Genomic DNA, 57,671 nt, shown 5'->3' on the forward strand with positions numbered 1-57,671 from the left:
TGGTTGGTAATTCCGATTCCTTCAATTTGCTCAGGCTTTATACTTGTCTCAGATAAAGCGCTTGCAATGACGGCAAGAATCGATCCCCAAATCTCATTTGCATTGTGCTCTACCCAACCTGGCTTAGGAAAATGTTGCGTGAATTCTTTTTGTGCAGAGTGGACACTTTCCCCCTGTTTATTAAAGAGTATGGCTCTTGAACTTGTTGTCCCTTGATCTAAAGATAAAATGAACTTTTCCATAGATAAACCCTCCAAGAATTAATTTTCAGTAGATAGTTGATGAACTTTTTGAGCTAAACTGTTTTTTCTGTCACTTGCATAGGCAAGACCAAGTACAGCAAGGGTAATGGCAAGAACTACCCAGAAGCTGGTCGTGACTTGTCCAATAAAAATGGCTTTATAAAATACGCCTCCAAACGATCCTCCTAATACAGGGCCAACCACTGGAATCCAAGAATAACCCCAATTGGAAGGGCCTTTACCTGGTATTGGAAGAAGGAAATGAGCAATACGAGGACCCAAATCCCGGGCTGGATTAATAGCATATCCAGTCGTTCCCCCTAAAGAAATTCCGATCGCGATAATCAAGAATCCAACAATGAATGGATTAAGCCCATCAGTAAAGGTATTCGCTCCAATGGATAATAATCCTACTACCAAAACAAAAGTTCCAATGATTTCACTTAATAAATTCGAAAAATAATGTGGAATTGCTGGTCCTGTTGCAAAAACCCCTAATTTCACACCGGGATCTTTCGTTGCATGCCAGTGGGGTAAAAAGTGAAGATAGGTGATGGTTGCACCAATTATTGCGCCTATCATTTGTGCCAAGATGTACTCTGGAACATCTTGCCAAGGGAAATCCCCATTGAAGGCAAGACCTAAAGTGACAGCGGGATTCAAATGGGCTCCGCTAAACTGTCCAACAGCATATACACTCATGGCGACACCCAATCCCCAACCAAATGTGATGACAATCCATCCTGCGTTATAGGCAAATGACTTTTTCAAATTGACATTTGCACATACACCAGCTCCGAAAATAATGAGCAACGCTGTACCTACCACTTCTCCTAAAAATGCATTCATCTTTCATCCCTCATTTCAATAAAATAGTGCCCTGTCTTCTTATCCTGTGGAAAATGAATGACTTATTAAGTGGGGATACTCTTTTTGGAGTTCTTCACTGCTGCATAGCTTACAGTCCTCCTGATGCTCGTATACCCGATTACTATTATTCATAACCATGTAATCTAATCTTCAAAACCACAAACAGGGAAATTTGAATAAATAAAAAGACTCACGGAACACGCCCACCAATTTTGGGGGCCATTCGCGTGAGTCTCTTCATCTCTTTCACAACGTATTAACTTGGACATAATATTACCCTAGCATGAAAGCGTTGTCAATGCATTTCCCGATATTATTATCTATCAAAATGTTTCCATAATACCCGGTCTGAGGTCGTAATCGCTGTAGCACCAGCTTCTAGCGCTGCTTCTACTTCCTCGACAGTATCTATAAGCCCACCTGCAAAAATAGGTTTTCCCGTCTTTTCACGGATTTCGTTAATGATTTTAGGCACAACACCAGGGAGTACCTCTATGAAGTCTGGATCAGTCTTATGAATAAGTTCGATACTGCGATTCATCGCACTGGAATCAATCACAAACATCCTTTGTGTAGCAAAAATTCCTTTTTGTCTTGCTTTTTTAATCACATTTCCTTTGGTGGAAATAATCCCAAAGGGTTTGATTTCCTGACAAATGTATTCAGCCGCATACTCATCACTGGATAATCCATTAATGAGATCAAGGTGTATAAACATCTTTCGATTCTCATTACGAGCATATTCAAAAACACTTTTAAGCATCCCGACATGAAGATCGAGAAACACTCCGTATTGGAAAGAGGTTTCGAGCATCTTATCAAAGTCCTTCATGGATCGTATAGCAGGTAAAATTTTTTGACCTTCAAAGCTCACTTTTTTTCCCCTCCTCTATTGGTATTCGTATGTATGTTTTCACAAGGAGAAATTATACCATAGTTGATTCTGCAAAATTTCGAAAGCACCTAACTATATTTTACCACAATTTGGAATCTGGTGGATCCTAATTAATGGCCGGAGCATACGATCCCTATCTAATCCTGTGTATTCACACCACCATCCGATTGTTAATTCAAGGGTATTTCTAATATAAAAAACCTGTAAAAATGACAGGGGTTCTCTCTTATTCAAGCTTAGCGATAACTGTTCTGACTCCTTGAGAATGGATCATTTCGATAATATCGATTGACGCTTCCTCATCGGTAATGAGAAGGTCGAGTTTCGAAAGTGGATTCATTTCTGTAAACAGTTCTACTCCTAATTTAGTATGTTCCATAAGGGCAATGACTTTTCTGGAATGGCCGAAAACAGTCCTGTGGAAAATGGCTACTTCCGGTGTGGCTGTACTTAATCCACGTGCTGATAAGCCCCCTGCTATCGCAAAGCTAAGATCTATAGTAAATTGTTCCGCGAATTTGTTTGCTAATCCGTCTGTAATATTACCAGAGGCCTTCACTTTTCCACCCATAAGATACGTTTGTATATTGGAATAACCCCTTAATTGATAGGCAACCTCAACTGAATTAGTTACCACGGTAAAGGCAATCTTCCTTGTTAGATATTTAAGCATAACGTAATGAATAGCTGCTCCTCCAATAAAAACCGTTTCATCTTCTTTGATATGTAACACAGCTTCTTTCGCAATCGCATTTTGATAATCCGTTCCTTCACCATATCGTTCAGATCGGGCTTGAGGTTTAGTGCGTACTTTTGGATTGGGAATGGCCCCTCCATGTGTTCGTTTTAGTAACCCCTCTTCTTCCATCATCGTTAAATCACGGCGAATGGAATCAATTGATACATCGAATTCATCGGCCATGTCTTTTGCTAACACTCTGCCAAGTTTCTCAACCCTTTCAAATATCTTTTCACGTCTTTCTTCTGAAAACATCCGATTTCCTCCTAAAAAGTTTGCTTCGTGCATGTTTTATCATGTTCATTATTATAAGTTTGATGGCTTTATTTATATATATGCCTATTATCGAGTGATAAGGAATTTTTTGTCAACTGTTTCATTCTTTTATTTTCATGAAATACATAGTTAAACTCTGGTTTATTCATGAAAAAAAAGAACATGCTGATATTCAGCTTGTTCCTTTAGATAAACATTTAATTAATTTCTCATCAATGGGATCGATCTCTCCAATAGAATCCTTTACGTTCCATAACATGATCTTATTCGTTTCCGGGTTTTCAATGAATGGCTGTAATTCTTTGATGCTAGCAGAATAAACAGGATTATACTGAATGCTTCCTGAAGCTCTTTTAATTTTCATTAATCCTTGAAAGTGTAATTTATCCAGCATCTGGCCGGTCTCTTCGTATAGTTCCCGAATCGCACATTCATGAGGGGTTTCTTGATTCTCCCTTTTACCTGCTGGAAGCTCCCATTGTTCACGAAATACGTTATAGCATAATAGAACCTCATCATTCCTTGAAATGACAGAAAAGGATCCTGCAATAGGCTGATAACGATTCATTTCCAATTCTTCTATGGACATGAAATCAAGAAATTGCCGACCGCAGTTATTCACGATAACAGCCTCCCCTTTTGTCTTCACCCAATAGCGTAGGATAACATTCCCATCTTCTTCTACGAAATCTTCATCCTTCAAGCCATTAGCTCTCAATATAGTACGTTTGGATGCCTCATTCCATGCATCACAAACGATCAATGCATGATCGATACCAATGGATTGGGCTATTCTAAGACTGAGACTTAGCAATTTCCCTGCATAGCCCTTTCTTCTTTCAGATGGTCTGATGCCATATCCGATATGGCCACCATTTTGCGAGAGCTGAGCGGTTAAGGAATGACGAATATTCACTACTCCAAGAATACGATCAGATTCAGAAACAAGCCAATAGGTGGAATCTGGCACCTACCCTTCAGGTAATTTCTCTCCCATTTCTGCATCTAGTAAGGACTGAACCATTTCAGGGAAATGAGTCGGATCTTTTTTGATCACCCATGGAATCATATCTTCCCCGCTCAGCTTCCATTCATCGTAGAAGTCAAGATATTCCTTTTCCAGGATAGGGGTTGGCTGTATAAGCCTCACATTCTCTTCCATATGCATTCTCCTTTCAAATAAGATAGATGAATATGGGGCGTTATTTTTCTCTTCTTAGTAACGCCTGTATTCGTTCTTGTATTTCGGATTTACTATGATATTCAACATACCTATACCATTGCCCCAAGGATCTTGAAAGGAAGCCCATTTCACTGGGACCTCTTCCTTTTCATAAATGTCAAAGTGTTCGTCCCACTAAGTCTAATTACCAAATCAGATGGCCCAATTCCCATTTCTAAAAATAGGGATTCTGCTTCCATCAGCATTAACACCGTCGATATTCATATGTTCTGAACCAATCATAAAGTCTTCATGGACAACGCTATCATTTAGTCCCTTCTCTTCTCGTTCTTCATCGGTCAAGATATCTCCGTCCTTCATACAAGTTGGATACGAGGAACCGATCGCTAGATGATTCGACGCATTTTCATCAAATAACGTATTAAAAAATAGGATCCCCGAATCTGAAATCGGTGAGTGATGGGGAACAAGGGCAACCTCGCCTAGATAGGATGCTCCTTCATCTGTGTCAATTAATTTCTTTAAGATTTCTTCCCCTTCCTTCGCTGAAACCTCTGTAATTTTTCCATTAACAAATGTAAGAGTGAAGTCTTCAATTACATTTCCATTGTAAGCAAGAGGTTTTGTGCTAGTAACTGTACCATTGACACCTGTCTTAACCGGGACAGTATAAACCTCTTCTGTGGGCATATTGGCAATAAAGTTCGAACCTTGAGGTGTTTGACTTGCACCTGTGAGCCAAATATGATCCTCATGCAGATCAATTTTCAGATCAGTCCCTTTCGATTGGTAGTGCATTTCCTTTAGCTTGAGGGAATTTAATTGTGATGCCTTTTCGTTTAGTGTTTGGATGTGGGTTTTCCACGCGGAGACAGGGTCCGGTTGGTCGATGCGGACCGAAGTGAAAATTTGGTTCCATAGACTTGGGATCCTATCCGTTTCAGGAAGTTCAGGAAACACTTTGTCGGCCCATTTCTTTGAAGGAATAGCGACGATTGACCAGCTGATTTCATCATTTTCAATGGCTTCATAGAACCGATCCAACGCATCTCCACTTGCTTTCTCGAAGTTAAGGATCCGGTCTGGGTGGATACCCTTTAACAAATCCGGGTCATTTGCTTCTATCTGCAGGAACGCTCCTTTAAGGTCCACCACCCATTCATGGGCTGCAGCAAGCCAAGTCGGGTATTCATAGAAGACATCATAAGGCGCAAGTTCGTAATGTGTTCTCATTATTTCCTCATCGTACCATTGAACATGTACATTTCTTGCACCCGCAAGATACGCTTCTTTAACAACAATTCGCACAAAATCTTCGGATCCTAACGGGGCTGATATCCAAAGAGGTTGATCTTCTTGCACATTTACACCTACCTTAATGGCGAGCTCAGCGTATTTTTTTACTTGTTCATGAATTTCTTTATGTATAGTCAAATTCATCTCTCCTATTCTAGTAATCTATTAATGAAAGCACTCATTTTATTCTGGGTTTCTTCCAGCGACTCGATCGGTTTCATCACATCCCCATTACCATAAAATAATTCACCAAATTGCTCTGCTTCTTCATTACGGGGAATGACATGCATATGATAATGATTTAGCTCATTGTAGACCCCGCCATTTTGGCAAATAGTAATTCCATTGGGTTCATAAAGTGCTTGGATGGCTCGTGCAACAAGTTGCGCAGCCTTCATGACCGAGAGACTTTCCTCTTCATTGAATTCTATCAATTCCGCTCTATGTAGCTTTGGGAGAATTAACGTATGCCCTGTTTGATGAGGAACATGGTCCAATAAACAGGTTACATGGTTATTTTCGTATATAATGAATACTTTCTCTCGATTATTTGCAAGTTGACAGCCCAGACAAAATTCCATTACTATGCCTCCAATTATTAAGTCAATTTAAAGGATTTTATTAGTATGTGTCGAATCTTGGTGGATAGGTGAAAATATGTTTCTACTATCATATCATGGAAACGAAAGAAGGTCAGAAAATTATGGAAATCAGGTTATTAGATGAAAGACATGCTGAAGATTATTGGCATCTTCGTTTAGAAATGCTGCAACAAAGTCCATCAAGTTTTGGAAGTAGCTATGAAGAAGCCATCGCCCGTCCAGACCCAATCCAAACCATTGCCGGAAGAATAATAAGCGAGGGAAGCTTTACATTTGGTTGTTTTGAAGACAATCAATTAGTAGGGGCGGTCACCTTGGTGCGTGAAGCATCCTTAAAGATGCGCCATAAAGCTTCTATTTATGCTGTGTACGTTCAGCCGTCATATCGTGGAAAAGGTTTTGCAAGAGAGCTAATAGAAGCTGCCATCACTCTTTCGAAGGAAACAGAAGGCATAGAGCAGCTGATGATCACAGTCGTAACAAGCAACGAAACAGCAAGAGGCCTTTATCATTCATGTGGATTCATACCATTTGGCACTGAAAAGAGAGCTTTAAAATATAATCATGAATATTTTGACGAAGAGTTGATGGTTCTGTTTTTGTGAGCAGAATCAATAAATAGCTTGAACAAATGGATTCTTAACAAAACGGTGACCATCCAGGAACGGATTCACCGTTTTGTTATAGTATTTGATAATCAAACCTAAACATTAAGAAGGCAACGACAAAGACAGATATCACCAACGCCCTGACAGGATTTACAAAATGAAGGCGGATTAAGGGGAACATGATGCAATAAAACAATATTGTCCACCATATATTCCATCCTTCGAAATATTGGATAGAATCAAGCATTCCAGCGGCCCATTCTGTTACGATGGCAACACTTATATACTTCACATAATAAATTACCTTCATTCTGATCTCTTCTGGATAGTGGCTTAAAAAAAGCACAACCAGACAAGGGTAGGCTATCGTAGTGTATAAAGTATCAGTCACAAACACATTAACAATAAAACCATCCAATTCCCATACAGCCTTCATCGTATAGCTTATATACTGATAAAACATATTAAAAAAACTAAAATAGTAAATCGTCGGAAGGAACTCTCTCCATCTATTCCAAGAACCCCATTTCAACGAACTAAGAACAACCGAAAAAATAACGACAATATGAAACATGGGATCCCCCCATCATTCGATGCATGTTGTAACCCTATTCTTGCCTTGCATCTGGAAATTTATTCCCAACAGGATGGTGAGGTAGTACCATTCCGGTCTTCTTACAAATCACATTGGGTGGAAAATAGATCAGAGACTTTGTTGCTAAATTCACGCAAGTAATGTAGGTATTGGTCTCCACCATAGTTATAACGCTTATTATACATTTTTGCCACTACTACGTTTAAGGACGGAATCACAAGAATGGTTGGACCGGTCACACCTAATATTTGATATGAATCCTTTGGTACCCGTACCCCTATCTCACTTTTGTCTCTTGGTATATTTTGTACATACCAAAAAAGTCCATTGTCAGGAATCGTTGGATCAGAGTAGCTATCATTTTGAATGGATGTTGAGACTTCGATCACTTTAGAAGGGACAATCTCTTTTTGATTCATTATCCCTTTATTCAAATGCAGTTGTCCCCACAAAGCTAACTCCCTTGGGGATACGAAAAGATTTTTCTCCGTTCCATTAGCCGTGGTACCTAGTCCTGAAAGTGCTGGTTTTTCCATATCCCCGATAATTCTTACAAATTGGTCGTCTGGTTCTGTTCGCCATCCAGTTTCTTTCAGGCCCATTGGTTTAAACACTCTTTCTTCCAGGAGCTTCGGAAAGCTTTTTCCGTATAGGCGATGAATGAGGTTGGTTATGATGTCAACCCCTACATTACGATAAGCCCAGGAATGACCCGCCATGAATTGTCGATAAATGGTTCCGTTTTCATTATAATCAAGGCCATGGGAGTGGGTCACAAGGTGTCGGATTGTGGTATCTTTCATCACCTGATGATTCAACTCAGGAATATACCGGGAAATCGGATCATCGAGACTGCTTATGTACTGATCATATAGCGCATAAGAAACAGCAAGGCCTAAATAACTTTTACGGGCGGAGGCTATATTGAATTGAGACTGCGATGTTACAGGGAAAGCATTTTCTTCATGGGAGTGTTTACCGCTATAATGCTCCAGCACGACTTTGTCGTCTTTAATAATGTATAGAGAAGCGGCAGAGCTTCCATTATTAGCTTTAATGTCTTCAACCCAGGTAATCAGTTCAGACAAAGGAGACGTTATGGTATTCTTCAAATCCCCTTCCACTCTTCAGCCAGCAAACCGTACACAATATGATCTACATAGTGATCGTAGATCCATTCTTTTTGCCGAAGCTTGCCTTCCTCCACAAAACCAAGACGCTCAGGGATTGCCCGACTGCGGTGGTTGAATTCAGCAGCGGTTATTTCAACTTTATTCATTTTCAAATATTCGAATGCATAGTGTGTCAATCCCTTTGCAACGGATGTCATAATCCCTTTACCTTGATAGCCTTCACCTAACCAATAGCCTATGTAAGCCACTTTATTAGACCAATCAAGTTGATTGAACCCTGCTACGCCCACTATTTCATTTTGATAGATAATTCCCGCCGTCAAACTTTTATTGTTTGCAAAGCCTAGCCGGGTACCCTGAATGAATTCTTTGGAATCATCAACTGTTTTGGAATAATCCACCCAAGGGAGCCACTCACGTAAATAAGAGCGGGATTCATCTGTCAGTTCGAAAATGCGTTCAGCATCTTGTGTATCTAGTAATCTTAATTCCAATTTATCGTTTAATTTATACGTGAACATGTGCACCTCTCCTTATCCTTTTTGAATTAAGTATTTATTAGAACCATTTGTTTGTTTGAGGTATTGAGTTACCACACCTGAAACGATTTGTTAATTCATAGTATTTCTATGAATTGGAAGCAATCCCCTTTATATTGTTGGAATTTGTTCATCTTGATTCCTCCAAACGGTTTAGATGATTTTACCAAATTAATAGAGAAGGAACAAGAATTTTTTTCCATTTTAGTGATAGAATCACAACTTTCTAATTTGGTTATAAATAATTGTATTAAACTAATAACGAGCGTCAATTTACATTCGATAAACTTAGCTTATATAGGGACGGAACTGCATTAATATGCGCAACATATTTTTACAATAATATGAACGATTTGAAAAGGTTGCGGAGGATTAGGGATGTTTGAAGTGTTTGTATGGTAAAATAATTTGGTTGCGTAAAATTGGCTCTATGGAGGTACTGAATTGAAAAAAAATATGTTGAAACGAATCCTGCCGGTTATGATGATATCGTTAATAGCTATGACGTCATTTCAACAATCGGCTCATGGTAAAACGAAACTAGATATAAATGCAGATGCTGCTATTTTAGTTGAAGCAGATACAGGGAAGATCGTGTATAGCGAACATGAAGATGAGCTTCTAGGAATTGCCAGCATGACGAAAATGATGACGGAATACCTTGTATTAGAAGCAATTGAAAAAGGGAAAATCAAATGGGATCAAACGTATAAGGTAAGCGATAAGGTCTATCAATTAGCAAATGCTCCCGGTTTAAGCAATGTTCCGTTGCGGGCCGATGAAGAGTACACGGTGAGGGAACTGTATGATGCCATGGTCATCAAGTCCGGTAATGGTGCTGCAATCGCTCTTTCTGAAGTAGTCGCGGGCTCTGAGGGTAAATTTGTGAAAATGATGAATGCAAAAGCAAAGGAGCTTGGCTTTGAGCATTATCAATATGTGAACTCTTCCGGGCTCAGTAATTACGATATGCTTGGAATGTACCCGGAAGGAACGGATGTAAATGCTGAAAACATGGTTTCTGCAGAGGATATGGCGACCTTGGCCTATTGCCTCATTCATGACTTTCCTGAAGTCCTGAAGACTTCAAGTCTCACTTCCAAAGTATTCAGACCAGGGACGAGTGAAGAACTGGTGATGAAAAATACGAATGGTCTCTTAAAAGGGAAATCCTATTATTTTAAAGGCGCCGATGGGCTGAAAACGGGTACGACACCTTTTGCAGGCTCAACATTCACTGGAACTGCAATACGGGATGGTGTACGTTATATCTCCGTTATATTGGATGCCAAGGATGAATACGGGCAACCGAGCAGTCGAGAGCGGTTTATCCAATCTAAAGAACTTCTGGATTATGGCTTCAGTGAATTTGAAACAGTAGAATACAATCTGGATTCAGTAGAAAAGAAAAAGGAGCATACATTACCTGTTCCGAATGGTAAAGAGAAAAAGATTGCCATCAAGGTAGACAAACCTCTCGCGATTCGTGTAACGAAGCAGGATAAAGACAATGTAAAAACTATACTGAACGTTGCCGATAACAAAGTGAGCGAAGATGGTTCCCTAAAGGCTCCAATCGAAAAAGGTGAGAAAATTGGGGAATTAGTCATCGATACTCCTAAAAATGAAGAATATATCTTTGATAAAAAAGACTCTCCTTTAAAGATAGATGTCTATGCTGCTGAATCGGTGGAAAAAGCAAATTGGTTAGTTCGTAGTGCCCGGAGTATACAGGCATTTTTCCAAAATATTTTTTAAACAATCTCTTGACTATTCAACCTGGATAGTCAACTTTTGGTGGATTTAGTGTTGCTTTTCTACCCAGTTCGTGTCAAGCTTACTAAGTTAAAGGATTTAGAAAGAAGGTGGCATTATGATCGAAGTGAAAATATCATCACTTAGCGATGGTGATCTGAATCGTGGCGTTTTTGCTAAAAGAGATATAGTAAAAGGTGAACTGGTTCATGAAGCACCCGTTATACCTTATCCTAATGAGGAACATGAACATATTGAGAAAACGTTCCTGGCGGATTATGTATTTGAATACGGAATCAATCACACAGCACTTCTATTAGGTTATGGAATGTTGTTTAATCATTCATATACACCAAATACAGTTTATGAAATTAATTTCGACAATCATACCTTCGACTTTTATGCCTACAAGGACATTCAAGCGGGCGAAGAGTTACTCATTAATTATAATGGCGAAGTGGACAATGATGAGCCACTTTGGTTCAATAAAGATAAGAGTGACGAAGAATAGCGCGAGTAGGGACTTCCATAACGGAGGTCCCTTTTTATAATTTGCTTGAACTGCCGTGGATATATGGAGTAGTAAACAACATCTACCTTAGAAATAAAACCACTCAACCTCAGGGACGGACCTCGAAATAATATGCTTTTCAAAGGAAGAACCCACTATCCATAGGATTTCCTCTTGGCATTTGGATATATTTCGAGGTCCGTCCCTCCTACCTGCTATTAGTAAAAAAATAACAGGCATTTAAGCCTGTTATTTCATTCTTAATGAACCATATCTGCTTTTTTTCCTTCGATTATTTCCACTTTAATTGTACGAACCCGGCGATTATCCACTTCTTCCACGCTCACTTTTAAGTTTTCATAGTCGAAGCTGTCACCCTCTGATGGAAGATCTTCAAAGCTCTCAACAACCCATCCTCCTATAGTATGATAAGAACTTTCAGGTTCAGGTACATCAAGTAACTCCGTAAATTCGTCCAATTGATATTGGGAATCGAATGTATATTCGTTATCACTTATTTTTCTCATAGAATGTGTTTTCTCATCTTGCTCATCCCATATTTCCCCAACAATTTCTTCCAGGATATCTTCAAGAGTGATGATCCCTGTCGTTCCACCAAATTCATCGACGACAATGGCCATATGGACATTGTTTTTTTGAAGTTTGGTAAGGAGAGAAGAGATTTTGGCAGATTCAAAGATGAACATCGGTTCACGTATTAATTCACGAACGTTTACTTCCCCAAATTTGATCAGATGGGTAAAGAACTCTTTCTCTGAAAGAATTCCGATCACATTGTCGATATGATCTTCATAAACGGGAATTCGTGAGAACCGTTCTTCGAAGAACATTTCCTTGATCTCTTCAATTGATTGATTCACCTCTACGGCTTGAACATCGATACGTGGAGTCAATACCTCAGTAGCAAGGATATCGTCAAAGTCCATGGAACGGTGAATCAATTCTCTTTCCTCTTTATCGATGACTCCTTCTTCTTCACTAATATCAAGCATCACTTTTAACTCTTCCTCTGTAACAGACGGCATTTCGTAATCTTTTGAGAAGAACTTCGATACCAACTCTTTTAATTTGATGAAAAAGAAATTGATCGGTGTAAGGACCTTGATTAAGAAAAACAGAACGCCAGATATCGTCAGGGAATAGGTTTCTGCATTTTCTTTTGCCAATGACTTAGGTAGAATCTCCCCAAAAATCAGAATTAACAACGTCATGACAAACGTACTGATTACAAGACCTGTATTCCCTCCGAATATATCTGTCGCAAGCTTTGCTGAAATACTGGCTGCGGCAATGTTCACGATGTTGTTACCAACCAATATCGTGGACAGGGCTTTATCAAAGTTCTCAGCAATATAATGTGCTTTAACGCTTCCTCTTCTTCCTTCACTTAAAAAGTTCTTCAGCCTGATTTTATTTACGCTCGAATAAGCCGTTTCCGCCGATGAGAAAAAGGCAGATAAAAGAATCAATGCTCCTAATAATACTAATGAATTCAGTGGTATATCGTCCAAAAAAAAGTCACTCTCCTGTAGTTGTTTATCTATTATGCTGGTTTAACCAGAAAAAACTATTAACGTTTGAAATAAGGCCAGAGCCTGGGGTGAAACTTGTTTGATCATGCGCTTACGATCGTCATCTCCAAGAGTATCCATCGCCTGCATAACCTCATGTAATTCTTTGTGTAAATGATTCATTTCATTTCGAATATGATTCACTTGCTTTTCTAGAACAGATTGGTCCACCTGCTCCGATTTCATTAGAATCAATCGATCTTTGATTTCATTTAAAGACATGTTCATCTGCTGACACTGTTCAATGAGTTTCAAGTCAGCGAATGCCTCTTCGTGGTAATACCGGTAATTATTCCGGGACCGATCGCAATTTAATAAACCTATTTTCGTATAATAGTCAATCGTCCGCTTCGACACTTGACTGCGCTTCGATAGTTCTCCTATTCGATACATCTTCCCAAGGATATCACCTCTTGAGTAGTATACTGTATTTTATTAAAACCGTACAGTTAAACGTTATGGTTTTGATTAATTAATCAATGAAATTTCAACCATCGGGAGGGACGGACCTCCAAAAAGTTCTACAATTCGAATAAAAAGCTTGATCCTAAAGGATTCCTTTCGAATATATCATTCAAAATGGAGGTCCGTCCCTCTCACCTGCTTAGAATTATAATCGTACTAATAAGGAGGAAGAATAATTCGAATTTGATAGCCTTATCCATTACTTCCCTTTTTTTCTTCCATAAGCTCTCCTTTAATAGTATAAACAGTCACTTTTGGCCATTTCTTATTCCACTCCTTTTCATACACCCTTTTTTCATAAATGGCGGCCAATGTTTCTTTTTCTTTAAATGGAGGGGTAGGCTTTATTTGAAGGGAGAGTAAGTCCTGAATTCCCCATGGCGCTGCTAAAGTAAGCTCTTTTTTTTCGTTCAGCGTTAACGCTATAGAGGTTGCTGTTTCAGGAAATCGGGAAACAGCGTCTATCGTTGAGATATAAGGTAGTTCTCCATTTTTTATATGCATCCTGGCTTGGTTTTTTACAGACCATGGTTCGTTCATTAACCTCTTACGCAATTGAAATTCAAGGTGATTTTCGAAATTCTCGTCTGTATTCGCACGGTCAAAGTACACCACATCAATATCGGTCAATTCCGATTTCTTCGTATACCCATGGATAGTATCCCATACCTTTGTTCTAACAAATCCGGCACAGATCCACCAGTCAGGAAGCTGTAAGGTATGGGCAGCATTAAGGATGCTCATCATCCATGAATCTTTTTTCACTAATGCCAAAATATCCTGTTCTGATTTGATCATTGTGATCCCCTTTAGTTGATTTTTGAGTGACTACTCCCTATACTCTTTCATATTTTTTATTATGAATTTCCTAAACCTATTATGAACCAAAAGCGCCTCCCTTTTAGATTAATAGGAAGGCGCATTCTTTTATTCCTCTAATGTTCCTTGATCATCTGTATTTTCCAGTTGGTCGGCATTTCGCACTTCTTCTTCTGTTGAAGAGTTAAAATATCCTTCTTTGTCGTATTGCTTTTTTAGTTCGAAATATTTGTCCATGACGCGTTTGGCGATGGTTTTATTTACGTATGGATCTTTATTTTGATGTGAATAAGGAAGCACGACCGAGAACGCGATTTCCGGGTTATCATAGGGCGCGTAGCCAATTAGAGTTGTATTATATGTCTGGTATTGTCTCTTTTCTTCTGGACTATAGTAGAATGCTTCTGCAGTTCCTGATTTTGCTGCTGCATCATATGGAGCATTTTTAAAGATTGTTGCCGTGCCATGACTACCATGAGCAACACGATAAAATCCTCTTTGAACCTGTTGAATTTCCCTTTCAGTCGCATCAATTCGGTTTAAAACCTGTGACTCGTTTTCAAGAAGAAGCGGTCCTACCTTTTCTCTTTCCTGGCTAGGTTCCCGAATCTCTTTCATGATATGTGGTTCCATTCGATATCCACCATTCGCGATGGTAGATGCATATTGTACAAGTTGCATAGGTGTGTACAGGTCATATTGACCAATGGCAAAGTCCAATAGTTTACCAGGTATTCTTTCGGTTCCTTTTAATCCCACCACTTCCCCAGGTAGGTCAACACCTGTTTTCACTCCTAAACCAAACTGACTATAGTAATTTCTCATAGTATCAAATGCTTTAACATCAATATCCATTGGTTGGTTAGGTCGATAAGTTGCATTTGCAATTTTAATAGCCGTCTTAAACATGAAACCATTCGATGAAATCTCTAAAGCTTCAACATCTGTGAAATATTTCGAATAATTAAACCACGATCTTTTTTCTGGAGTGTCTTTTATATTGATTGGTTCATCGTATAAGGCGTCTCCAACATTCAAAGCACCAGTCATATACCCTGTCAACACAGTAGCACCCTTAACAGCAGAGCCCACCCCATATTCAGAAGTATAAGTACCTAATGCATAATCCTGTAACTCAGTCTGTCCGTCAGTATTTTTCCCGTATTTCTTCCCGACCATTGATAGGATTTCCCCTGTATGGGGATCCATCATCACCACAAAAGCTCGATCTAAGAAGGGAGACTCCCAATATTTAGAAGCTTGCTTACTCAGTTCTTCTTCTACGATTTTCTCAATTTCTTTCTGCAGCTGCAGATCGATGGTTAATACTACATCCTTCCCGCTATGACCTTCACTGACAAGCTGGGTATCAAGGACACTTCCATTTTTAGTGATGAATTCGATTTCTTCTTTTTGACCTTTAAGTACATTCTCATACTCCGATTCGAAGTAGCTTGTTCCTACCCGATCATTTAAGGCATAGCCCTGAGCTTTGTATTCCTTCACCAATTCGCTGGGCAATCCTTGTTGTGAAGTTGATACCCTCCCCAGAATGGTCCTCAGTGTACTATCATTCACATATTTCCTTTCCCAATCCGTGGTAACGTTCACACCTGGCATTTCTGATAATCGTTCACTGACCCTTGCCATTTCTTCCATGGAAACATCTTTGTTCTTGATGATTTGAGGGCTCAGGGCATATCCCGTGTTAAATTCACGGAAGATAGCCAGTACTTCCTCTTCCTTTTCAGAAAATGAGTTGATATCTTGATCAGTGATTCGCTCTAACTGCATTTCATATATCTTTTTATTCCTTTTATCCTCTGAGAGATCTTCATCATCTTCCAATCTCTTTATTTCTTCCTTAGAAACTAGCTTTTCTGCTTTATCTGGGTAACTGAGAAGCCAGAAATCCTTTCGATCCCGATCGGTAATCTTACCTGTATCCATATCAATTAACTCCGCCAAACTCTTTGCTACCTTCAGCATATTTTTTGGTTTCGTCGTTTGTGTTCTCGTATACGTAATCGCATTTAATGGAACATTGTCAACGATAACATTTCGATAACGGTCATAGATTTTCCCTCTTGGGGGCGTTCCATTATGTGACTTTACGTTTTCTGTCCTAGACACTTCTGCCTCATAATGGTTCCCCTGCACAATTTGCACTATCCCCAGACGAAGAATCAAAATGGAAAATAGAAAAAAGACAGAAATAAATAGTAAGTTCATTCTCAATGGCACATGGGTTTTTTTCTTTTTTTTCTTTTCCTTCAATTGAATAGCCCCTTTTAAGCTCGTATTTTACCAAAATATGATAAGATTCTATTCTATTTTAAAGAAATACAACCTATATTTCTACCTCTTTATGGAACAAATTCCAATTAATTTACTTAATTAGATGATCATTTCTAATTCATGGTAAGTTTTCATGCTCCCTAACCATGTTTGCAAAAAATGTCGAAGAAGGAATATAGACAAAAGGGTTTCTTTTCTTTTAGAATAAAGTCGTGGAAAAAGATGAAAAATTGAAACCAAAGCTCTCCCTATTGCGTAGAATTGGTAACTAGATGATTGAGAGGTTGAATGGCTGTTATGTTTAGTAAACTGATGTGCAGGTTTGGTATTGGAGCAACAAAGATTGATTTGGTATTAAATAAGAGCGAATTTCGTCCGGGAGATGTCATTAAAGGGGAATATGAACTTACCGGCGGAAGGGTTGAACAGAAATTAAAGAGAATTGAAACAGACCTATTGCAATACGATGAAAATGTTAATCGCTCTTCTATTCTTCATCAAAATACCATATTGAGCTCATCCACGATGAGAGTAAACGAACAACGGACCATTCACTTCTCGTGCAGACTATCAGATGCATTTCCTCCAAGCAGTGAGTCAGTCTCATATAAGTTTGTAACTCGACTTGTTTTTGATGATGGTGTTAACAGTGTCGATCATGATGAGTTTCAGATTTTAGTATAATTATTATAGAGGATAAAGCCCTTCTTCTGAGAAGGGCTTTATCCTCTACTTAAGATTGTGTTCGATTCTTCCCTAAGGAAAACCCATCGAACAATCTGCCCCCATATCCATCTAATACAGAGTCTACCAACTGCACAATGCTCTCTTTTTCATTGTTCAAATAGAATTCATCGAATGCATTAATATACTCCACAGCAAAATGGTGATTATATTCTTTAAGTGCACGGACAATCCATTTAGAATGGCCCGTCCATCGACCATTTGTACGCAGGACAAATTCATGCAAAGATTCTCCTATAGAGTTAGCGATAAATATACTTTCACCTCTATTTGTCGAACCGATTAAATCATCAAGAGCATCTGTAAGAAAGTATCTTTTCATATCAATGGTCTGTTGTGACCAACTTGGAGGTCCGTCCCTCAACAGCTTCGTGGCTTCTTCTTTGAGGATGGGGATGATAGGGTGATCGAGGATTGGGATTCCTTCAGAGACCATTCTTGGTAAGGAAGGTCTTGCCCGCTTACAGTCTGTTTGAAAATAGTGTCGTATGGTTTCTTTAGTATGAACGAAGACTTCGATTGGCCAACCATAAGCATAAAGAGATTCTCGGTATTCGGTAGATACGCTTTCATCAATGACGACAATATCCAGGTCTGATGTTTTTGTGTCCACTCCTCTTACCACACTTCCTCCAAGGAGTGCTCCTTCACATGTAGAGAAGTTTTCCTCAATGAATAATCTAGCTGCTTCCAAAGCTGATGGTCTACTCATGCAAATTACCCACTTTCATTAATCACTTTCTATATTGACTTGTCCCCTTGTAAATAACCCTTTCATCTCTAATACATGCTTCAGCGTGTAATCTGGATGTTCATCCTTAGGAGTCTGGTAGTTATAGCGATTAATCCATAATGTATCCATTCCTGTGGATTTCGCCACTAATATATCTGTGTAATAGTTATCGCCTATAAAGAGTGTTCTGCTGGAATTTCCTTCAAAAAGCTTTAAAGCATGCTGGAAAATTTCTGGATTGGGTTTAGAAGAACCAACGGCCTCTGAAACAATGACAGATGTTTCAGGGAAAATTCTCTTCAAACCGAGACGATCAACTTTTTTATATGCATTAAAAACAGTGCCATTTGTGATGATTCCAATACGTACGCTGTTACTCAAGTCAGTTAGAAATTCATTTAATTCCTCTTGTGGTCTTATTTGTTCAAGGTAGGAATCCTGAAACATTTTTACTATTTCTAGGGATTCCTCCCTCTCAATAATAATCTTGAAGTCCTTCAAGGTGTTTTCAAGTCTTTTTAAAGAAAATTCCTGGAAATTCAACTGATTAGATGTAAACATTGACCATAGAAGATGATTATGCTTTGTAAAAGATTTGATAAAATCCGATTGGTCAATCCCTTCTAAAGCTTGAAAGTGCTGAACTGTATTTAATATGCCTTTTTCATATGCTTCTGAGTGATGGAATAAAGTATCATCAAGGTCAAATAATAATAAATCATAGCTATCAAATGGAAGGTGTTTCATTCTAAGACACTGCCTTTTTCGATTTTTCCCAAGGGAAAATATGAATAAATCCGCAATGATTTAAATCAGTCATTGTGATTTCAAACATCCCCTGAAGTGGAACCTCTATATTCTTCTTTACCTTTTCTCCGTCCGATACTATGTCCGATCACAAGACCAACCATAAGGATAAAAAGATAATCTGTTTCAAAACCGCTCGTAAAAAACCCAGTGACCCCCCAGCCTAATACGACACCAATGATTAAGAAAAAAAGAGCCCTCATATCCAGAACCTGCCTTCCTAATAGAATCCAATCATTGTGAGAATTCCGACGCCTATGACAGTCGTCACCACTCCAGATACAACCGAAATGAGCACGATACGTTTCTGTTTCGTTTCATGCCAGATACTTATCGTGACGACCAAAGTAATCATGATTCCAAAGAACAAAGCAACATAAGGGTTTGAAGGTGCTAGAAAATCATTCCAGTTCAACCATTTCATTATGATTACTCCTTCACATTACCAATTTAGTCTTTTCTCATACTTGAGATGAATAGAAAACCATCCGATCGGTAATCTTCTCATGGGAAACGTAGCCTCCCGGTAAAGCAACTAATTCTTTTGCACTGTTATGAATCCGCTATCCATTTTCATAGTTCCCTCAACTCCCCTTTGCTTAAGGTGAGACAGAATGGTTTGAAGCTGATTATGTTCTCTGATGACAATATAGGATCGCTGAAACCATTTATTTTTCATTATCAGATTCAGTTTAAAGCCATGATTGATTTTTTCATCAAGACCATAAAGCTCATGAAACTTCATGATTTTTTCCACCCTATATTCTTTCACCCGATTCCAAGGGATAAAATATCCGTTTAGGATAAGACCATCGGGCAGTAGATAAAAATTCCCACGATGTTTGATCGAACCAATTAGCATGATAAACATGTACAGAACAATAGGGTGAAATTCGTGCAGCCAATCGGTTCTAAAGACGCTCCATATTAAACCGATGCAGACGATTATGACACCTCTGCTCCCCCACTTCACCCATTGATAAGACTTCGTTCTTTTAGTTAAAGGCTTCATTTCCTTATATTCGGTTGGAATGAGTATACTGTTCATTTCTTCCCTACTGATTGGATAAATGGCCGCACTCGTTTTGTCTGCAGCATATTTAAGATTAATCCGAAAGCGAACTAGATATAAAATACCTAAGCTTACCATGAAGGTGATTAGGAAATTAATCCACATAGCTTTGCCCCCTCTAGGTTAGAATGTGTATCGATTTGTAAGCACCTACTCACATTTCCCTTTTCCTTACATACGATTATATTGGAGAAAGGTTCCAATTTAATCACATTAATCCTTGATCCGCCCCTTTAGAACAAACCGATTTTGTTTTACTTCAAAGAAACCTTGTTGTTGGATAGATTCATGAACCTGAAACAATGAATCACGATACTTTTCGATCGTGAAATCAGTAATTTGCCAAGGGATGGCTTTCAAATAATAAACTAATGCACCAACATCATAGAACCGTTGAATTGAATATTCCTCTTTTGAAAAGAGGATATCAAACCCCTCTTCTTCCAATTGGGTTTGAGCATATTCAAGATTCCAATGTAGGAACTCTTCATTGATCGGAGCATCAAGAGCCTTGTTTATTTCATTGCAATCATCTCCCCCAACCTGCTGTGTTAGAAAGATTCCTTCTGGGGATAAGATCCGCTTTACTTCACTTGGAGAATAGGATTCATGCTTGTTAAGGATTAGATCGAATTGATTCTCCTGAAATGGTAAATGATCATCTCCTGTGATTCCTTCCACTCTCACACCCAATGGTTCAAGACAACTCCTAGCAACAGAAACGTTAAGTGGATATCCTTCTGTTGCACAAACCACTGGAGGAAAAGGCTGAAGTTTAGAAAGCAGTTCTCCCCCTCCTGTTCCCATATCCAGCATTGAGCTTGCATTCCGTACAAGGGGTATAACCATACTTCCATAAGACCAGGATATCATCCCTGAAGCCATTCGACCTGTTTCAGTCACAAAAGAAAAATCCCATCCTGAAAAATGCTTTTCTATATCGTTTAATAAACTTTCAAATAAACGTTCAGTCATACTGGTACCACCTTTGATTATGTATAGAATAAATTCATGGTTTCATTACGAAATAACGTTAAATATAACTACTTACTATTATAGCAAACACAGTCCATAATTTGGTATTTGATTAAAAAGTAACCGTTCTTTAATCCTAGTAATATTTACTATATGTTGATTTAATGGAGTTTATTTAATGGTGGTAACAACTACCTGTTTTAAAATTAACAGAATTATATTTCAATAGAACTATGAAAACTTTAAAACTTTTATCTATCTTATTGTTGTCTGTCACTTTTGTCATTGGTTTTGGTCATTCTTCCAAGGTTTCCGCAGCAGGTACATACACAGTTACCTATGGTGACACGATGTGGAAGATTGCCGTGAAGAATCAGGTGGGAGTATCTGAATTGATTTCAGCAAACCCGCAGATTAGTAATCCGAATATGATCTATCCAGGTCAAAGCCTGAATATCCCAGGTGTAAATCTCACTTCTCAAAATTATACATACGAAGTGGTAAAGCTGGTAAATCAAGAACGCTCCAAGGTGGGGTTACCCCCTCTGAAGGAAAATTGGGAATTATCCCGTGTGGCCCGCTATAAGTCTGAAGACATGATCGCGAAGAACTACTTCAGTCACACATCTCCTACATACGGATCTCCTTTTCAAATGATGAATGACTTCGGTATTAACTACCAATCAGCAGGAGAAAACATTGCTGCCGGACAAAGATCGCCAGCAGAAGTGATGGAGGCTTGGATGAACAGCGAAGGACATAGAGAAAATATCCTATCACCGACGTATACAGAAATCGGAATAGGGTATGTGAAGGGTGGATCGTACGGTCATTATTGGACTCAAATGTTTATAAAAAGATAATCAGAAGCAACTGAAGTAATCGAAGCGAACGACCTATTATGATTAGGTTGTTCGCTTTTTTTTATGAAAAATTGATAAAACCTTACTTTTTCAAACCTTAAACCCTCTTTTCAATAGCATGAATCTCCTCTCGAAATGACATAGAGGTATTTCTAAATTTCTACGCTACCATGGTTTCTCCCTATCGACATATAGTTTTATTATTATCAAAATATGAATCAACAGCACAATCCAATTCCATTTTTTTACATAGACTACACTAGATTGATAGAAAGGAGAAATCAATATGGGAATATATTTAGATGGTAGAACCTCACAAAATGCAAGCTTGGCCAACAGCATCACAACTCCAATTTTAGTAGGGGATGAAGAACTGTTTGGAATTATTGGACTAGATGTATCAAAAGCAACTACAGGACAAATAAGGGTTCAATTTAACGGAACTGTTGCCGTGCAATTACCACTAGCCCCTGTTGCCACAAGTATCAATATCAGGATTGTGCGTGGCACACAACAAACAGGGATAACTACAGTTTACACTGCTCAACAAGTGTTGAACCTGTCAATTGTTGGACCTCAGCTCATCACTTTTTCAGCAGCTGACTTTAATCCTCCTAAACCTAACGGAACTCTACTTGTTTACTCGGCATTAATTAGCGCAACCTCAGTTGGAACGGTAAGACGGGGACCTGAAAGCTTCAGTGCAATAGCCACCTCTGGATAATGAATTCACACATTCGTTACTTTTGTAGAGGCATATCATCAGTAAGTCTCCACAAAAATCTCACACATTATGTAAACAAACAAAAAGATGCCATTGATTCAAATACAAATCAATGGCATTTTTATAAACTACAATCATTAGCCATACAATAGCCAATATTGAAGTTGACTCATTTTCATTAGAATGTTTGAGCTAAATCTTTTGCTCTTACTATAGCATTTTCTTTAATTTCCACTGCTTTATCAGGCATCGCAGCATGACCTTCAACGAATAGACCTTCAAAAGAAGGAACTCCGTAGAATTGCATCATAACTTCAAGGTAACGGTGACCCATTTCCATTGCTGCTGCCGGTCCTTCAGAGTAAATTCCTCCACGAGCTTGAATATGAAGGGCTTTTTTGTCTGTTAGAAGTCCTACAGGTCCTTGGTCAGTATACTTGAATGCTTTTCCTGCAACGGACACAGAGTCGATATACGCTTTCATTACTGGAGGGAAAGAGAAGTTCCAGAATGGAGTAACAAAGATAAATTTATCTGCAGCAACAAACTGATCAGATAATTCACCAAGTCTGCCCACCTTCGCCTGCTCTTCTGATGAAAGCTCATCGAATCCTTTACCAGACTGTAATTTACCCCAACCACTGAATACATCGGCATCGATTTGCGGAATGTTTTCCTTATATAAATCAATGTTAATAATTTCGTGAGATGGATTTTTTTCTTTATAAGAGTCAATAAATGCTTTTCCTACTGCCATGCTGTAGGATTGAGTGTCATCATGCGGATGTGCTGTAATGTATAAAATTTTAGTCATGTTGAATCGTCCCTTTCAGATCATTAATTTTGTAAAAACAAATTCTGAACTAAAATAATATCCTCATCCAATTATCTTGAAGTAGAATAGTCTTAATTCAAGATTAATAATATAGGATAATCTCACAGATTACAAACTTCACGATTTCCACTCCAAAAAATAAGGAATTAGTCCTTTTCTTTTGACTAATTCCACCATATATTGTTTAATTTGAATAGTTTTTTTGTAAAAATTGGACGGATTGATTAATTAATTGTTTTAAAACCGTTTCGTCAATGTCTGCTATTTTGTTAATATATACACACGCTTTTCCCGATGTATGCTTGCCTAACTTTATCAATAGTTTTTCCCTTTCCATATCCCCTGTTGCAAAATATAAGCTTATTTTCGCTTTACGTGGTGAAAAACCAACTAAAGGAGCATCTCCTTCATGCCCTGTTTTATATTTGTAATGATATGAGCCAAATCCAATAATACTCGGTCCCCACATTTTCGCTTCATACCCTGTCGTTTCAGAGAAAATATCCAATAGCTTATAAGCATCTTCCCGCTTTTTAGGATTTTCTACCTTTTCAATAAATTCGATCACACTGCCGTCATTTTGTTTGGTTTTCAATTCATACATAAAATGCCTCCTCTTATTTTTCTTCTATTTCCAATTAATTCTCGATACCTTACTTTAATTCCTGCATGAAATTTCTTGTATTGATACAGACCATTTGTTTTTCTTCTACACATAGAAAAGGACACCATATTAGTTAAAGGTGACCTTAATGAAAATCTAAATTGACTTGGACATTAACACATTAGTTATTTCATATCCCACTTTCTCATACAAGGAAAGAGCGATTTTATTATGACCAAAAACATGTAGCGACATTTTGGAGATATTTTTACCTTTGGCAAATAATTCGAGAGACCTCATTGCTTCTTTACCAAACCCTTTCCCTCTTTGGTTTGGATGGATCTTAATATCATAAATAAAGAGTTCTTTTTTGTCTTCAGTGACATTAATCCACAAGTTACCGATTTCATCTTGATTTTTATCAGAAAGTAACGTAAATAAATAATGATTTTCTGAATTTAGTCCATCGGGTAATAACTTTTTAAACTCCAATTCTGCTTGCTCCAGTGACGTTTCTTTTTGGAAATTTCCTGCTTTTGTCTTTTCTTCTGCGTACTCCTTCATGGAGTCTTTTAACCAGAGTGTATATTCATGTTCTTTCATGGGTTGTAATAAAATCATAATATCTGTTCCTCCCTTATGGTTGTTCAAAGCGATTTCTGATCTCCTCTATAACAATATCGGGACGGTCCCAATGCAATAGATGGGTGGTCCCTTGAATGGCCTTTACTTCGCCACCGGTTTTCTCTTTGAAAATGGCAGCGGTCTTATTGCGTTCTTGCTCCATACTTTGCGGGAGAGTGGCTTTTAGTAGTAAAATAGCAGGATCAAGCTTATGATAAATATCCTCTATTTCATCCTTGTGCATTGCCCGGATGATATGAGCAGCAGTCTCCCCTCTCGCGTGCCAGTAATATTGTTGATCTTTAGATAGGGAAAGATCCTTGGCTGCCTCAAGTTTTGACTCGGTCCAGTTCAAAGTTTCACTTTTGACTAGTGCCAGAAAGTCCTCCCATGTTTCCCAAACCTGTTCAAAGTCTGCCTCGTAATAGGCTACTTCTTCCTCCACGGATTGATTTGAATGTCGTTTTCCCTGGTAGCCTCCATCGAGCAATATGTTATCTCTGACCTTCTCTGGATATCTGGCTGTGAAATGTAGGGCGACAAAGCTCCCCCATGAATGGGATAAAAAGTAGAACGGTCCAATATCAAGTTGGTCAATCGCTTCATTCAACCAATCCGTCATCCGAGGCATTTCATACTCTTCCCCATATGTAAACGGTGGCGTTTTTCCATGCCCTGGTGCATCAATCGCGATGATCCTGAATTCCGCTTTTAATTGTTCAGCCACCTCAATAAAGCTCAATCCAGTACTACCCAGCCCATGAACGCAAAAAATAACGGGCAGATCAGGAGTTCCCCATTCTTTTATATGTAAAGGTTGGTTTCCAATATTAATAAAATAACGTTTCAAGATGAACATCTCCTTTAAATGGTTTTGAATGAGGCGAAGAGAAAAGGAGGTTACTCACCTCCTCCACCACCTCCTCCGCTATCTCCGCCGCCAAATCCACTGTCAGAACTATCTGCATAATTTTGCCCACCGTCATAGGAGCCTGAATATCCCCCACCACCTTGAGGGAAGTCACGCTTTGCAGAGCTTGAAAGCTTCAAGGCCGCAATGATTAAGACGACCGGTATAAATAGTATAAAAAAAATTCCTGTCATATTCATCACCTCCTCTTAGGATATACGCACTAGGTTAGAGAAAGGTTTCAGATTATTCGGGATTGACAAGTGCCCACTGGACTCCTGGTAGTATAAGCTCTCTCAATTCTCCCAATCATTCTTTTAATTCACCTTGCCTTCTGCCTATAAAAAGACAATGGGATCCCCTTCCCCTACTATACTAGTGTGTAGTCGCATTAAATCCTTCCCCCTATCATTCTTACACTTTACCATTATCCTCCACAATGTCTCTCTCCATAGTGCTATATTTTTATGTATCTAGCATGACATTCCTTTAATCAAATAAAAAAGACTGCTAAAGCAGCCTTTTGGATCTTACTAGTATTTACGGTAAGCTTCTTTTGGTTCAGAAATTCCGTGCTAATCTACAATATCCGCTGAAAAACTGGGCTTCGTTAAACCAGCTTCTTCATACACTACAGCCATTTTCTCTTCAAAGGCTGCAAATTGTTCATCAGATTCTGCGTATTCTGCATTTGCTTCGTCAGAAAGATTAGCAGCTCTTGTTTCGTATGATTTAGCAAGGTCGTCCAATGCTCCTTGAATCTCTTCCTTTTTAGAGTCAAGTGCAGCCGGTACCTCAAGAGAATGAACATCTTCTGCTACCGTTGTAGCTGCTGCTTCCGCATCTGTTTTCATCTTGGCGATTTCTTCAGCAGATGGTTTATCCTCTTCTTTAGCTTTAGCTGATTCGAATGAGTAGATCGCTGAATCATTTTCATTAACGGTGTTGATGATCTCCATTTGATAGTCTAATAGAGCGGCTTTCATATCCATTTCATCATTCTTTGCTGTTTCCCCTGTCGCTTCAGTGTTCGTTTCTTTCTCTTCTGTACTACCCTCGTCATTACTGCAAGCTGCAGTAAATATACTCAGAGATAGTAAGAGGAAAGGTACCATCAATTTGTTCATTATCATTGCCTCCCCTAAATATTTACTTATTTCAATTACATATATTACCTTATTTACACGTACATGTAAACATTTGGATATGATTTTGTATTATTTGTAAAAAAAAGAAAGGTAACTTGGGGCGATCGTTAAATTCTATTAAATTTTACAAAACACTTACCTTTCCTCAAATGAGCATTAAAAATCATATGCTACGTTGTAGTTGATAAAAGCTCTGGGAGGGATTCAATGTCTATTCATAAATGGACGTTAGTGGTTTTACTTGTCATGCTTTACGTCATCGGTTCGTCATTTTCATCAGAAGACAAAGAAAAGCTTATTCCTATACAGCTTTTAGGTGTAAATGATTTTCATGGGCAACTTGAAACGTCCCGGACTGTAGATGGGAAACAGGTTGGCGGAGCCGGCTACTTGGCTGCTTATGTAAAGAAAGTTAAAAAAGAAAATGTACCCTCTTTACTCGTTCACGCTGGAGATATGGTCGGAGGCAGTGCACCCCTTTCTGCGCTTAAGCAAGATGAACCCACAATCGAATTTATGAACAGATTAGGATTTGATGTTGGTACAGTCGGCAACCATGAATTTGACGAAGGTGTAGAAGAAATGAAGCGCCTGCTGAATGGAGGAAAGCATGAAAAGACAGGAGAATTTGGTGGGGCAACATTCCCTTATACAGTAGCCAATGTAATTGATACTGAAACCAATGAACCCATACTCCCTCCATATGTGATTAAGAAAGTGAATGGTATCCCTATCGGTTTCATTGGAATTGTTACCACCGAAACGAAGTATATTGTTTTACCCAAAGGAATTAAAGGCTTAAAATTCAAGGATGAAGTCGCATCTATTAACGAAACTGTCCAAGATTTAAAAAGAAAAGGCGTTAGGTCGATTGTCGTTCTAGCTCACGTATCAGCTTCATCCGAAATGGACGGTTCTCGACCTTCCCAGGAATTAGTTGATTTTGCCCCTCTTATTGATGATGAAGTAGATGTTATTTTTGGCGGTCATAATCACCGGCATGCTAATACAACAGTTAATGGAAAGTTAATTGTTGAATCATACTCTTATGGAACCGCATTTTCTAATGTTAATATAAAAATTGACCCCAAGACAAAAGATATTGTTGAAAAGGAAGCGAACATCGTCAGGACCTTTCATGAAGGGATAGAACCTGATCAAGAAATTCTGAAGATGGTGCGAACATATGGAAAAGGACAAAACAAACTTTTAAATGAAGTAGTTGGTCATTCAGAGGAAACCTTCACTAAACATAAAAGTGTCAGCGGGGAAAGAACGTTAGGCAGCATCCTTGCAGACTCCAATCGTGAAACGATGGGTGCGGATTTTGGATTTATGAATCCAGGTGGCATCCGGGCAGACCTAGATAAGGGAGATATTACTTGGGGGAAACTTTACACCATGCTCCCCTTTGGCACAAATTTGGTGAAAATGGACGTAACCGGTGCGCAAATTAAAGAAATTCTTGAACAACAATGGACAGGGAATTTCCAAACCATACTGCAACCTTCAGGTTTACATTTCACATGGAAAAAGAATGCAGCCCACGGAGAGAAAATAGCATCTTTGACTAAAGAGGACGGGAAACCGATTTCCCCTGAAAACACCTATTCTATTGCAATTACGAATTACCTTGCAACAGGTGGCGACGGATTTACGGCATTTAAAAAAGGAACGAATGTCGTAAACGGACCATTAACCCTAGATTCATTTATTTCATATATTCATAAAAATACTGGGTCTTTGAAGCAGCCTGAGGGAAATCGAATTGCACTTAAATAATAAAGGAACCGCAATGGCCATTGCGGTTCCTTTATTTGAGTTTACATAATTATATTATAGTAAACCATTTAGATGTTGAAAGGATCAGAATATTTAACCTTCCCTTTCACAAGATCTAACGCATTAGGAACGAGCTCCAAAACCATAAAGGCTTCGCTCGGTACTTCAAACGGTGCTACTATTCCTTTTTGTTCAGCAGGAATAAAACCAAAAGTAGGATAGTATTCAGGGTGTCCCAACACCACAACCGATGAATGACCTAATTTCTTGGCACGGTTAATCCCTTCCCTTATAAGGTTGGAACCAATTCCTTTAAGTTGATGGTCAGGATGAACGGCAACTGGTGCCAATGCCAATGAAGGGAAAGATTCCGTTTCATCTTCAATCGAAATGTGACTGAAAAGAACATGACCCGCTATCTCTCCTTCCCACTCTGCAACTAATGAGAGTTCTGGGATAAATGCATCCGTTTGACGGATTCCAGCAATCAATTCCGATTCCTTATGTCCTTCAAAAGCTAAGTCGTTAATGGTTTTGATTGTAAATACATCCATTGCTTGTTCTGGTCGAATATTCATTGTGATGGTCCCCCAGTTGGTTATTTGTAGATACATTTCTCGAAACATAAGAATAATTGGAATTAATCAATTGATCCAAAAGATCGCCAGCTTATTCCTAGACAGTGCCCTGATTTCTTAGCGCGAGGTATGGAATCAACAGTTATGGTTACGATGAATAATAACACAAATTGAATAGGGAGGTATATTTCTTGGTGAATAAAGAATGTTCGTGTGAACGATGTACGTGTAAGACCAAAAAAGAGTGTGATTGCCCTTGCTGCTGTGAAAAGTAGAAGAAGCCCCTGAACTCAAAAAAACAGTTCAGGGGCTTCTTACTATTCATACCCGTACTTTCCCCACGACAATGTCATCAAAGTATTTAACGGCTTTCATTTCATCATCGATCCACTTGGTTTGATTCCAAGCATGTTCGATGAAGAGCTCCGCAATCATACGCTTTCGTTCTCCTCCAATTGAATGTGCATCCTTAAGTGCAATGACACTTTCAAATATATTAGCCATAAGCTCTGCAATTCGCTTTGCATGATAGGTTTGAATATCTTGGTTTGCCGTCGCTACTTTTTTCAACAATTGTTCAAGTTTCGCTATCCCCTCTTCAACCGGTGCGGCATATGCTAGGAGTTCTTCTGGTAAAAGTGTTAACTCTTCTTTCATATAGGTTAAAAAGTACTCATGTGCCTTATGCTTATTCATTAACCTCAGTACCTCGAGACCTAAAATATTAGCTGTCCCTTCCCATACCGTTAAAACTTGCGCATCTCTGAGTAACCGGGGCAGGACGAAATCTTCGATATATCCGTTCCCACCATGCAATTCGATGGCTTCATGTGTAAAATGAATCGCCTGTTCTGCCGACTCTTTTTTCAATATGGCAATAAGCAGACGATTTAGAACAGATTCTTCTTCTGTGGTCGGAATATCGTCGGATACGACTCGATCGAACAAGTGAACAAGATGAAACACTGCACTTGTTTCCACTTCCTGTTTAGATGCAAGGCGGGTCAAGGTCTCTTTAACCATCGGATAATTGGTTAAGGGCTGACCGAATGCTTCACGATAGAAGGCATAATTCCGGGCTTCAATATAGGCTCTTCTCATGATACCGATGGAAGCAATGGCGTTACATACACGGGATAAATTCAGTGCTTCCATCATATAGTAGATACCCCGGCTAGGTTCTCCGACAAGATAAGCATGTGCACCATTGAATTCAACTTCTGCAGAAGGCACCGCTCTCACACCTAACTTATCCTTTAACCTGCGAATGTGGATGCCATTCAGAGACCCATCATCATTTCTCCAAGGAACAGCGAATAAGCTAAGTCCTTTCGTTCCATCTCCAGATCCTTCTATACGAGCAAGCACCATAGTCACTCCGCACATTCCCGAATTGGAAGCGAAATATTTTTCGCCCCATAGCTGATAAGCATCACCATTTGGAACGGCTTTCGTATCATTGGCCCCAACATCGGATCCCCCTTGCCTCTCGGTTAAGAACGTAGCGCCTTCGAATAATTCCACTTCTCCTGTAGAAAGTACATGTGGAAGGAACTTTTCTTTAATATCATCAGAAGCATATTTCTCCAGAAGCAGAGCTGTAGCCATGGAGAGTGTGACAGGACAGTAAAAGCCCGGTTCCGTTTGGGATAGCAGATACCCTTGGGCATATGAATACATATAGTTTCCTTTGTGGCCTAGTTCCGGAATATCTTTATGAATATATCCGACAATTCCCTTATTATAGGTTTGTTCAACCGTTTTCTTATACCCTTCATTCACCCATATTTCAGAGATTTCTTCTCCTAAACGGTTATATTTAATAAGTTTGGGCTGACCTTCCCGATCCGTGTGGGCAGCACGCTTATCGATTTCCCCTGCACATAACTCTCCAAATACGTCCAATTCTCGATCTGCCCAAGAGAAGAAATCCTTGGATAAATAGTGCTTTAATAACTCTATTAAATGCAAATCCTCACGATAAAAGTTTCCAATACTTCTCATCTTTTTTACCTCCATTTTTTCACTTTATACATTACTATGGATTCACTTGCTCATTAGGCAGTAGGATATAAATATACTTACATATTATTGGGAGAACTTAATCTCCGATCATTATCAATTTCCTGGCAAATTCGTCTTTCAATTTAACCATCTCGTTTTTCATGACTTCAAGTTCCTCAATTAAGGATGCTATCTCTTCGATTCTTTTTGTCCCATATTCGATCGTGCACTCTAACTGTTTCCGTCCACTCCTGTCCTGATCAAATAAAAGGACCATTTCTTTGATTTCTTCCAATGAAAACCCGAATCTTTTGCCCCGAAAAATCAGTTTGAGTTTCGTCATATCTCTCTTTGAATAAACTCTTCTTCCAGATTCATTTCTTTCAGGATGCAACAATTCAAGTTCCTCATAATACCGAATTGTACGGGTCGTCACTTGAAACTCCTTTGCTAGCTGTGTAATCGTATATTTCATGGAATCATCTCTTTTTAGAATATTTAGATATTTATAGTTTACCATTTACGTTAACGTAAAGTTCAACCTTTTTAGTGAAGTTTTTGCTGTTGAAAGTGTTCAAGTGTAAATAAGGCGACCGAGGGTATGCAAATGGGCATATGAAAAAGCAGTGGCGATAACTTGCCACTGCTTTTTCGTTTACACTATAATTATGAGGGTCCCTCTGATGAGTAAATAGCATCTTTAGTTCATCTATAAAATGTTGGTCAGATGCCTCCATCTTTTTGTTGCCTTCTATTGCAAGTAAATTAAATTACTCCCACAATAAATCACTCCACAAGCTGTTTTTCATAAACAATCGGAGCGTCTATACAATCCTTGGAATCATCTACTAATTCAATTAAAGCGACAGTCGTTATCTTCGCTTCAATCAAGTCTCCTCTCTTTAAACAATGCTCGAAACCCTGGGCTAATTTTTCTGGAGGAAGCTTATTGGCCAATGTACAGTGCGGAATCCATTTGTCAGGAAGATAAAGTGAGTTTGCCGTTTCACGAAAGGAGTGAAAATAATCATGATGGGATGAATGAAAGTCCAGGAGTCCCCTCGTTACAGTAGGGGAAAGAAAGAGCGTTCCGAAGTTCAAGAATGAGCCTACGGTATTGAACGTAATGTCGATCGGTTTCTTATCATCATAATATGTTTCTAAAAATTGTATGTATGCTTCTTTGTCCAACTCTGTGTAACTCGCTATCGTGATATGGGGACGTGCGTCGTTGATTTCTTCTTCATAATACGAAATATCTTTAACAGTAAGTTCTTTCCAAATTCCTTGAATCAGCTCTTCAGTTTTTTTATCGAATAGAGCGATAACCCAGTACATAGATAAACCACCTTTCATAATATACGGATTTGTACGTTAGCCCCTTTCCTTATACTGTAACATAACCTCTCACTCATCGCCTGCTGAAGGAGATCTTCAGAAAAGGAAATCAACTATCCAATATTAGAATGTAATTAATTAAAACGGAAAATCTTTGACATCCACAAGAAAATCATGTAAATTACCTTATGTACGAACATTTATAAAATACACAAAGATTAATATTCGTGTTTAGGGGTGTAATTATGGAAAATGTATTTGATTACGAAGATATTCAATTAATTCCTGCAAAATGTGTGGTTAATAGCCGTTCTGAATGTGATACGAGTGTAACCCTGGGTGGACATACGTTCAAATTGCCTGTGGTACCTGCCAATATGCAAACTATTATTGATGAATCAATTGCTGTCTATTTAGCTGAAAATAACTATTTCTATATCATGCATCGCTTTGAGCCTGAAAAGAGGATTTCTTTCGTTAAAGATATGAAGGTCCGCGGTTTAATTTCTTCTATCTCAGTTGGTGTAAAGGAAGAAGAATATACCTTTGTAGAACAGTTAGCAGAAGAAAAACTGACCCCGGAATTTATTACGATTGACATTGCTCACGGTCATTCTAATGCCGTTATCAGTATGATTCAACATATAAAAAAACACGTACCAGAAAGCTTTGTAATTGCCGGAAATGTAGGTACTCCTGAAGCTGTAAGAGAATTAGAGCATGCCGGTGCAGACGCGACAAAGGTCGGGATTGGTCCAGGCAAAGTGTGTATTACGAAAATCAAAACAGGCTTTGGTACAGGTGGATGGCAGCTTGCTGCTCTTCGCTTTTGTGCAAAAGCAGCAACAAAGCCAATCATTGCGGATGGTGGTATCCGTACTCATGGTGATATCGCTAAATCCATTCGCTTCGGTGCTTCTATGGTGATGATCGGCTCATTATTTGCAGGTCACGAAGAGTCTCCAGGAGATACAACTGAAAAAGATGGCAAGCTCTTCAAAGAATACTTTGGGTCAGCTTCTGAGTTCCAAAAAGGTGAAAAGAAAAATGTTGAAGGAAAGAAAATGTTTGTCGAGCATAAAGGCTCACTTGAGCATACACTGATTGAAATGGAACAAGATCTTCAATCCTCTATCTCCTATGCAGGTGGTACGAAGCTTGAATCAATCCGTACCGTGGATTATGTAGTCGTAAAGAACTCCATCTTTAATGGCGATAAAGTATATTAATAATAGATTTTGAAAAGGTGGGCACATGCTGCTCACCTTTTTTTTGCTAGAAACAATTCTAGAACTCTTCAATTGAGGGACGGACCTCATGCATATAGAAATCCTTCATAACCGTGAAGCATCACATTTGAAGGGATCTCTCATGAACTTGATCAGATTAAAATATCCCTTAACTCACGAATATCTGAAATGATTGCATATGGTTTATGTGGGCTTGGTTTGTCGATTCCCTTTCGATTAAGCCATATGGCATCCATCCCATATTGCATTGGAGCCAAGACGTCATGTATCCAAGAGTCACCTATAAATATAGTCTCTTCGGCCTTCTTACCGAAGGCTTCCAAAGCAGTCGTGAAGATTTCCTTGTCAGGTTTTCTATACCCCAACTCTTCAGCATGAATGATAGTTCTTTTATGAAAGATCTGTGACAAACCCATTTGGAAGATTTTTTCATAAGGGTCATATAAGGCGTTAGTGACAATACCGAGCTCATATTTCTCATTTAATTCCTCTAAGAGCCGAATAAGAGAGTCATCTTCCTCGATGCACTTCATACCCGTTTTTATAAACATGTCATTTATTTCATCAATCGTTTCTATATCAGGTTTTATATCAAAATGTAAGAAAGCAGAAAGCCACCTCGCCCTTATGAACTCTGTCGGTGACAATTCTCGATTAACGAATCGCTCCAATATGGTATGAGGAACGTTTAATTTCCTCTCCAGAAAAAGGAGAGCATCTAATTCTTTTGTCAGTGGATGGTGATGAAGCGTTCTCAATAATCCCTCCCTAAACCACATAGAATCCAAAAGTGTTTCATCCAAATCAAACAATAACAATCCATACCTACTCATCTAAATACCATCCTCCCCCATTTGGAGGGACGGACCTCTAAAATAACCTTACATACACACCAAAACCCTTTATTAATAGTGGTTTCCCCTTACTAAAACTTCATTTTTAGAGGTCCGTCCCTCTTTTAAGCCAAAAATGCGAACCTACGAAATATGTAGGTTCGCGAGACTCTTAGATGAATTTGATGTTTTGTAAGGATTTGATGCTCTGGATGTTTTTGGCTTCCCCTTGGAATAGGATGCTTGGTTGTATTGTTACGGTTTCACCAGTTGCAGCTGACCATTCGTTTGTGGAAGCAATAAGAAGGACATCCTGATTTAAGTATGCTTCTGACAACTTCCTCGTGTTAGGATGCACGAACACAATTTCATCTTGATGTCTGTCGGATCCAATTGTAACAAAAGGAGTATCTCTCAATACGATTTCCTCTGATCCCGCATAGTATTTATGGAAGATTCCATTAGTAGGAAGTTTAGCGTAACTCGATGATAATTTATCTCCCTGCTTAAAGAAGGCTTCCAAATCGAGTAACTCTTTTGAAAAGGTTCTCCCTGAGTACTGATGAATCTCAGCATAAATAGCTAATACCGGCACTTCTGGCAATGTCAAAGCATATTGACGAAGCGTGATTCCCTTCATCTTTTCATGTTCCTTAAATTCAGTTGTTAAACAAACCCCGGTCCAAGTATGGCCATGTTGATCCAATTTAGTGACAGGATCAATCACTGTACTCTCTTTCAACTTGGAGTATGCACTGACGTTTTGGAAGGAGTAACCGATGCCTCCGCCCCATGGATTCCACCACGCGCGAGGGCCAGGTGTAGGATATTGATGATCCAGGGCTTCCTTTCCGTTTATCTTCAAGGAATAGATGCCGGGATAATAGTCAGATGAAGCATGAAACGAAAGGATGCCATTCTCCACAGACCAAATACCGTCGTTTTCCTCAACCTTCACTTCACAGTTCCCATGAACCAACTGGAGTGTTTCCACTTTCGCCTGTTGACTTTGTGATTTGAACTCTCCATACACCCACTTCACACCTGGATTCCCGTGCTCAAGTTCAAAATTCACTTCAGTTACAGCTTCCTCTTTCAGTATATTTATCGAATATGCTTCTTTCTCATACCGTACTGAAAGATTCCCATGGATGTATGGAGACAACAGCGATTTGAATGAATAATCCATTGAGTCACCTACAGAGCTAACAACATCCCCTTCTGCTTTCTCTAAAGAATAAAGAGGCAATTCCTTCACTTCACCCACTTCATCCCCCATCACCAATTCTCTCCATTTAGACCAATGATTAGATGTGTTTACGCCTACTTGGATAGGACCTAGACAGATTTCTTCACTAGGCTGAATCATATCCATTTCATACTCGAAAGCCATCCGCCAATCATCTTTTCTTGCACGGGCATTATGTGGCCAGGAAACCCCGATCGTATCCCCTTTAGAAGAAGAGGTGAACATCCACCTTTCGGAAATATATTTATCATGAATATAATCCATAAAAGGAACTAGGGACTCATTTCCAATCAATACCCCTTCCTTTTGAGGGATTGCCATTCCTTCAAAAGTAGTGAATACAGGCTGTATCAACGATAGTTTCGTCTTATTTTCATCTCCAGTATTCACCACTTCATGTTTGATTTCCACTAAGCCATCTCCATAAATCTTGTAATACGTGTTGAGAAGCATAGACGGAAAGGTGTGTGAGTCTAATGTGGTTTTCATCACCAACGCCTCAGGCAATTCGATGAATTCAATCGACTTGGCTTCCTTCTTTGAAAATTCTTCGCTATATGGCTTACCAAATTTCGGTGTAAAAAATGTGATTGGATCCCGCATTGAAGTAGTAGAACCGATTTTAACCACGTGATTTCTTTTTTCAATTTCGACAAAGTGAGGACCATTAAAACCGATCCAGTGTTCCTCTGTTTCGGCACCAAACTTCGCGCCGAATCCTGGAAATGCAATAGACATCCTAGTCGTGAAGAAGGTTAACTCACCATTCGACCTTACTACTGTTACAGAGATTTCCTCTGACAAATGACCATTTTGTACTAATTGAATTGGGATAGGGATGGATAACCTATCCTTAGCGCCGATTCTCTCTTTCACTTCACAAGACGCCCACTTTACTATCTTATTTTCAGGCAAATTGATAATCCAAGTGGTATCTTCTTCTACTTGACTTTCAAGATCGAGGAAAAGGGTTCCTCTGCCTTTTGGCCTCCAATTCTTTTTAACCGCTCTCAATTGAAGCTTCCCGGTTTTCTTAGGAAATACACCCATTTTGAAAGGAATTTCCTCCCCATTAATCTCAATGTTAGCCCCGACGGTTGGGTGGGTTTTCCATGGGCTTGGCTCATTATTTGTCATCGAGACCTTTACAGGGAATGTCCCCTTCCATACTGTAGCCACTGAAATAGTCTCATGGAAGTCATGATCCACAGTAGAGGATTTTATACCGGATAAAGAAATCTCAAGGGGCATTTCCTTACGATTTTCCACCTGATAGGTTACAAAATGTTCCTCTTTTTCAAGGAGCTTAAAGTCTGGGATATTCATTCCCACTAACAAATCATTGGTTTCGATTAAACGAATCCCTCTTCCAGTTCGTTCAAATTGGATACGAACGAATTCTTCTCCAACTTCCCACCTGTATTCATAATACGAATGGTCATTCACTTTCAACACATCAGGTTTGATTTCAATCAAACGCTGACTGGTTGTATACCAATCATATTTGTTAAAGAATGGCTTCAACAGGTCAATTTGCAGCACCATGGGAATAAAATTCATTAAGTGAACCGTATCATCACGGTCCTCCCAAAAGAACCCACATTTTTTATAAAGAGGAACGGCTTTAGTATTTCCTGGCCACGTAAACAAGTCAAGTCTCGGCCATTTCAATTCCACCGTTTTTTCTACTGCTTTTAAAACAAGCTGTTTCCCAATTTTCAATCCCTGAAATTTAGGGTGCACATTTAATAATGGTATATATAATGCTCCTTGATCTTCACGGTATTCAGAAAGTCCACAATAACCTGCAACTTCATCCCCAACCATAGCCAAAAACAGATGGATATTCGTGGAGTTGGATTCTTTATCCTTCACATCCTGCTCTGTGGTGACTGTTGAATCCCCACCCCAATTTTCACGGCTTTCATTCCACATTTTTGCAATACCTTTTGCTAGATCTTCATGATACTCTACAATTTCCACATGCTCCAAAGTTGTCTTCATATTGTCCTCCTACGCTAGGTTTTGAGTGAAAGAACCTCATAGTCATTGATTTTTTGAATTGCTTCGACGATCATAATCATCGCCATCGCCTCCTTTCATTTATTGGAAAGATTTTCTTCCTCATCCACAGTTTAAGATTTTTAAGCGATTAAGTAAAGAATATTCTAATAAAAAAAAAGATTGCATTTTCTTTTAAATTGTAAGAAAAATGGTAAATAGGAATATTTTATGTTCGATTAGGCAACCTACAAAGTAAAAAGAAGGGTAGGATATTGAAGATGAAACGGATTATTCCAATCATTCTTGCGCTTGCCATGATGCCTGTGCTGAACACGGCGTTTTTTGAAGGACTTACGATTGTTCATGCACAGCAAGAAATTCCTTCCTATGCGAAATGGGGAAGTCTCGCAGTAAGAAAGACGAAAGATAAATACCCTGACGCTGCTATAATTGACTATCTTCATATAGGAAAGGAAAACGGATCTAAAATATCAACTGAAAAATTCAAACTATGGTTGAAACAGGGCGGAAAGGAATTCGGTGTACTTGTGGATATTCAGTTTGAAACGAACAGTGAGAAATTGATTGAAATCAGGTTTAAGGAAACAGATCGTTAACTGTTACAACTCTAAACAAAGAGATCAAAGGTTTCGCCCCTTTGACCTCTTTTGGTGATCCTTCGCCATTTTTATTTATTACACCCCTGAATATTTCTCTCCGAATCTTTCCTCTATCCCCCTTACTTTGTGGCCGCTACTTCGCCTTGATCATTTGCAAATTTTTTATCATAAAGGTGACAAGCAACAAAGTGCTTTTCTTCGACTTCCTGCCATTTTGGCTTGTGGGTCGCACATGCTTCCATCGCTACAGGACAGCGGGTTCTGAACACACATCCGCTCGGTGGATTGATTGGGCTTGGGATTTCCCCTTGAATAATCAGTCTTTCACGTGCATCCTCAATATCGGGATCTGGTATCGGAATCGCAGAAAGTAATGCTTGGGTATAGGGATGGATCGGCTTCTTGTAAAGCTCTTTACTTTCTGTTAATTCCACAATATGACCTAAATACATGACACCGATCCGGTTACTGAAATGTTTAACCATCGAAAGGTCATGTGCGATAAATAAAAATGTTATGCCTTTTTCCTTTTGAAGTTTTGTTAATAAGTTTACGATTTGTGCCTGTACGGATACATCGAGAGCAGAAATCGGTTCATCCGCGATGATGAATTCCGGATCAAGAGCCAGTGCCCTTGCTATTCCTATACGCTGACGTTGTCCTCCACTGAACTCGTGGGGATAGCGATTGGCATGATCCCGGTTAAGCCCGACATCCTCCAACAGTTGATAAATACGTTCCAACTGTTCTTTCTTATCCCGGTATAAGCCGTGGGCTTCCATCGGTTCCGCGATGATTTCACGTACAGTGGAGCGAGGATTAAGAGAAGCGTATGGATCTTGGAATATCATCTGCATGTTCCGGTGAAAGGAGAGTTTCTCTTTCTCAGGAAGAGTATGAACGTTCCTCCCATCAAATAGGACTTCTCCTTCTGTACGGTCATACAGGTCGATGATGGTTCGACCTGTTGTCGACTTCCCGCAACCAGATTCCCCCACTAACCCGAATGTCTCCCCCTTATAAATATCAAATGATATACAATCTACTGCTTTTAATGTCTTTCCTTTATCAAGCTGAAAGTATTTCTTTAAGTCTTTCACTTCAAGTAATTTGTGATTCTTCATGGTAATTCCTCCGCTTCCTCCCAGTACCGTCTGGCAACACAGAGCTCTTTCTCGTAATAGGTCCCTTTTAATGGAATAACTTCAATTGTTTTTCCAGTGTTAGGGGAGTGAATCATCTTTCCTTCACCATGATAGATCCCGACATGACGAATATCCCCTTTTCCTTTTTCAGAAGCAAAAAACAGGAGATCTCCAGGCTTCAATTCACCCAAAGGGACATTTTTTCCTTTTTCAGCTTGATCACCGGCATCTCGTGGAATCAGATAACCCTGTGATTTACACATCGTGTAACTGAATCCTGAGCAATCATATCCATAGCTCGTCATCCCTCCCCATAAATAAGGGAGATCAAGAAAGGCTTCAGCTGATTTAACAATGTCTTTGCCACTTCCCTTTTGATCGTTAACTCTCGAGGGAGAAATGATGACGTCGCTCTTTCTTAACAAGCCTGTACCCATAGGGGTAGCTACTTCAATCATGACATCAAGCTCTTTCAACACGGGTAAAATGGTTTGAAAACTCAATTCCAATTGTAATTCGTTAACTTCATTGAATAAATTTGTGAAGCTGCTTTTGACAATAGCATAATTCTCAGATTGAGGGGACTCATTTAGTGAAAGCTGTTTGCTTGGTACCCAACCAGGGTATCCCCTTTCGTCTTTATTCGACGCCTGGTCAGGAATGATGACACGGGACCAACCGTTTACCTCTTCCAGGACCAATACCTCTTGACCAAATAGGCCTTGAGATTGTATCCTGTTCTCATCACAAAGAGCTATGCGAGTTTCGTGTGTTAAGGAATCTAACCATTTGGTGATTTCAACTGGATTTGAAATGGCTGGTGAATCTAATTTACGTGCTGAATCTTGATTTGTCCATACAGTTGCTACAGGTACTGCAATCAGAGCTTTTGTCTTCATCTCCATTCCCCCAATTCATTTAAACTTCAACTCTATCTATACCTAATCCTGAGTTTGTAGGCAGTGTGATCTTTCGACCGTTATACTCTATGCCTCCCAAAACGATATCTTTAGCCAGCATAAGAGGGGCATCGAAATCAAATCGTGTGACATTTTTTTTACTTGCTGCAAAATGGGCCGCAGCCGTTATACCTAGACGGGTTTCAATCATGCTACCGACCATGCATTCCACCCCGCATATTTCTGCCATGCTATTAATTTTCTGAGCCTGGTAAATCCCTCCTGCTTTCATAAGCTTTATGTTGATCAGATCTGCGCTTCGGGTCCTTAAAACTTCAAATGCTTGATGTGGTGTGAAAATACTCTCATCTGCCATAATCAAGGTATCCACCGCATCAGTGACCCTCTTTAGTCCGACAATGTCATGAGCTGGCACCGGCTGCTCAACTAATTCGATATTAAGATCAAGGTCTTCCATTTTTCGAATCGCTTTCACTGCGGCTTTCGATTCCCAGCCTTGATTGGCATCCAGTCTAATTTTGACTTCGTATCCAATTCGTTGACGGATCTCATGAATTCTTTTAATATCTGTTTCGATTTCATCTTTGCCAACTTTCACTTTCAATACGTCAAAGCCTTTTTTCACATAAGCTTCTGCGTCATCCCCCATTTCCTTGGTGCTATTGACGCTCACAGTGTAATCAGTCTCCAGCTCATGACGGTACCCGCCCAAGAACTGATAAAGAGGTAGATTACATTGTTGTGCAAGGCAGTCGTATAAAGCCATATCAACTGCAGCTTTCGCGCTTGAATTTCGGACGAGAGAAGAGTGAAGTTGTTGAAACAGATATTCATAGTTCAAAAGATTTCTTCCTACCATTAGGGGTTTAATTACCTGTTGGATGGCTGACTCAATGCTACACAAGCTGTCTCCTGTTATGACTACTGTAGGAGGAGCTTCTCCCCATCCAACTATTCCGTTATCGCATGTGATTTTCACAATGATAGCTTCTGCCACATTAACGGTGCGTAAAGCTGTTTTGAATGGGGTATGTAAAGGGACGGCGGTTCGGAATGTTTCAATTCGATGGATCTTCATTCATTCTCATCCTCGTTTATGCCCGTTTCGATACTAAAGCTATGGTCATACGTATTCATTCTTCCCATGCTGCCTATAGGAATAGCGATACTTGGGGAAGAATGTCCAATATTAAACCCCTTCATAACGGGTTTTCCTGCACAAGAAATATGTTCGTTCAGCACTTCATCGAGTGTCAGGGAACTTTCACGTTTCTTAGGCTCACAGTTTTTGAAGTCACCGATGATAATACCCGCAGAATCATTGAATTTATTAGCCATTTTCAACTGATTTATCATTCGATCAACCTTATAAGGTTCTTCATCTATGTCTTCTATAAATAAAATTTTCCCTTTAGTATTTATTTCGAAAGGCGTCCCTAAAGTACTGACTAATAACGTAAGATTCCCACCTATTACAGGACCATTCGCAACTCCTTCTACAACCGTCTCAAGTTTTGATCGATTAAAAGTATAGTCTATATCTTTTGTATGAAACAGCTGTTGAAAGGATTCCTTGGTTAATTCATGTACGTCAGGTAGACCGATATCTGAACTTAACATAGGTCCATGAAACGTAACGAGTCCAGTTTTTTGATGAATAGCTGTATGTAAAAATGTAATATCGCTATATCCCCAAAAGATCTTCGGGTTCTTCCCAATCAAGTCAAAATCTAATTTGGATACAATGCGACCTGTTCCAAAGCCGCCACATGCACAAATAATCGCATTTACGTCCCTGTCTTGAAACATCATATGTATATCTTCAGTTCGTTCTTGGTCTCCCCCAGCCAGGTAACCAAATTTCTTATGAACTGATTTCCCAAGCTTAATATTTAACCCTAATTCCTCAAGGTAGCCCAATGCTTTTTTTAAAGGTTCAGATTTTGGCGGACTTGCAGGAGCTATTACTCCAACGGTATCCCCTTTTTTCAGCTTAGAAGGTTTCAACATCACACTTTCTCGACCCCTTTCGTAGAAAAAGAGGGAGCAAACCCATGGCATCAAATGCCCTGCGTTCCTCCACTCATACTGTTTCCAAACCATTATTTTTTGTCGGCCCATTTCAATTCCATATAACCAACTGGATGACGAACAATGCCTGACACATCTTCATTTTGTAAATATACATGATTGTAGAAGTGGATTGGGATGATTGGCATTTCATCCATTAAGATCTTTTCTGCCTCGTACATATATTCGAAACGTTTCTCCTCATCTGCTTCATTTTTGGCTTGTTTGATTAGCCCGTCATACTCGTCATTGCTCCAACCAGTACGGTTCATCGAATGACCTGTTTGGAAATTTTCTAAGAAGTTGATTGGATCAGCATAGTCTGCTATGAATGAGCTACGTGATAATTGGAATTTTAATGCTTTTTGTTCATCCTGGAATACGTTCCATTCCATATTGGCTAATTTAACGTCTACATCAAGGTTTTCCTTGAACATTTGTTGAAGGGCTTCTGCAATCTTCTGATGAGTATCACTTGTGCTATACGTTAATGTCACTTCAGGAAGTTTATCATAGCCTTCCTCTTCCATTCCTTTTTTCAAAAGAGCTTTTGCTTCTTCAATATCTGTTTTCACTAATTCTCCGTTTGCTTCACGGAAATCGTTTCCGGATGGATCTTTGAACCCCTTTGAAACAAATCCGTATGCTGCTTTCTCTTTGTTCTTCGTGACAAAATCAACCATTTGTTGTTGATCGACTGCCATAGCGAATGCTTTACGAATATTCTCGTTTTGGAAAGGCTCCTTCTCTAAGTTGAATCGATAAAAGTAGGTTCCCGCTTGATCTTCTACATTGACTTTACCTTCTTCGAATAACTGTTTACTTAAATCAGCGGGTACGTCTGCTGTATCAAGCTCTCCGGTTTTATATAATTGATAATCGGTGTTTGTATCGTTCACCATTGCCCAGTGAATTTTATCTAATTTAACTGAATCTTTATCCCAATATTGATCATTCTTCTCCATGACAAAATGGCTGTCATGCTCCCATTCTGTTAACTTAAACGGACCGTTTGCAACGAAAGAATCCGCTTCTGCAAACCATTCAGGGTTTTCAGTAGCAACCTTCTCATTAATCGGAAAGAATGCCGGATTGGCAATAACGCTTAAGAAATAAGCTTGTGGACTTGTTAAGGTAACTTCAAACGTCTTCTCATCCTTCGCGGCTACTTTCACTTCATCAGCTGAACCCTTCCCTGTATTGAACGCTTCTCCACCTTCAATGAAATAACCTAAGAAAGCAGCTGGCGATCCTGTTTCCGGATTCAATAGACGCTTCCAAGCAAAAACGAAATCTCCAGCCGTTACATCGTCACCATTCGACCACTTGGCATTGTCACGAATGTGGAAAGTATAAACTTTACCATCTTCGGACACATCCCATTTTTCTGCCATGGCCGGTTCAGGTTCATGATCTGAGTTCAAACGAGTCATTCCTTCCATCAAGTTGTTCAGTGCTGTCCAGGAATAGGAATCAAACCCGATAGGAGGATCGAAAGATGTTGGTTCTGCACCATTATTCAAATGAAGAACCTTTCCTGTATTTTCCTTCTTACTGTCTCCACTACTTGACTCACTCCCTGCATCCTTTGTGGCTGTACAAGCAGCCAGAACAAACAAGAGCATCCCTACTAAAAAGACCGATAATACCTTTTTCATGATTTTCCCCCTCTTATACTATTTATCTATCACACAATTAGCCTAGCTGATCGTTAAGCTAATGGATGAAAGCATCGCTTTTTTGGCTCGTTTATCCTGAAGCCAACAGTCGACTTGATGGTCTTTCGATAATTTCGTCTTCACTGGATATACACGGTCACACACTTCCATCGCTTTTTCACACCTGGGACTGAAAGGACATCCAACAGGCGGTGAAAATAAATCAGGAGGTGAACCTGGGATCGGAATCAGGTCACCACCATCAAGATCTAGTCTAGGAACTGATTTCAGTAACCCTTGCGTATAAGGATGTTGAGAGTGATAGAAAATTTCCCTTCTGTTCCCTTCCTCAACAATTTTCCCGGCATACATGACAGCAATTCGATCAGCGACTTGAGCAACTACCCCTAAATCGTGAGTAATCAATATAATGGATACCCCGGTTTTCTTCTGGATTTCTTTGAATAATTCGAGAATTTGTGCTTGTATGGTTACATCCAGTGCTGTTGTAGGTTCATCGGCGATTAACACATCCGGCTCGCATACAAGTGACATGGCAATCACGATTCGCTGTCTCATTCCACCACTAAATTGATGGGGATATTGCTTTAATCTTTCTTCAGGATTTGGAATACTTACGAGTTTAAGGATCTCAATTGCTCTTTGTTTTGCCTGCTTCTTAGTAACAGGGTTATGTTGCAAAATACCTTCAATAATTTGTTCCCCGACGGTCAATGTTGGATTAAGTGCCGTCATAGGATCCTGAAAGATCATTGAAATATCGGCGCCCCTGATCTTCCTCATTTGAGGTTCAGTTATCTTTAAAAGGTCTTTTCCTTTGAAAAGGATCTTTCCGTTCGTCACTTTTCCAGGAGGATCTGGAATCAACCTCATAATGCTTTGGGACGTTACACTTTTCCCGCATCCGGACTCTCCAACAATCGCCAGTGTCTCTCCTTTATGTAAATCAAAGCTCACTCCCCTGACTGCCTTTACCTCTCCACCATATGTCGTAAATTCGACATGGAGATCTTGAACCGACAATACTTGAATCATGATGATCATCTCCTTAGCTTTGGATCAAGTGAGTCCTGTAATCCGTCACCTAACACGTTGAATGAAAACATTGTTAATGAAATAAATAGGGCCGGGAAGAATAATCGCCACCAATACCCAGATAAAATCGTAGATAAACCGTCATTGGCCATAACACCCCAACTTGCATACGGAGCTTGAATACCCAATCCAAGGAAACTTAAGAATGCTTCAGCAAAAATAGCGCTTGGTACGGTCAGAGTCATCTGAACAATGATCGGACCCATTGTATTAGGAAGCAGATTCTTCCGTATGATTTTAGCTGTTTTTGTGCCAAATGTTTTGGAGGCAAGAATAAATTCATAGTTTTTAATTTGAAGTACCTGTCCCCTTACAATCCTGGCCATTCCGATCCAGCCTGTCACGGTCAAGGCGACGATAATTGTCAGTAACCCCGGACCCATTACGACCATTAATAAAATTACGACTAACAAGTATGGCAATCCGTAAAGAATTTCTACAATACGCATCATGATGTTATCGGTTTTTCCGCCTTTATATCCTGCAATGCCTCCATAGACGATACCAATGACAAAATCAATTAGTGCAGCCATAAAGCCCACAAACAATGAAATTCTCGCTCCATACCATGTACGTGTAAAGACATCCCGTCCCATATCATCGGTTCCAAACCAATGGTTTCCTGATGGAGGAAGGTTTTGGTTCGAGAGTGTTTGCTTTGTTACGTCATGGGGAGAAATAATCGGGCCGATAAACGCCATTACAATTAATCCAATTAAAAATACAAAGCCAAGCATGGCAAGCTTATTTTTCACGAGACGCTTCCAAGCATCCTGCCAGTAGGAAAGACTCGGTCTCACCACCGCTTCTGCATCATCTTTATTCCTCTGCTTGGGTATGAACCACTCATCTTTCACATCTGGAATCACGATAGGCTCCTGGTGTTTTGGTACCCCCATTACTTCGCCTCCTTCTTATGTAATTTAATCCGTGGGTCAAGGAAGCCATAAGCTAAATCTACTAAAAATAACATAAGGATAAGAAATGCACTGTAAAATACAGTTGTGCCCATAATGACCGGATAATCACGCTGATTAATGCTTTCCACAAAATACTTTCCCATTCCTGGGATAGCAAAGATCTGTTCAATGACGAATGTTCCAGTCAAAATACCTGCTGCTAATGTTCCAAGTACCGTAACAACAGGTAGTAAAGCATTCCGAAGGGCATGTTTAAAGACTATCTTGATTGGTGATAAACCCTTTGCCTTGGCTGTTCGAATATAATCCTGTGTCAACACTTCCAACATGCTTGAGCGCGTCAGCCGGGCAATGATTGCCATCGGTCCCGTAGCTAAAGCTAGTGTTGGAAGTATCATATGGCGCCAGCTCGTCCATGTAGCAACAGGTAGTATTTCCCAATTAACAGCTACTTGCTGAATAAGTAGCGTCGCCATAACGAAGTTTGGTATCGAAATCCCAAGTACAGCAAACGTCATCGCAAGATAATCAATGATTCCATTATGTCTGAGCGCTGCCAATATCCCTAGAATAACTCCGGAAAGTACAGCGATCACGAGAGTTGTCATTCCTAATTCAAAAGAGATCGGAAAGCCTCTTCCCAACAAATCATTCACAGTTTGGGAAGGCTGCGTAATAGATGGTCCAAAATCTAACGAAACAAGAGACTTTAAATAGAGAAGGTATTGAACCATCAATGGCTCATTTAAATGATAATGCGCTTCTAAATTTTGCTGTACGATTTCACTTGTATTCCGCTCTTCGTTGAACGGAGAACCTGGTATCGCATGCATTAAGAAAAACGTTAATGTCACAATCAGCCATAGAGTCATTGCCATGGCAAGCAATCTTTTCAATAAATATGTACCCATTGATCTCACACTTTCTAACAGAATGTTGTACGCATCGCTAGTTCAGTCATCACAAGCATGGCTCTATAGGCTTCAAGAATATCTTTTGCCTCATATCGCACTGTCGTTGTACCAGTTTCAAGTTCCGTTCCCGGCATGAGACTTGCCCACTCCGCCTGTCCGTAATTCGTAAATTCTACTCGCAACGTTGGACGTTCCGGAGGGGTAAGAGGATGTACGTTTTCTTTATTATGTATCGCTTCTTTGGTTTTCTCCTTTAATAATTGAGCTGATTTCTGAGGTGTCAGACTTTTTGCAACGGAACGGGAAATCGATTCTTTTACTACTACTGTCTTAACATTAGGAATTAACGATTCTGCCTCAAGGGCAGCTTGGTCATCTCCAGCAACCAATAAAATAGGTACTCCGTAATACCCTGCTACATAAGCGTTAAATCCCAGCTCTCCCACGACAACATCATTAATGAACATATTTCGAACGCCGAAAATCATCGAATGTGACATCACCCCCTTCATGGAAGCTCTTGCATGATATCCCACAAAAAAAGCCCCATCATACGTCTCATCCAGCCCTTGAACCATGGAATATGGTTTCGCTCCACCAGATATGAGTTTCGTTTCAGGATGCAACTTTTCTATTAATAGATTGTTCATTTGAGAATGACTATCATTGATGAGTACTTCTTTGCAGTTTAAATCAAATGCAGTACTCGCCACAGCATTCGCTTCATCTGTCATCATGATTCTCCCACGCTCATAATTGTGCTTACTCGAATCCACATGTGTATGATCTACAAGGCCTGTTATACCTTCCATGTCAACTGACATATAAATCTTCATATAATGTGTCCCCCCTCTCAAGAAAGTATTTATTAAATTTTCTTAATATTATAAATATTAATTAGATAGATTACAACATTTTTTTGAATAAAAAGGAATATATTCCTATTTTCATAAAAACAGGAAATTAGAACTACACTTCTATTATTTTCACCCTTATTGTTTAACTGTTTGAATTAAACTAGTTATATAGAAGTATCGATTTTATCAAAAAATGAAAAAGCGATGAATTTCTTAATCAAAATCACACCGCTTTTATTTGTTTCAACACTTTTTAGGTTCCATGGGCTTTTATTGTGAAGAGAAGGAAGAATGGCCTATATCCATACATTCAGAATATTTATATTTATGCAGAATAAATAAAACCGTTTTCAATCTAGGAAAGTCATAAAAAACAAAAAGACCTGAGATGATCCATCTCCAGGTCTTTATCTTTGTTCATGTATATTAGCTTATTTTATTCAAAAGTTTTTCTGAGTGCTGAGCGCCCATCTCTGCCACTAAATCGAGTAATTCTGCTTTCGTTGCTTCATCCAGGCCTTTATAAATAAGGAAAGCTTGTGTTGCATCAGAAGTAATCAACTTTCGGTATAACTTCGATATCCTTTTACTCCTGTGGGTCTCCATTAGATCCTCCTCTATAAACCTTTCTGCTATTATAATAAATATAGGCATGTTTTTTCAATATATTCTTTAAAAATTAATGTTGTAACAAAATGACTCAATCTTTTTTGATGACAGCTAAAGGTAAGGGTAAGGTTAATAACTTATATACCCAAAGTTCATGTACCAAAACTCATAAGAGGCATTTTTTCATTTGTTGACATATCAATTCCGACCCCATCCGTCATTCGCATTTTGGAGTTAATCAATTTTCATTGAACTCATATTGTCTATACTCCCCGTTATGAGAAGACAACTTTAGAATATTTTGATCGGCAGGTACTCCGTTAAAAAATGCGCCAATACAACCTGTCGTGCATCGGTGGCCGGAAATCAATATATTCTTCCCATTCAGTGAATGACGGCGATTCTGAAGTTCATTCATAAATGCAAAGACTCTCTCCATATATTGCTCTTTTCTTTCTACCCCTTTATAAACAGCCGGATTTGGAAGAACACCAGCCATCTTCACTTCACTTTTCAACAAACCATCCGCTTCTCCTAAATCATAGACATCCAATCTTGAATCTATAATTACAGGTTTTCCTGTTGCAATTTCTACCGTTTGTATCGCTCTTTTCTGGGGGGAAGAAAAAATGTAATCGAAATGAATCTGCTTAAGTGCAACCTCTAAATTTCGTGCTTGATTAATTCCTTCTTCGTTTAGGGGAAGACCGTTCCTTCCTTGTAGCCTGCCTTCTTTATTGAAATTGGTTTGTCCGTGCCTGATTACATAGATCATGTGGTATTTCCTTTCAGTGGTACTTTTTTTCTTTTCAAAGAAACATAGTGCTTTACTTATTTTAACATAATATTCCAATACCTATAAAAATAAGCTATCCAAGTGGACAGCTTATTTTGCTACATCATAAATTCTCAATGAATAACCTCACTACATCCGCTCCACCAATGACTGTACCCAGTGTGCTTCCTAGGTTAGCAAGTACGACAATGAGAAGGATGCGTGTCACTTTATTTCTCCAAAATCCTTTGACACTTAATACGTCTTCAGGAAGGGAATCAAAATCGCCTACATTAGGCCTGCGGAAGTACGCTTGTACGAACCCTGCAAACCAGCCCGCAGCAAGGAGGGGGTTTAAAGATGTAATCGGCGCTGCAACGAATGCAGTTAATATCGCTAAAGGGTGTCCTAACCCGATGGCCACACCGAGTGCAGAGAAACCGCCGTTCCATAAAATCCAGCTGATACCTTGTTGAATTCCTGCATCAGGATTTGAGATGAATGTATAGACAATCACCGCGAGAATCATAAAGGGGATCGTCCATCCAATGATCTTTGGCCATTTCGATTTAGCAGGACGTGCATTCAGCTTTTCTAAATCGTGTTCTTTATAGATTTCTTTTGTAATACCTGGAACGTGAGCTGCACCTAGAACAGCAACAATCTTCTCTCCTGGGGCATCTTTGATTTTCTGAGCAAGATATTGATCCCGTTCGTCAATCAAGGGTGTTTTCAATTTAGGAAACACCTGGGTGAACTCATTCAACATGGAATCGAGCATATCCTGTGATTTGATTTTCTCGAGCTCTTCTTCCGTAATGGTATCATTACTGAAAATACTGTAAATGATTTGGGTCATCAGTTTTGCTTTACCACTAAACCCGACGCTATTCCATATGCGGGAGAAAGTGATTTGGATGTTACGGTCAGCTAGGACCAATTCGGCTCCTGATTCATTCGCGGATTCAATACCTTGTATCATTTCCTGACCCGGTTTGATGCCGAATTGCTTTGCCATTCGACGCTGGAATGATCCGATGGCAAGATTCATAAGAAGCAAGGTCGCTTTCTTATCCTTGATAACCTGAAAGATATCTGTATCCTTCCATTTGTCTCCTTCTACAATGGATTGATAGCGTGGTTCATCCAGTTCGACACATACCGTGTCCGGCTGTTCGGCTTCTATCACTTCTTTAACCTGCTCCGCACTTTGACGGGATACATGGGCGGTTCCGATGAGAATGAATTCCTTCCCATCCATATGTATTCTCGTAATATTCTTTTCATTTTCTGATGTCATAGTGTACCTTCCTTCAATTCCACTGACTTTCAATTATTAAATTGAATCTTCTCCATTATGATAAACTAGTTTTGGCAAAATTTAAATAAATACTAATCAGATTCATGAAAGATCTTGATTGATGTGATGATATTAAAGGGTTTCATGCACCAGTGATGGAGCTAAATGACAGTGTAGAACGATTTATCAGCGAATTTATAATTTTATCATCGATTTTAGCATTATATCAGCGAAATCACCGTTTTATCAGCGAATTTCAACATATATCGGCGAATTCATTCCGTGTCGGCTAGCCCTCTATTTCTTATCATTAACAGGATAGACTTCGCATTCAACTAAAAAACCGTGATTCCAAAAATTGAATCACGGTTTTTTTCACTATTGTCCAAAGGATATACACTAATACTTCTTTTCGATTTTCTCTTGAAGCGTTTCTATTTTTTCCGGAAGAACAAATAAGTATTCAATGAGTCCCTCTAATAATTCCATAAGCAGACTCGCTGTTTCATCGTCTATTTCTCTTTCCAATTCGAGCATTTCGTAGAATGGAGAATTGGGATGCACCAAATGGCTAAGTGCCTGGATTGGCTTGGAAAGGTCGACATTTTCCGGCAACTGATCAAACTGTTCTGATAAAGACTGTCCGGAAGCTTTCTCACCGTTGAAATTCTTCAGTACACTTTCCAGCACCCGCTTTGACATGACAGCTGTTGCTGAGTTGTCCTTTGTCTGACTTACATTCAAAGCGGAACGAAATGATCGGACAAGGTCCTGCGGTATACGCTTATTCCCTTGAATTTGATCTAACGGTCCATTCGTTGCTAGAGGATCGTAAATATAAAGACCCGCTTCCTCCCGGTGGTTGAGAGAATCATCATTGAGCATAATAACAAATACAGTCGGTTTCTTACATTCTGAGCAACTAGCCTCAGCAAACAGTCCTTTTTTATTCACCTGATAGAAATTGGCCTTCAAAATGAATTCACTTGTCTTAGTGCAGTTTGGACATTGACTTTTAACCTTCTTAGGAACTTTTTGATATCCATACTGAATATGCGACAACACAGACCCCGGTAAGATTTCTCTCATTTGTACCTCCTAAAAAACACACCTTGAATCCTAGATTTTAAACTATTCGGACAATTGAAGATAAAAAAACGCTTTCCTTTTATCAAAATTATACCTTTGCTAGAAATGATTACAAGATTAAATATCTGGAAATCTAGTTTTGTGATAATAGAACTAAGAAAGGGAAAACAGTTGTTACATCGTTGCAAAATGCGTTATCGATTAAACTTACCTAGCGTATCCCCTACTTGATGGACCACGGAGTATATGAGATCATTTACAGATTGGTCTTTACTGAGACGGGGACTTTGACCAGACCATAGGGACATGAATTCCGGGTTCGACTGTTTCCCTGCCTCTTTTCTAAACTCTTTGGTTAGCATGTTTTGAATCGGATAGGGAGGGAGGAGATCTTCATAAACTTGCATCTCCTTCGTAAATGTGTTCGCCAAACCTCTTGCTGGTTTTCCGCTAAACACCGATGTAATGACCGTATCAGTTTCTAGAGCATTTATTATAGCCTTCTTATGAACAGCATGTGCCCCACTTTCTTTACATGTGAGAAATGCGGTTCCCATTTGCACTCCTTGTGCACCTAAAGCAAGAGCAGCTGCAACACCCCTTCCATCCATAATTCCACCAGCTGCAATAACTGGAATTTTCACCACATCCACTACTTGGGGTACAAGAGAAAAAGTACCGATCATCGATTGATCGAAAGAACGAAGAAACGTGCCTCTGTGTCCACCCGCTTCACTCCCTTGGGCGACAATAATATCCACCCCGCTCTCTTCATTAAGAAGAGCTTCTTCAACTGTTGTAGCGGTACCAATAACTGTGATTCCTTCTTTCTTTAACTCTTTCACAATCTCTTTAGTTGGTGCGCCAAACGTAAAGCTGCAGACAGGAATTTTTTCATTAATGATGAATTCTACCTGTTTTTCAAAATCAAATTGGGGATATGTGATTGATTCCTGCCCCTTAATAAACAACTCTTTATTATAACGTTCCATAATTTTCCTAGTATTGGTAATTTGTTCTTCGCTTCTCACGGGAGTTTCAGGAATGAAAAGGTTCACCCCAAAAGGGCGAATTGTTTGTTCTTGGATTTGATTGATGGCTTCTTTCATATCATCAGGAGTCATATACCCTGCGCCAAGGGTTCCGAGTAGCCCCGAATTAGAGACAGTAGCTACCAAACTCGGAGTTGTGACTCCTCCAGCCATTCCTGCCTGGATAATGGGGTATTCGGTGTCTAGTAGTCTAGAAACACTGTTTTGATTCCACATGATTTTCCTCCTTTTACAAGAATCACTAGAGTCGTATTGCACAAATAAATTATGTCAAATATTTTCTTTTTGTACAATTGATTCGATCGTTTCAATTCTTCGTGATACGATTGTATTCATTCGTACTTATTTATCCTTATAATTGATAAAATGTTTCACTACCGTACTTCCAACGGGGAAAGGCATCATCAATAAAATAGAAAACGCACAAAGCTGACGCTTACTCTGTGCGTTTTTTAGTCACTTTTTGAATGAAGTAAACTTCAATACAATTTTCATAAATTCATCATAGGAGGAGAAGTGTTTGTTCCAAGAATTATACCATTTCCGAATTGTTTCCAAGAGCCAAAATGGAATGGCTCTTCCCTCAATGAGATCGTAATGATCTTCGTATGCTTTTTTTAAATGCTCCCACCTGAAATCATTTCCTGGAAGGACGTACTCAGACACATCTATGATTTTGGCTCTTCCGTTTTGAAGTAAAATATTTTTCAAATGAATGTCCCTCGGATTCAATCCTTGATTACGGACATAACGTCTTGCATCTTCCACATCCAGAACCACTTGCTCTGGAATATGAATCCCTTGCAATAGACAGTCAAAGAGCGTTAACCCTTCTTCATAACTTAATACAAGTACATTATCGTAAGCAGCATAGCAAGTTGAGAAAAATGTAGAACCTTTTATCAAAGAGTAAACCTTTTCCTCTATGTTAATTTTTGAAACTTTATCTTCTGCGTAAAGTTTAAAAGCGAAATCCGGTGCATAGAGAGATTGAAAGACTGCTGCATCCGTCCCAACACCAATGCACCTAATTTTAGTATCCCCACCATGGACCGTGACAGGTTCGTTATTCGGGCTTGAAGACACGTTTATGTGAGAAAGAGATGGCAGTACTACTTCCCATTTATTCTCCATATATTCTCCCTTCGATCGATTTCTACTAAAGTATGTTTCTACGTTATCCCTTATTCTGAATAATATAGCACCTGCCATGATCATAATTCAATTTATAGAGTATTAGTTTCCATAGTAATATTAGACACTTGGAGTCATCAATCGATACATACTCTTCATCTTAGGATTCTCCATATACTTGTCGGGTTATTCTGACCTTTCGATCTTGATCTCCTCCAAAAATACGAGATACCTTTAAAGATAATCTACTTCACCTTGCTTATTTATTGCTCCTTTTAGAAAAATACAAAAAGAGAAGACTATATCCAGCCTTCTCCGTCCCCGACTATCCTACTATTACAGGCTCATTTTGCGGTTCCAATGTTACACTTTCTCTTCGGATATCCAATTCAGGTGTAATGATTTTTAAAATTAATGTTCCAACAAATCCAATTAAAAGGATCATTAAAGCCATTATATTCGATGGTAGTATCGCCCCTAGTGATACTGTGACGGATGCAATCAACATGGATAAGTTAAACTTCAATCCATTGAATGCCATATAAGAACTGCGAGCATCGTCCGGTGGTATGGCTGCCATGTATGATTGTTCAACCGGAACTCGGAATACTTCACCAATTGTTAGTATCGCCATCATAGCAAATAAGATGAACAAGTTGGTAGAGTAAGCGAGAGTGGCATACCCTAAGGAAAAGAAGAAACAACTCCAAACTAGAACGGTTTTGTCTTTTAAAGTGTGCGGAATTCTTGTTACAAAGAGCATGAGTATTACGACTAGAATCGTATTTTCACTCCGGAGGATCCCCATCGTTTGCACACCGTCTATGTTCCAAAAAAGAAATCGTTGTGGATGCAATTCCTCGCTTAGGCGTATTCCGATATAATTGGTAAGCTGAAATTCCATAGAAAGAAGAAGTACGCCTGCAACCGTGAAAAGAACAAATAGTTTGTCGTGCATCACTTTCCCATAGTTCGAAAATAATTGCCTTACGTGTTGAGATGGTGTAAGTTCAGCCTTTACCGGAGCATAACTTTCATCTATGAAAAAGGCAACCAATGAAGCAGTTACAGCCGATGCAACACTTAGAGCAAGGAACAGCTCGAACAAATAATCTTTAAACAAGAACGCACCGATGATCCCCCCAATCGCAATGGATAAATTGTTAGCCCAATACGTAATAGAGTACATCAACTTCCGTTGTGATGGTGTGCTTACATCAATCATCATCGCCTGGTTAGCGGGTCCTGCTAGCCCCCAGCATATACTGTTAATCGTCATCATTGCAAAGGTAATCGATGCTGATTCAAACCAGGTCGAGTTACTTGCCATCATGGTGAGAAAAGCTAAGAAACGAAGCGTCTCTGCGAATAACATAATTTTCTTTCGGCCAAATTGATCTGCGAAATAGCCTCCCAGGAAATTAATCCCGATTCCAACAAATACATTGATCAGTAAGAGAAGTCCCGCCAATTTCGCTCCAAAATGAACCGCTAAATAAATGGACATAAACGGAAAAATCATACTTCCGATAAAACGACTCATAAAGGTTTCGATTATCCGTATTTTGATATTTTTATGAAAATCTTTAAATCTCATACTATTCCTTCTCTCTGTATATCAAACATCTGCTTGTATCACTCATCTAAGAGCTTTGTTAGTAACGTGATATTTACTCCAAGAGCTTGAAATATAGCTCGACAGGTAATATCACTCACCTTTCCCTTCCCTCCTTCAAGTCTTTTTACTGTTTGAGCGCACACATTTGCTTTTTGCGCTAAATCCTCTTGCGTTAATTGAGACTTCACACGCAGTATGTACACAATTTCTCCCATATGTAGTTCGTTACTACTGGAATCCTCTCTTACTAAACAATTATTAATGGAGTTACAAAGTTTCTTCATGTCACTCATCAGATGTCCCCTCCAACAATTGGCAAAATGGTATTTACTAAATATAAAGAAATTTCTCCATATTATCAAGGGGGATTTGCCTACTTCTCATATTTACATTATAAGGGTCAGGTGCATCCTTTTCTTCAATCATTTGTCTGATTCGGGTTAAGACTTTGGGATGACACTGACACTAAGTAAATTCCCAAATAAAAAAAAGCACCCATGAAGATGCTTTTTAGATTAAGAATTTTCATTATTATAAGGCTAAAAACAAATCCCATTTTAATGAATAATAAACCGTACTGATTCCCACGCCTACTACAATGAAGCCTACTATATTTTCAATCAGCTTATCTGGTAACTTAATAAATTTAAGGACTGTATATATTAACGTGGTCAAAGAAAGTGTAACTAATGAAACAATGGCGATATTAATCGCAACTGTCTTAACTGGTTCTGTAAATATTTCACTAAATTCCAACAAGAAGGACCCTCCTGATATGATTCATGACTTTCTCATATTTTCTCTAAATATGTAGTATCAAGATGTCTATTATACTAAAAACAACGATCCTTTGATAGGGGTAAATGATAGGACGTATTTAATTCCTAATGTGTAAAAATGCCTATAAGAATATATTTGTACAAATAGAAGAGTAAATAAGGAGATCTATTTGAATATACCCTATTTTCAAGCAGTTTCCTTTATTTACTCTTTCAAAGTTTATGGTAGTATATACCTACAAAACATTTAGTGAGGTCATATCATGGAATATAATTTAGGAGATAAAATCATATATCAAGAGGAAGAGTACTATGTGTATTGGATATATGATAGTCAATATATTGAGATTTCTAAAGATAATCGAAATAACTGCGAGCTGGTTCACATTTCTGAAATCCAGAAACGAAATGGCTAAAATAGTATAAGAACCTTCTAACCTTAAGTTCTATGCTTCTTTCATTAATGAATGACACATCCTTGTGGGCATCTTCGTCATTCAATTGTTATATGCTCCGGATGAACGCTATCATATAGTTACTTTCCTGTAAGAGGCTCATTTCGTAAACTTTGTTGCTAATGATAGTATCAGAATTTGATTTACAATATCAAAGATCAGTAGATTGGTATATCAGTCTTGTAATCACTTCCAAAGACAAAAATAAGCTTCATGGTACAAACGGAGCGAATACAATGAGTAAAATAATGATTGTTCCTATCACATATGTCGTTTTATAAGAAAGTTTGTGTTCCCTGCTCACGTTCATAAACCCAGAAAATTGTAACCAGTTTTTATACATGAGGAGTAAGATTAATAAGATGGCTAGAATGACTAAGAAAGCCCCTGATGTTCCATCCACATTAATTCCTAATGATTTGTACAATAATTTGATGGATCCTCCAATGAAAGCTCCGAGGAAAAAGAAGATAAAAATAAATCGAAAAAATTCTAACGTGTTTGTATAGGTGCCTTTTTGTTTACTAATGTATTTCATGTGATTCACTCGTCCTGTTTCTTCGCACGTCTGACAATCTCCTTAATGAATGGCTCTTTCTCCTGAGTATATTTGGGGCGGTCAAATTGATAGAGAGCTGCCAATTCTTTTTTCAAATCCCGATATTCCTCTGCTACTTTAGGAAAGGTTCTTAAGTAATTACGGAATAGGAGCTTATTGTTCCATTCACTAGATTCAAACTCACAGATATGAAGGTGACAAGTGCCTCTTTGCAACTCTCCTTTTCGAAAGAATCTGCGATCAGTCAACTCTGGTTTATGAACATACACATAAGCTATTTTCTTTAATGGTTCAATTAAGCTCAGTACATCCTCAAGATCTTTCACACCTACCAGCAAATCAATAATCGGCTTCGCATCCAACCCTTTCACAGACGTACTGCCAATATGTTCGATCCCAATGAGGGACGGACCTATTGCTTGAGTGATCATCTCTTTTTCTTGATTAAATCTCAATTCCCAAAGTGGATCGTAGGGGCTTAAATGGACAAATGATTTTTTTGTTGTCATTTGGGACACCTTCTTCATTTAACATATTCTTTAAATAGGATATAGTTACACTTACATATTTGACCCAAAATTAGTAA

62 protein-coding genes and 1 pseudogene (1 of these 63 only partly in view) are annotated in these 57,671 nt (G+C 39.0%); 10 read left to right on the forward strand and 53 right to left on the reverse strand.

Annotated features, from left to right (window positions below; genetic code table 11):
* From glpK to FGG79_RS04835, 8 genes and pseudogenes are all read right to left on the reverse strand, one after another.
* Positions 1–242, reverse strand: partial view of a glycerol kinase GlpK gene (glpK, locus tag FGG79_RS04800; protein WP_138776599.1) — the start only. The gene continues 1,249 nt to the left of window position 1, outside the view; the window shows 242 of its 1,491 coding nt (coding positions 1–242); the start codon lies at positions 240–242; the stop codon falls past the left edge of the window.
* A gap of 18 nt (positions 243–260) precedes the next feature.
* The gene (locus tag FGG79_RS04805) at positions 261–1,091 is read right to left on the reverse strand and encodes an MIP/aquaporin family protein (RefSeq protein ID WP_138776600.1); all 831 of its coding nucleotides are present in this window, start codon (positions 1,089–1,091) and stop codon (positions 261–263) included.
* Between the two features lie 337 nt (positions 1,092–1,428).
* Entirely contained in the window at positions 1,429–1,986 is a 558-nt protein-coding gene (locus tag FGG79_RS04810) for a glycerol-3-phosphate responsive antiterminator (RefSeq protein WP_138776601.1), read from the reverse strand.
* Between the two features lie 247 nt (positions 1,987–2,233).
* The gene (locus tag FGG79_RS04815) at positions 2,234–3,001 is read right to left on the reverse strand and encodes a DeoR/GlpR family DNA-binding transcription regulator (RefSeq protein ID WP_138776602.1); all 768 of its coding nucleotides are present in this window, start codon (positions 2,999–3,001) and stop codon (positions 2,234–2,236) included.
* 193 nt (positions 3,002–3,194) lie between these two features.
* On the reverse strand, positions 3,195–3,611 hold the full coding sequence (locus FGG79_RS04820; protein WP_138777594.1) for an NUDIX domain-containing protein: 417 nt from the start codon (positions 3,609–3,611) through the stop codon (positions 3,195–3,197).
* A gap of 54 nt (positions 3,612–3,665) precedes the next feature.
* Positions 3,666–4,184: pseudogene (locus FGG79_RS04825) on the reverse strand (GNAT family N-acetyltransferase); the annotation flags it as partial.
* 213 nt (positions 4,185–4,397) lie between these two features.
* Positions 4,398–5,639, reverse strand: coding sequence for an aminopeptidase (locus FGG79_RS04830; RefSeq protein ID WP_240794196.1), 1,242 nt, complete (start codon positions 5,637–5,639; stop codon positions 4,398–4,400).
* Between the two features lie 11 nt (positions 5,640–5,650).
* Positions 5,651–6,082, reverse strand: coding sequence for an HIT family protein (locus tag FGG79_RS04835; RefSeq protein ID WP_138776604.1), 432 nt, complete (start codon positions 6,080–6,082; stop codon positions 5,651–5,653).
* Positions 6,083–6,204: 122 nt separating this feature from the next.
* On the opposite strand from FGG79_RS04835, the gene FGG79_RS04840 reads away from it, so the two are divergent.
* Positions 6,205–6,708 (forward strand): GNAT family N-acetyltransferase, encoded by a 504-nt coding sequence (locus FGG79_RS04840; RefSeq protein WP_138777595.1) that lies wholly within the window; start codon positions 6,205–6,207, stop codon positions 6,706–6,708.
* Positions 6,709–6,784: 76 nt separating this feature from the next.
* On the opposite strand, the gene FGG79_RS04845 is transcribed toward FGG79_RS04840, so the two are convergent.
* The 3 genes from FGG79_RS04845 to FGG79_RS04855 all read right to left on the reverse strand — a co-directional run bounded on the left by FGG79_RS04845 (position 6,785) and on the right by FGG79_RS04855 (position 8,960).
* Positions 6,785–7,285 carry a CBO0543 family protein gene (locus FGG79_RS04845; protein ID WP_138776605.1) on the reverse strand — a complete coding sequence of 167 codons (501 nt, stop codon included), beginning with the start codon at positions 7,283–7,285 and terminating at the stop codon, positions 6,785–6,787.
* A 101-nt stretch (positions 7,286–7,386) separates the two neighbouring features.
* Positions 7,387–8,418: a serine hydrolase domain-containing protein gene (locus FGG79_RS04850; protein WP_240794197.1), complete on the reverse strand. Its 1,032-nt coding sequence runs from the start codon at positions 8,416–8,418 to the stop codon at positions 7,387–7,389.
* Positions 8,415–8,960 (reverse strand): GNAT family N-acetyltransferase, encoded by a 546-nt coding sequence (locus FGG79_RS04855; protein ID WP_138776606.1) that lies wholly within the window; start codon positions 8,958–8,960, stop codon positions 8,415–8,417. Before FGG79_RS04855 ends, FGG79_RS04850 begins: the two co-directional genes overlap by 4 nt.
* A gap of 462 nt (positions 8,961–9,422) precedes the next feature.
* Between FGG79_RS04855 and FGG79_RS04860 the strand changes: the two genes are divergently transcribed.
* Positions 9,423–10,736 carry a D-alanyl-D-alanine carboxypeptidase family protein gene (locus FGG79_RS04860; protein WP_138776607.1) on the forward strand — a complete coding sequence of 438 codons (1,314 nt, stop codon included), beginning with the start codon at positions 9,423–9,425 and terminating at the stop codon, positions 10,734–10,736.
* Between the two features lie 115 nt (positions 10,737–10,851).
* Positions 10,852–11,244 (forward strand): SET domain-containing protein, encoded by a 393-nt coding sequence (locus tag FGG79_RS04865; RefSeq protein ID WP_138776608.1) that lies wholly within the window; start codon positions 10,852–10,854, stop codon positions 11,242–11,244.
* Positions 11,245–11,504: 260 nt separating this feature from the next.
* Here the strand turns inward: FGG79_RS04865 and FGG79_RS04870 are convergent, their stop codons facing one another.
* From FGG79_RS04870 to FGG79_RS04885, 4 genes are all read right to left on the reverse strand, one after another.
* Positions 11,505–12,776, reverse strand: a complete 1,272-nt coding sequence (locus FGG79_RS04870; protein ID WP_138776609.1) for a hemolysin family protein — start codon at positions 12,774–12,776, stop codon at positions 11,505–11,507.
* A gap of 42 nt (positions 12,777–12,818) precedes the next feature.
* Positions 12,819–13,229: a MerR family transcriptional regulator gene (locus FGG79_RS04875; RefSeq protein WP_138776610.1), complete on the reverse strand. Its 411-nt coding sequence runs from the start codon at positions 13,227–13,229 to the stop codon at positions 12,819–12,821.
* Between the two features lie 264 nt (positions 13,230–13,493).
* Positions 13,494–14,099, reverse strand: coding sequence for a nucleotidyltransferase family protein (locus FGG79_RS04880; RefSeq protein ID WP_138776611.1), 606 nt, complete (start codon positions 14,097–14,099; stop codon positions 13,494–13,496).
* Between the two features lie 129 nt (positions 14,100–14,228).
* Complete coding sequence (locus FGG79_RS04885; protein WP_138776612.1) at positions 14,229–16,352, reverse strand: peptidoglycan D,D-transpeptidase FtsI family protein; 2,124 nt, start codon at positions 16,350–16,352, stop codon at positions 14,229–14,231.
* A 363-nt stretch (positions 16,353–16,715) separates the two neighbouring features.
* On the opposite strand from FGG79_RS04885, the gene FGG79_RS04890 reads away from it, so the two are divergent.
* The gene (locus FGG79_RS04890; RefSeq protein ID WP_171050807.1) at positions 16,716–17,102 is read left to right on the forward strand and encodes a sporulation protein; all 387 of its coding nucleotides are present in this window, start codon (positions 16,716–16,718) and stop codon (positions 17,100–17,102) included.
* Between the two features lie 49 nt (positions 17,103–17,151).
* Here the strand turns inward: FGG79_RS04890 and FGG79_RS04895 are convergent, their stop codons facing one another.
* The 6 genes from FGG79_RS04895 to FGG79_RS04920 form a co-directional block, all read right to left on the reverse strand.
* Positions 17,152–17,874, reverse strand: coding sequence for a nucleotidyltransferase domain-containing protein (locus tag FGG79_RS04895; RefSeq protein WP_138776614.1), 723 nt, complete (start codon positions 17,872–17,874; stop codon positions 17,152–17,154).
* Between the two features lie 18 nt (positions 17,875–17,892).
* The gene (locus tag FGG79_RS04900) at positions 17,893–18,642 is read right to left on the reverse strand and encodes an HAD family hydrolase (RefSeq protein ID WP_138776615.1); all 750 of its coding nucleotides are present in this window, start codon (positions 18,640–18,642) and stop codon (positions 17,893–17,895) included.
* 80 nt (positions 18,643–18,722) lie between these two features.
* Positions 18,723–18,905, reverse strand: coding sequence for a hypothetical protein (locus tag FGG79_RS04905; RefSeq protein WP_138776616.1), 183 nt, complete (start codon positions 18,903–18,905; stop codon positions 18,723–18,725).
* Positions 18,906–18,922: 17 nt separating this feature from the next.
* Positions 18,923–19,126 carry a hypothetical protein gene (locus FGG79_RS04910; protein ID WP_138776617.1) on the reverse strand — a complete coding sequence of 68 codons (204 nt, stop codon included), beginning with the start codon at positions 19,124–19,126 and terminating at the stop codon, positions 18,923–18,925.
* Between the two features lie 111 nt (positions 19,127–19,237).
* Positions 19,238–19,879 (reverse strand): hypothetical protein, encoded by a 642-nt coding sequence (locus tag FGG79_RS04915; RefSeq protein ID WP_138776618.1) that lies wholly within the window; start codon positions 19,877–19,879, stop codon positions 19,238–19,240.
* Between the two features lie 108 nt (positions 19,880–19,987).
* Complete coding sequence (locus tag FGG79_RS04920) at positions 19,988–20,749, reverse strand: class I SAM-dependent methyltransferase (RefSeq protein WP_138776619.1); 762 nt, start codon at positions 20,747–20,749, stop codon at positions 19,988–19,990.
* Between the two features lie 233 nt (positions 20,750–20,982).
* Here FGG79_RS04920 and safA point away from each other — a divergent pair, with 233 nt between their 5' ends.
* Both safA and FGG79_RS04930 read left to right on the forward strand, forming a co-directional pair.
* Entirely contained in the window at positions 20,983–21,612 is a 630-nt protein-coding gene (gene safA, locus FGG79_RS04925) for a SafA/ExsA family spore coat assembly protein (RefSeq protein ID WP_138776620.1), read from the forward strand.
* A gap of 286 nt (positions 21,613–21,898) precedes the next feature.
* Positions 21,899–22,336 (forward strand): hypothetical protein, encoded by a 438-nt coding sequence (locus FGG79_RS04930; protein WP_138776621.1) that lies wholly within the window; start codon positions 21,899–21,901, stop codon positions 22,334–22,336.
* Positions 22,337–22,514: 178 nt separating this feature from the next.
* Here the strand turns inward: FGG79_RS04930 and FGG79_RS04935 are convergent, their stop codons facing one another.
* The 6 genes from FGG79_RS04935 to FGG79_RS04960 all read right to left on the reverse strand — a co-directional run bounded on the left by FGG79_RS04935 (position 22,515) and on the right by FGG79_RS04960 (position 26,436).
* Entirely contained in the window at positions 22,515–23,150 is a 636-nt protein-coding gene (locus tag FGG79_RS04935) for an FMN-dependent NADH-azoreductase (RefSeq protein ID WP_138776622.1), read from the reverse strand.
* Positions 23,151–23,355: 205 nt separating this feature from the next.
* The gene (locus tag FGG79_RS04940) at positions 23,356–23,775 is read right to left on the reverse strand and encodes a DUF1801 domain-containing protein (protein WP_138776623.1); all 420 of its coding nucleotides are present in this window, start codon (positions 23,773–23,775) and stop codon (positions 23,356–23,358) included.
* Between the two features lie 156 nt (positions 23,776–23,931).
* Complete coding sequence (locus FGG79_RS04945; protein ID WP_138776624.1) at positions 23,932–24,396, reverse strand: GNAT family N-acetyltransferase; 465 nt, start codon at positions 24,394–24,396, stop codon at positions 23,932–23,934.
* 16 nt (positions 24,397–24,412) lie between these two features.
* Entirely contained in the window at positions 24,413–25,249 is an 837-nt protein-coding gene (locus tag FGG79_RS04950) for an alpha/beta fold hydrolase (protein WP_138776625.1), read from the reverse strand.
* A 50-nt stretch (positions 25,250–25,299) separates the two neighbouring features.
* Complete coding sequence (locus tag FGG79_RS04955; RefSeq protein WP_138776626.1) at positions 25,300–25,503, reverse strand: hypothetical protein; 204 nt, start codon at positions 25,501–25,503, stop codon at positions 25,300–25,302.
* A 381-nt stretch (positions 25,504–25,884) separates the two neighbouring features.
* A complete protein-coding gene (locus tag FGG79_RS04960; RefSeq protein ID WP_138776627.1) occupies positions 25,885–26,436 on the reverse strand; it encodes a hypothetical protein in 552 nt (183 codons plus the stop codon).
* 228 nt (positions 26,437–26,664) lie between these two features.
* On the opposite strand from FGG79_RS04960, the gene FGG79_RS04965 reads away from it, so the two are divergent.
* Positions 26,665–28,239 carry a bifunctional metallophosphatase/5'-nucleotidase gene (locus FGG79_RS04965; protein ID WP_138776628.1) on the forward strand — a complete coding sequence of 525 codons (1,575 nt, stop codon included), beginning with the start codon at positions 26,665–26,667 and terminating at the stop codon, positions 28,237–28,239.
* 68 nt (positions 28,240–28,307) lie between these two features.
* Here FGG79_RS04965 and FGG79_RS04970 read toward each other — a convergent pair whose 3' ends face one another.
* The 4 genes from FGG79_RS04970 to FGG79_RS04985 all read right to left on the reverse strand — a co-directional run bounded on the left by FGG79_RS04970 (position 28,308) and on the right by FGG79_RS04985 (position 32,159).
* Positions 28,308–28,817, reverse strand: coding sequence for a GNAT family N-acetyltransferase (locus FGG79_RS04970; protein ID WP_138776629.1), 510 nt, complete (start codon positions 28,815–28,817; stop codon positions 28,308–28,310).
* A gap of 321 nt (positions 28,818–29,138) precedes the next feature.
* A complete protein-coding gene (locus FGG79_RS04975; RefSeq protein ID WP_138776630.1) occupies positions 29,139–30,821 on the reverse strand; it encodes an acyl-CoA dehydrogenase family protein in 1,683 nt (560 codons plus the stop codon).
* 97 nt (positions 30,822–30,918) lie between these two features.
* Entirely contained in the window at positions 30,919–31,296 is a 378-nt protein-coding gene (locus FGG79_RS04980; protein WP_138776631.1) for a MerR family transcriptional regulator, read from the reverse strand.
* A 311-nt stretch (positions 31,297–31,607) separates the two neighbouring features.
* Positions 31,608–32,159: a 2'-5' RNA ligase family protein gene (locus FGG79_RS04985; protein WP_138776632.1), complete on the reverse strand. Its 552-nt coding sequence runs from the start codon at positions 32,157–32,159 to the stop codon at positions 31,608–31,610.
* 245 nt (positions 32,160–32,404) lie between these two features.
* Between FGG79_RS04985 and guaC the strand changes: the two genes are divergently transcribed.
* On the forward strand, positions 32,405–33,388 hold the full coding sequence (guaC, locus tag FGG79_RS04990) for a GMP reductase (protein WP_138776633.1): 984 nt from the start codon (positions 32,405–32,407) through the stop codon (positions 33,386–33,388).
* Positions 33,389–33,540: 152 nt separating this feature from the next.
* Here the strand turns inward: guaC and FGG79_RS04995 are convergent, their stop codons facing one another.
* Complete coding sequence (locus FGG79_RS04995) at positions 33,541–34,242, reverse strand: HAD family hydrolase (protein WP_138776634.1); 702 nt, start codon at positions 34,240–34,242, stop codon at positions 33,541–33,543.
* Between the two features lie 172 nt (positions 34,243–34,414).
* Positions 34,415–37,495, reverse strand: coding sequence for a GNAT family N-acetyltransferase (locus tag FGG79_RS05000; protein ID WP_138776635.1), 3,081 nt, complete (start codon positions 37,493–37,495; stop codon positions 34,415–34,417).
* A 278-nt stretch (positions 37,496–37,773) separates the two neighbouring features.
* On the opposite strand from FGG79_RS05000, the gene FGG79_RS05005 reads away from it, so the two are divergent.
* On the forward strand, positions 37,774–38,112 hold the full coding sequence (locus FGG79_RS05005; protein ID WP_138776636.1) for a DUF3889 domain-containing protein: 339 nt from the start codon (positions 37,774–37,776) through the stop codon (positions 38,110–38,112).
* A gap of 122 nt (positions 38,113–38,234) precedes the next feature.
* Here FGG79_RS05005 and FGG79_RS05010 read toward each other — a convergent pair whose 3' ends face one another.
* The 18 genes from FGG79_RS05010 to FGG79_RS05095 all read right to left on the reverse strand — a co-directional run bounded on the left by FGG79_RS05010 (position 38,235) and on the right by FGG79_RS05095 (position 56,051).
* On the reverse strand, positions 38,235–39,239 hold the full coding sequence (locus tag FGG79_RS05010) for an ABC transporter ATP-binding protein (protein WP_138776637.1): 1,005 nt from the start codon (positions 39,237–39,239) through the stop codon (positions 38,235–38,237).
* Positions 39,236–40,159: a C40 family peptidase gene (locus FGG79_RS05015; RefSeq protein ID WP_346764018.1), complete on the reverse strand. Its 924-nt coding sequence runs from the start codon at positions 40,157–40,159 to the stop codon at positions 39,236–39,238. The genes FGG79_RS05010 and FGG79_RS05015 overlap by 4 nt, the downstream gene beginning before the upstream one ends.
* A gap of 19 nt (positions 40,160–40,178) precedes the next feature.
* Positions 40,179–41,258 (reverse strand): mandelate racemase/muconate lactonizing enzyme family protein, encoded by a 1,080-nt coding sequence (locus FGG79_RS05020; RefSeq protein ID WP_138776639.1) that lies wholly within the window; start codon positions 41,256–41,258, stop codon positions 40,179–40,181.
* Positions 41,255–42,190, reverse strand: a complete 936-nt coding sequence (locus FGG79_RS05025) for a S66 peptidase family protein (protein ID WP_138777599.1) — start codon at positions 42,188–42,190, stop codon at positions 41,255–41,257. The genes FGG79_RS05020 and FGG79_RS05025 overlap by 4 nt, the downstream gene beginning before the upstream one ends.
* 92 nt (positions 42,191–42,282) lie before the next feature.
* Positions 42,283–43,908 (reverse strand): peptide ABC transporter substrate-binding protein, encoded by a 1,626-nt coding sequence (locus tag FGG79_RS05030; RefSeq protein ID WP_138776640.1) that lies wholly within the window; start codon positions 43,906–43,908, stop codon positions 42,283–42,285.
* Positions 43,909–43,950: 42 nt separating this feature from the next.
* Positions 43,951–44,964: an ABC transporter ATP-binding protein gene (locus FGG79_RS05035; RefSeq protein ID WP_138776641.1), complete on the reverse strand. Its 1,014-nt coding sequence runs from the start codon at positions 44,962–44,964 to the stop codon at positions 43,951–43,953.
* A gap of 5 nt (positions 44,965–44,969) precedes the next feature.
* Positions 44,970–45,923 carry an ABC transporter permease gene (locus tag FGG79_RS05040; protein WP_138776642.1) on the reverse strand — a complete coding sequence of 318 codons (954 nt, stop codon included), beginning with the start codon at positions 45,921–45,923 and terminating at the stop codon, positions 44,970–44,972.
* Positions 45,923–46,855, reverse strand: a complete 933-nt coding sequence (locus FGG79_RS05045; protein WP_138776643.1) for an ABC transporter permease — start codon at positions 46,853–46,855, stop codon at positions 45,923–45,925. Before FGG79_RS05045 ends, FGG79_RS05040 begins: the two co-directional genes overlap by 1 nt.
* A 14-nt stretch (positions 46,856–46,869) precedes the next feature.
* Positions 46,870–47,694 (reverse strand): M55 family metallopeptidase, encoded by an 825-nt coding sequence (locus tag FGG79_RS05050; protein WP_138776644.1) that lies wholly within the window; start codon positions 47,692–47,694, stop codon positions 46,870–46,872.
* A gap of 447 nt (positions 47,695–48,141) precedes the next feature.
* Positions 48,142–48,321, reverse strand: a complete 180-nt coding sequence (locus FGG79_RS05055) for a hypothetical protein (protein WP_138776645.1) — start codon at positions 48,319–48,321, stop codon at positions 48,142–48,144.
* 241 nt (positions 48,322–48,562) lie between these two features.
* Positions 48,563–49,099 carry a histidine phosphatase family protein gene (locus tag FGG79_RS05060; protein ID WP_138776646.1) on the reverse strand — a complete coding sequence of 179 codons (537 nt, stop codon included), beginning with the start codon at positions 49,097–49,099 and terminating at the stop codon, positions 48,563–48,565.
* 124 nt (positions 49,100–49,223) lie between these two features.
* Entirely contained in the window at positions 49,224–50,399 is a 1,176-nt protein-coding gene (locus tag FGG79_RS05065; RefSeq protein ID WP_138776647.1) for a TraB/GumN family protein, read from the reverse strand.
* A gap of 399 nt (positions 50,400–50,798) precedes the next feature.
* Positions 50,799–51,488, reverse strand: coding sequence for a hypothetical protein (locus FGG79_RS05070; RefSeq protein ID WP_138776648.1), 690 nt, complete (start codon positions 51,486–51,488; stop codon positions 50,799–50,801).
* A 194-nt stretch (positions 51,489–51,682) separates the two neighbouring features.
* Complete coding sequence (locus FGG79_RS05075; RefSeq protein WP_138776649.1) at positions 51,683–52,756, reverse strand: NAD(P)H-dependent flavin oxidoreductase; 1,074 nt, start codon at positions 52,754–52,756, stop codon at positions 51,683–51,685.
* A gap of 240 nt (positions 52,757–52,996) precedes the next feature.
* On the reverse strand, positions 52,997–53,674 hold the full coding sequence (locus FGG79_RS05080; RefSeq protein WP_138776650.1) for a serine/threonine protein kinase: 678 nt from the start codon (positions 53,672–53,674) through the stop codon (positions 52,997–52,999).
* Positions 53,675–53,999: 325 nt separating this feature from the next.
* Positions 54,000–55,271, reverse strand: coding sequence for an MDR family MFS transporter (locus tag FGG79_RS05085; RefSeq protein WP_138776651.1), 1,272 nt, complete (start codon positions 55,269–55,271; stop codon positions 54,000–54,002).
* Between the two features lie 38 nt (positions 55,272–55,309).
* Positions 55,310–55,585, reverse strand: a complete 276-nt coding sequence (locus FGG79_RS05090) for a helix-turn-helix transcriptional regulator (RefSeq protein WP_138776652.1) — start codon at positions 55,583–55,585, stop codon at positions 55,310–55,312.
* Positions 55,586–55,823: 238 nt separating this feature from the next.
* Positions 55,824–56,051 carry a hypothetical protein gene (locus tag FGG79_RS05095; protein WP_138776653.1) on the reverse strand — a complete coding sequence of 76 codons (228 nt, stop codon included), beginning with the start codon at positions 56,049–56,051 and terminating at the stop codon, positions 55,824–55,826.
* Between the two features lie 283 nt (positions 56,052–56,334).
* On the opposite strand from FGG79_RS05095, the gene FGG79_RS21680 reads away from it, so the two are divergent.
* Entirely contained in the window at positions 56,335–56,487 is a 153-nt protein-coding gene (locus FGG79_RS21680; protein ID WP_171050808.1) for a hypothetical protein, read from the forward strand.
* A 250-nt stretch (positions 56,488–56,737) separates the two neighbouring features.
* Here the strand turns inward: FGG79_RS21680 and FGG79_RS05100 are convergent, their stop codons facing one another.
* Both FGG79_RS05100 and FGG79_RS05105 read right to left on the reverse strand, forming a co-directional pair.
* A complete protein-coding gene (locus FGG79_RS05100; protein ID WP_138776654.1) occupies positions 56,738–57,064 on the reverse strand; it encodes a hypothetical protein in 327 nt (108 codons plus the stop codon).
* A 5-nt stretch (positions 57,065–57,069) separates the two neighbouring features.
* Positions 57,070–57,594, reverse strand: coding sequence for a GrpB family protein (locus FGG79_RS05105; protein ID WP_138776655.1), 525 nt, complete (start codon positions 57,592–57,594; stop codon positions 57,070–57,072).
* Between the last annotated feature and the right edge of the window lie 77 nt (positions 57,595–57,671).

It is taken from the genome of Bacillus sp. BHET2 (assembly GCF_005938125.1).
In the GTDB taxonomy this organism is placed as follows: Bacteria; Bacillota; Bacilli; order Bacillales; family Bacillaceae_B; genus Rossellomorea.

Excerpts from the sequence above, each read along its gene's own strand:
- FGG79_RS04935 (WP_138776622.1), bottom strand. The coding sequence starts at position 23,150 with ATGACTAAAATTTTATACATTACAGCACATCCGCATGATGACACTCAA.
- FGG79_RS05090 (WP_138776652.1), bottom strand. The coding sequence starts at position 55,585 with ATGAGTGACATGAAGAAACTTTGTAACTCCATTAATAATTGTTTAGTA.
- FGG79_RS04820 (WP_138777594.1), bottom strand. The coding sequence starts at position 3,611 with ATGTCCATAGAAGAATTGGAAATGAATCGTTATCAGCCTATTGCAGGA.
- FGG79_RS05075 (WP_138776649.1), bottom strand. The coding sequence starts at position 52,756 with ATGTGGAATCAAAACAGTGTTTCTAGACTACTAGACACCGAATACCCC.
- FGG79_RS04905 (WP_138776616.1), bottom strand. The coding sequence starts at position 18,905 with ATGAGGGCTCTTTTTTTCTTAATCATTGGTGTCGTATTAGGCTGGGGG.
- FGG79_RS04915 (WP_138776618.1), bottom strand. The coding sequence starts at position 19,879 with ATGTGGATTAATTTCCTAATCACCTTCATGGTAAGCTTAGGTATTTTA.
- FGG79_RS04965 (WP_138776628.1), top strand. The coding sequence starts at position 26,665 with ATGTCTATTCATAAATGGACGTTAGTGGTTTTACTTGTCATGCTTTAC.
- FGG79_RS05080 (WP_138776650.1), bottom strand. The coding sequence starts at position 53,674 with ATGGAGAATAAATGGGAAGTAGTACTGCCATCTCTTTCTCACATAAAC.
- FGG79_RS04980 (WP_138776631.1), bottom strand. The coding sequence starts at position 31,296 with ATGAAATATACGATTACACAGCTAGCAAAGGAGTTTCAAGTGACGACC.
- FGG79_RS04995 (WP_138776634.1), bottom strand. The coding sequence starts at position 34,242 with ATGAGTAGGTATGGATTGTTATTGTTTGATTTGGATGAAACACTTTTG.
- FGG79_RS05030 (WP_138776640.1), bottom strand. The coding sequence starts at position 43,908 with ATGAAAAAGGTATTATCGGTCTTTTTAGTAGGGATGCTCTTGTTTGTT.
- guaC (WP_138776633.1), top strand. The coding sequence starts at position 32,405 with ATGGAAAATGTATTTGATTACGAAGATATTCAATTAATTCCTGCAAAA.
- FGG79_RS05060 (WP_138776646.1), bottom strand. The coding sequence starts at position 49,099 with ATGATCTATGTAATCAGGCACGGACAAACCAATTTCAATAAAGAAGGC.
- FGG79_RS05055 (WP_138776645.1), bottom strand. The coding sequence starts at position 48,321 with ATGGAGACCCACAGGAGTAAAAGGATATCGAAGTTATACCGAAAGTTG.
- FGG79_RS05085 (WP_138776651.1), bottom strand. The coding sequence starts at position 55,271 with ATGAGATTTAAAGATTTTCATAAAAATATCAAAATACGGATAATCGAA.
- FGG79_RS05105 (WP_138776655.1), bottom strand. The coding sequence starts at position 57,594 with ATGACAACAAAAAAATCATTTGTCCATTTAAGCCCCTACGATCCACTT.
- FGG79_RS21680 (WP_171050808.1), top strand. The coding sequence starts at position 56,335 with ATGGAATATAATTTAGGAGATAAAATCATATATCAAGAGGAAGAGTAC.
- FGG79_RS04940 (WP_138776623.1), bottom strand. The coding sequence starts at position 23,775 with ATGTATGAATTGAAAACCAAACAAAATGACGGCAGTGTGATCGAATTT.
- FGG79_RS04835 (WP_138776604.1), bottom strand. The coding sequence starts at position 6,082 with ATGGAATTTTGTCTGGGCTGTCAACTTGCAAATAATCGAGAGAAAGTA.
- FGG79_RS04910 (WP_138776617.1), bottom strand. The coding sequence starts at position 19,126 with ATGAAATGGTTGAACTGGAATGATTTTCTAGCACCTTCAAACCCTTAT.
- FGG79_RS05100 (WP_138776654.1), bottom strand. The coding sequence starts at position 57,064 with ATGAAATACATTAGTAAACAAAAAGGCACCTATACAAACACGTTAGAA.
- FGG79_RS04975 (WP_138776630.1), bottom strand. The coding sequence starts at position 30,821 with ATGAGAAGTATTGGAAACTTTTATCGTGAGGATTTGCATTTAATAGAG.
- FGG79_RS04865 (WP_138776608.1), top strand. The coding sequence starts at position 10,852 with ATGATCGAAGTGAAAATATCATCACTTAGCGATGGTGATCTGAATCGT.
- FGG79_RS04875 (WP_138776610.1), bottom strand. The coding sequence starts at position 13,229 with ATGTATCGAATAGGAGAACTATCGAAGCGCAGTCAAGTGTCGAAGCGG.
- FGG79_RS04920 (WP_138776619.1), bottom strand. The coding sequence starts at position 20,749 with ATGACTGAACGTTTATTTGAAAGTTTATTAAACGATATAGAAAAGCAT.
- FGG79_RS04960 (WP_138776627.1), bottom strand. The coding sequence starts at position 26,436 with ATGAACAAATTGATGGTACCTTTCCTCTTACTATCTCTGAGTATATTT.
- FGG79_RS04840 (WP_138777595.1), top strand. The coding sequence starts at position 6,205 with ATGGAAATCAGGTTATTAGATGAAAGACATGCTGAAGATTATTGGCAT.
- FGG79_RS04985 (WP_138776632.1), bottom strand. The coding sequence starts at position 32,159 with ATGTACTGGGTTATCGCTCTATTCGATAAAAAAACTGAAGAGCTGATT.
- FGG79_RS04955 (WP_138776626.1), bottom strand. The coding sequence starts at position 25,503 with ATGACAGGAATTTTTTTTATACTATTTATACCGGTCGTCTTAATCATT.
- FGG79_RS05070 (WP_138776648.1), bottom strand. The coding sequence starts at position 51,488 with ATGAGAGAAATCTTACCGGGGTCTGTGTTGTCGCATATTCAGTATGGA.
- FGG79_RS04885 (WP_138776612.1), bottom strand. The coding sequence starts at position 16,352 with ATGAACTTACTATTTATTTCTGTCTTTTTTCTATTTTCCATTTTGATT.
- FGG79_RS04945 (WP_138776624.1), bottom strand. The coding sequence starts at position 24,396 with ATGATTTTATTACAACCCATGAAAGAACATGAATATACACTCTGGTTA.
- FGG79_RS04930 (WP_138776621.1), top strand. The coding sequence starts at position 21,899 with ATGGGAATATATTTAGATGGTAGAACCTCACAAAATGCAAGCTTGGCC.
- FGG79_RS05045 (WP_138776643.1), bottom strand. The coding sequence starts at position 46,855 with ATGGGTACATATTTATTGAAAAGATTGCTTGCCATGGCAATGACTCTA.
- FGG79_RS05040 (WP_138776642.1), bottom strand. The coding sequence starts at position 45,923 with ATGGGGGTACCAAAACACCAGGAGCCTATCGTGATTCCAGATGTGAAA.
- safA (WP_138776620.1), top strand. The coding sequence starts at position 20,983 with ATGAAAACTTTAAAACTTTTATCTATCTTATTGTTGTCTGTCACTTTT.
- FGG79_RS04855 (WP_138776606.1), bottom strand. The coding sequence starts at position 8,960 with ATGTTCACGTATAAATTAAACGATAAATTGGAATTAAGATTACTAGAT.
- FGG79_RS05035 (WP_138776641.1), bottom strand. The coding sequence starts at position 44,964 with ATGATTCAAGTATTGTCGGTTCAAGATCTCCATGTCGAATTTACGACA.
- FGG79_RS05010 (WP_138776637.1), bottom strand. The coding sequence starts at position 39,239 with ATGAAGAATCACAAATTACTTGAAGTGAAAGACTTAAAGAAATACTTT.
- FGG79_RS04970 (WP_138776629.1), bottom strand. The coding sequence starts at position 28,817 with ATGAATATTCGACCAGAACAAGCAATGGATGTATTTACAATCAAAACC.
- FGG79_RS05065 (WP_138776647.1), bottom strand. The coding sequence starts at position 50,399 with ATGACATCAGAAAATGAAAAGAATATTACGAGAATACATATGGATGGG.
- FGG79_RS05025 (WP_138777599.1), bottom strand. The coding sequence starts at position 42,190 with ATGTTGAAACCTTCTAAGCTGAAAAAAGGGGATACCGTTGGAGTAATA.
- FGG79_RS04895 (WP_138776614.1), bottom strand. The coding sequence starts at position 17,874 with ATGAGTAGACCATCAGCTTTGGAAGCAGCTAGATTATTCATTGAGGAA.
- FGG79_RS04880 (WP_138776611.1), bottom strand. The coding sequence starts at position 14,099 with ATGATCAAATCAGAACAGGATATTTTGGCATTAGTGAAAAAAGATTCA.
- FGG79_RS05005 (WP_138776636.1), top strand. The coding sequence starts at position 37,774 with ATGAAACGGATTATTCCAATCATTCTTGCGCTTGCCATGATGCCTGTG.
- FGG79_RS05020 (WP_138776639.1), bottom strand. The coding sequence starts at position 41,258 with ATGAAGATCCATCGAATTGAAACATTCCGAACCGCCGTCCCTTTACAT.
- FGG79_RS05015 (WP_346764018.1), bottom strand. The coding sequence starts at position 40,159 with ATGAAGACAAAAGCTCTGATTGCAGTACCTGTAGCAACTGTATGGACA.
- FGG79_RS04900 (WP_138776615.1), bottom strand. The coding sequence starts at position 18,642 with ATGAAACACCTTCCATTTGATAGCTATGATTTATTATTATTTGACCTT.
- FGG79_RS04815 (WP_138776602.1), bottom strand. The coding sequence starts at position 3,001 with ATGTTTTCAGAAGAAAGACGTGAAAAGATATTTGAAAGGGTTGAGAAA.
- FGG79_RS05000 (WP_138776635.1), bottom strand. The coding sequence starts at position 37,495 with ATGAAGACAACTTTGGAGCATGTGGAAATTGTAGAGTATCATGAAGAT.
- FGG79_RS05050 (WP_138776644.1), bottom strand. The coding sequence starts at position 47,694 with ATGAAGATTTATATGTCAGTTGACATGGAAGGTATAACAGGCCTTGTA.
- FGG79_RS04890 (WP_171050807.1), top strand. The coding sequence starts at position 16,716 with ATGTTTAGTAAACTGATGTGCAGGTTTGGTATTGGAGCAACAAAGATT.
- FGG79_RS04805 (WP_138776600.1), bottom strand. The coding sequence starts at position 1,091 with ATGAATGCATTTTTAGGAGAAGTGGTAGGTACAGCGTTGCTCATTATT.
- FGG79_RS04845 (WP_138776605.1), bottom strand. The coding sequence starts at position 7,285 with ATGTTTCATATTGTCGTTATTTTTTCGGTTGTTCTTAGTTCGTTGAAA.